The following is a 57,671-nucleotide window of genomic DNA, read 5'->3' on the forward strand; positions in this document are numbered from 1 at the left end:
AGTTGGTAATGAGAATCCATTTTTTGAAACTCATCTGAAAAATCAAAGAAAGATATTTGGCCTTTCACAGGATCACCTCCTTTTGCACTAAAAATTCTACAAAAAGTGGAGGGATTCCTGTTGAAGATATCCTAAAAATCCTTTTACAACAGGGTTTTTGGGTTTTGCAATAAGTTACTGTATAAATTTTAAAGGAGGTGGTCGGAAAAATAACACAATATTCGAACAATTCTAAATAGAGTTAATTGTAGGTTTTTATGGTTTTAAATAGTGGGAATTTGTAAAAATTAAAATTATTAAGGAGGTTTTAATAAAATGAAACCTGCTAAGTTAATTGTTTTTGGTGTAGTGTTTTTACTTGCTATTTCTATTCTCGCATTTGGATGCGGAGAAGGAGAAGAGCCTGCTGGAGATGACGTGGAAGAAGATGTGGAAGAGGCTGAAGATGAAGTTGATTTCCCAACTAGCGAAATCACATATATTGTACCTTATGCACCAGGTGGGGCTTCAAGTTTAAGTGCTGAACCAATTGCTGAAGAAATGTCTGAAATTTTAGGTGAACCAGTAACAGTGGTTAACAGAGAAGGTGGAGGCGGTAGTGTTGGAACAGCTGAAGTTGCTACTGAACAACCAGATGGATATACAATTTTAAATGCTTCATCTGGGCCAGCTACTATTAGACCCCATATGTCTGAAACAGGTTATGAATTAGATTCCTTTGAGCCAGTAGCACAGTTGACTGACATGCCTAACGCCTTAACCGTAAGTGCTGATTCAGATTTTGAAGACCTTGATGATTTTGTCGAGTATGCTCAGGATAATCCAGGAGAATTGAATTATGGAACACCTGGTGCAGGAAACAGTCAGCACTTAGCGGCTGAATCTTTCCAACTTGATTATGATTTTGATATGACCCAAATTACTTATGAAGGTTCATCCCCTGCTGTTGCTGAATTGATGGGTGGACATATTGATGCAACAGTAACTTCTATTACTGAGGTTGCACCATATTATGAAGATGGAGAAGTAGAAATTTTAGCTATAATGGGTGAAGAAAGAGTTGACTTCTTGGATGATGTTCCAACCTTTGAAGAAGAAGGTTACGACGTACACTCAGGAGTATGGTTTGGAGTACTAGCTCCTGCAGGTACACCTGATGACGTTATTGATATCCTTTCAGGATCTATAGAAGATGCACTAGAAACTGATGCTGTTCAAGAAGCTTATGATGAATTAGACCTAATTGCTTCTTATCTACCACCAGATGAATTTGGACAAAGAATAGAAGATGAGTCAGAGATGAACCGTGAAATTATTGAAGAAATTGGTTTAGAAGAAGACGATCTATAAAAGCGTTTTACGTTTAGATATTTTGAAATAATTAATAAAGTATAACAGGATTAACTTAAATTTAATCCTGTTATACTTTCCAGTTTTTTAATATGCAAAATAATGGCTATAAATTAAAAAGGAGGTTCTGGATATTGGTAAAAGATAGGGATATTGTTTCTGGTATAATATTACTCGTTGCAAGCATAGTAGGTCATTATTTTACAAGCCAGCTAGGAGATGTAGCAGCAACAGCATTATCACCGGGTTCTTTTCCTGCTTTTATATTTACTGTAATGGGTCTTTGTGGTCTTATCATCATAATTGGTAGGGTCAAAGATCTAAAGACAAAAGAGGATGATGAAATAAAAAAATTACCCGCTGTAAAGTGGGCAACTGTTATCGCCTATACTATTGTTTTTGCTATTTATGTTATTTTAGTCAGCAATGTAGGATTTTTACACTCAACTTTAATATTTTTATTTTTAAGCTTACTAGTACTAGGCGAGAGAAGGCCTGTTGTCTTAATAGCTGTACCTATAGTTAGTTCTTTTGGTATTCACTTCATTTTCACAGAAATTTTTAGAATAGTTCTGCCATAGAGTATATAAGATTTATAAAAAAATGTAAAGCTACTACAAGAAAGAAAGGGGGATAGACATGGAAGCATTAAGTCTATCAGAAATACTTAGTGCGTTAGCTGCAGTGCTTAACCCGGAAAGCATAATGTGGATTTTCGTAGGTGTGGTATTAGGAATTATATTTGGAGCTATACCAGGCCTTACAGCAACTACTGCAGTTGCCGTTTTTGTACCCATAACATTTGGTATGACAGTGGAAAATTCAATGAGCTTTTTGATGGGTATCTACTGTGGAGGATTTTATGCTGGAAGTATCCCTGCGATATTGATTAATGCACCTGGAGCACCAGGAAATGCAGCGACTATATTTGATGGACATCCCATGGCAAAACAAGGTAGGGCTGGAGAAGCTTTAGCCTACTCAATTATATCTTCCTGGGTTGGAGGAACTGTATCAGCGTTTTTATTACTTATATTAGCTCCAATCATAGGAAGTATAGCTTTAATGTTTGCCCCTCCTGAATATTTTGCAGTAGGCCTTTTAGGGATGGCCTGTATTGCTGGTGTTTCCGGCAAAACTTTAACAAAGGGAATCGCAGGTGCTTGTATTGGTATGTTTCTTGGAACAATAGGGCTTGATCCTATAGATGCTATGCCTAGATTTACTTTTGGTTCTGTAGCATTACAAGCTGGAATTGACTTGTTGCCAGCACTTGTGGGGCTTTTTGCTATATCTGAAGTATTTAACCGGATCGAGAGTTTGGACCAAGAAAGAGGTCAAATAGTCGAAGTGGCAAAAACCAAACTTCCAAAAGCAAAGGAATTTTTGAAAGTTAAATTCACAATAATTAAAAGTATTTTTATTGGTACTTTTGTTGGAGCAATTCCTGGTACTGGTCCAACTATTGCATCCTGGATGGGTTATAACGAGGCAAAAAGAAGTTCGAAAGAAGCCGATAAGTTTGGCACAGGCCATCCCGAAGGAGTCATAGCTTCAGAAACGACAAACAACTCTGTAACCGGTGGTGCTTTAATACCTATGTTAACACTAGGAGTTCCAGGAGATACAGTCACTGCTGTATTATTGGGAGCATTATTGATACAAGGATTAAATCCAGGTCCTACTTTGATCGAAGAAAATTATAGCCTAGTTTCTCAACTCCTTTGGATTTTGATAATTGCCAATCTTTTTATGCTTATAGTTGGTTTGATTGGCTCAAGACTATTTCCATATGTGTTAAAAACTCCAACCCATATTCTACTGCCAATTGTTACTGTGCTTAGTGTCATAGGTAGTTATGGTGTAAACAATTCTTTTTTTGATGTACAGATGGTTTTAGTATTAGGACTTTTAGGATTTTTCTGTTTAAAATTCGAATTTCCTATACCCCCTATAGTTTTGGGTCTTATTTTAGGCCCGATTATAGAGCCAAACTTTAGAAGAGCGCTAACAATGAGCGATATGAATCCGATGATTTTTTTTACAAGACCCTTGAGTCTTGGAATTTTGATTTTAGCTGTATTATTGACATACACAATATATAAAAGGTTTCATGCTGCTAAGAGTGAAAACTAATTCCTAAGTGAAGGCTAATAATTAATTAAATTAGGTTCTTGCAAAACTAAATAGTTAAAAAACAAAAAAACTTCCCTGTACAGGAAGAATTGCTTTTTAAAAACTTTGGATTTTTTAGTAATTACAGATACTCACCTCTCAATATGGGATTTATTTAAACTAAGCAGCAAGCCACCTAACAGAACGAATTTTATCATTAATTTTAGATCTACAAGCAGCTAATGCCACAACATTTTAAGCAAACGCTTTCTTTTATCACAGTAACCATCGAACTTAAAAGCAAGTGTATTATCTTTAGGGCAGACAGGGATACCATTTTCATTATAATCTTCAACCAGGTTTTTTAATCTTCTGGGATTTAGGCTGATAACAGGCTTTAAAAGACAATCTTTAACTAGATAGCGGTAATTTTCAGTACTATCGAAACCAGCATCAGCAGTAAAATATTTGTATTTACTAAGATCATGGTAGCTCTTAAAACTATTCATAATAGGTTTAAGAGTAGTAGAATCCTTTTGCCCTTCAAATAGTTCAATATCTTTAACAATGCCAAAACCATCAGTTAATACAGCACCAGTATAAGCATAAGCAAAATGACCATTGGTATAAGAAAGCTTGGCTTTTGGCTCTGCTTTAGCATATTTGGGCATTTTAGCAAGTGCCCTAGTATAAATTTCATGTTCAGGCTTGTTTGGAGTTCCCTTCTCGACCTCTCTTTTTAGAGAGTAAAAGTATTTAGGATTGTTTTCTTTAACTGGGACTTCCAAACCTGTAGTATCAAGGACGAGAAGGGATGAATCAAAAGGGTCAATTTCCTGTAGATAAGGCTCAGTTAGCTTAACTAGCTGATGTAAGATTTCCTTGAAATCTTCCTCGCCTAGTTTTTGCTTAAACCTTGTAAAGGTTGCTTCATCTGGTACAGAGTCAGTAAAGCCGCAAAAGTCTTTCATAGGTCTAGAAAGCTCAAGGAACTTTATTAAAAGTTCGGTAGAAGGGATAGAATAGATTTTCTGAATTACTAAAGCACTTAACATTGATTCAATGGAATAAGGTGGGCGTCCAGTTTGCTTGTAGTGACGATCTCTAACTTGTTTAGGGATAATTTCAGCAAAGTCTATGTAGTCGGAGAGTTTCTTAAGTTGGTAATGAGAATCCATTTTTTGAAACTCATCTGAAAAATCAAAGAAAGACATTTGGCCTTTCACAGGATCACCTCCTTTTGCACTAAAAATTCTACAAAAAGTGGAGGGATTCCTGTTGAAGATATCCTAAAAATCCTTTTACAACAGGGTTTTTGGGTTTTGCAATAAGCTTATAATTAATTAAATAGGAGGGATTTTCTTTGAATACAAATTATCAGTCTAAAAAAGTTTACCCATATATCCCAAATTCAGCACCTCATCTAAAAAGTCAATTAATGGAATACTTAGGCATAAACGACATAGAAGAGTTATATGAATCTATTCCTGAAAGATTAAGATATAATGAAAAACTAGATATCCCTCAAGCATGTGACTCTGAGTTTGAGCTAAAAAAACATGTGGAAGGAATAATATCAAAAAATATTTCCTCCCAAGACTTTATCAGCTTTTTGGGTGGAGGAACCTGGAATCATTATGTCCCCTCTGTTTGCGAAACAATCATGTCGAGGGATGAGTTTTTAACTACTTATAATAGAGAAGCTTATCTAGATAAGGGCAAATTCCAAGCACTTTTTGAAACTCAAAGTATGCTTGGCGATATGTTGGAAATGGATGTAGTCTCTCTTCCAACATATGATAGTTCTAATGCAGTTGCTTTTGCTTGCAGAATGGCAAATCGAATAAATAAAAGAACGGAAATTGTTGTCCCAAAAAGTATAAGGCCCTCAAAATTATCTATAATCAAAAATTACTGTGAGCCTAAGATTTCAGTTAAAGAAGTAGACTTTGATTTTTCTACAGGATTAATAAATTTAAATCAACTAAAAGAAACCGTATCTGAAAATACAGCAGCCGTAGTAATAGAAAATCCGTCTTATTTAGGTTTTATAGAAACACAAGTCGAGGAAATTTCAGAAATCATTCATGAATATGGAGGAGAATTAATTGTAAGTGTTGATCCGCTCTCACTCGGTACTATCGCTCCTCCCTCGTCTTATGGAGCAGATATAGTATGTTGTGAGTTGCAGCCTCTTGGCATCCCTATGCAGGCAGGTGGTGGGATGGCTGGAGTAATAGCTACAAGAGAAGAAGAAAAATATGTCAGCGAAATACCCATGATGTTATATGGAATTTGGACAGAAAATGAACGTGGTATGATAAACTTTGGGAATGTAGCCTTTGAGAAAACTTCATATGCTAAGCGTGAAGAAGGTAGAGATTATGTCGGGACTCAAGCAGTATTACATTCAATCATTGCAGGAGTTTACCTTGCTGTAATTGGACCTAAAGGTCTTAAAGAAATTAGTCAGGGAATTATGGAAAGAGTAAAATATGCGAAAAATCTACTTAACAAATTAAATGGAGTAAAAGTTCAATTTGATAATGTAAGTTTTAAAGAGTTTGTTCTAAATTTTGATGGAACGGGGAAAAAAGTGGATGAAATTAATAAAGAGCTCTTAGATAACCAGATCATCGGTGGAAAAAGCTTGAAAAAAGACTATCCAGAATTAGGTGAAAGTTCTTTGATTTGTGTCACAGAAGTACACACTAAAAAGGAAATAGATGAATTATACTCTGAACTAAACAAGATTATTTATAAATAGATTCAAAGATATAAAATAGGAGGGATAAAATTGGCTTCAAAGGTAAGAAAAAACTTTCATCAGGCCAGATGGGACGAACCAATAATTTATGAGATGTCAAATCCTGGAGTCAAAGGAATAGATGTCCCAAATGTTGAAGAAGAAATTAAAAATGAAGTTGGCGATGTTTTATCAGAATTGCCAAATAAGTTACAAAGAACTGAATATACAAATTTGCCTGAAGTCTCTCAAAAACATGTGCTTCAGCATTATCTGCACTTATCCCAGGAAACCCTAGGATCCAATCTGTCTAATGATATAAGTCAAGGAACTTGTACAATGAAATATAACCCAAAAATACATGAAGGTTTTGTAAGCAACCCTAAATTTGCCTTTATTCATCCAGACCAGCCAGAAGAAACAATGCAAGGAGTATTAGAGATATATTATAAGCTTGGTGAAATGATCAAAGCGATATCAGGTCTTGATAAAGTAAGTTTTCAGCCAGTTGGTGGTAACCAGGCTATTTTTATGGCAGCTAAGATGGTACAAGCTTATCACCAAGCAAATGGAGAAGCAGATAAAAGAGATGAAATCATAACTACCATGCTTTCTCATCCTGCAAATGCGGCAGCACCGGCAACTGCTGAATATAAGGTAATAAATATATATCCAGATGATCAAGGTTTACCAGATTTCGAGGCTATTAAAGAAGCTGTTTCTGATAGAACTGCAGCTATTTTTATTACAAACCCAGAAGATACAGGTCTTTTTAATCCTGATATTGATAAAATTGTTAAGATGGTCCATGACGTTGGAGGACTGTGCTATTATGATCAAGCTAATGCTAACGGCTTTTTAGGAATAACTCGGGCGAAAGAAGCAGGCTTTGACTTCAGTCATTTTAACCTTCATAAAACTTTTAGCTCTCCACATGGTGGTTCTGGCCCTGGAGGAGCAGCTCTAGCTTGTAGTGAAGAACTTGCTAAATTTTTACCTGTTCCTGTGATTGAATACGATGAAGACTCTGATAAATATTATTTTGTAGAAGATTTACCTAATTCCGTTGGAAAAATAAAAGACTTCTTTGGGAATATGAGCGCAGTTTTAAGAGCTTATTCATGGATAATGACAATGGGACCTGATGGATTAAAGGAAACTGCTGATATATCCATTCTAAACAATAATTACTTCTACCATAAAATAAGAAAAGAAGTTCCTGATTTAGCAATATCTCACGAAGAAAATGAAGCAAGGAGATTGGAACAAGTTAGATATACTTGGGCTAAATTAAAAGAAAAAACAGGTGTAGGTTCTTCTGATATTCAAAGAAGAGTAGCCGATTATGGCATTCAGCACTATTTCCAGAGTCATCATCCGTTTTTAATTCCCGAACCAATGACCCTTGAGCCTTGTGAAACATATTCAAAAGATGATTTAGATGAGTATATCGAAGTTTTGAAAGAAATTAATAATGAAGCTTTAGAAAACCCAGAAAAAGTAAAAGAATCTCCTTATAAGACTGCAGGAATAAAGGATACAAAAAGTTTAAGCCTTGCTCAAAAAGATATATGGGCACTAACCTGGAGAGCATATTTAAAAAAAACAAAAAGCAAAGAAAATAGAAATTAACAAAAACAATCATAGGGGCGTCATTTATGAAAAAAATAGGCTTAATTGTCAATCCTTTTTCCGGGATGGGTGGAAAAGTAGGACTTAAAGGAACAGATGGAAAAGAAATTCTAAGAAAGGCTATTTCACTAGGGGCAGAGCCTGAAGCACCAAAAAAAGCTGCTGAAGCTTTAAATCAATTAATAAATCTAAAAGATCAAATTAAGGTCTACACTTTTCCCGGCAAAATGGGAGAAAAAGAAGCTAATGACCTGGGTTTAAAACCATTTGTTTTAGATCCTGGCAGAGAGATAGTTGAAGATTTTAACACTACTTCTAAAGATACAAAAAAAGCAGCTAAAGAAATGATGAATATACCAGTAGATTTAATCTTATTTACTGGAGGAGATGGAACTGCAAGGGACATCTTGGATGTTATCGCAGACAAAATCCCTATTATTGGGATACCAGCTGGTGTAAAGATGTATTCAGCTGTATTTGCAATCAACCCTATTAATGCAGGGACACTTGCAGCCAAATTTATTAAAGATGAAATAAGTAGCTTTAAGCCTGCTGAAATTGTTGATCTTGACGAAAACCAAGTTAGAGAAGGAAATGTATCTGTTAAATTGTATGGATATGTACAAATTCCAGATGCAGGTGCATTAGTACAGGATCTAAAATCAGGTTCCTCAGATACTGATGCATCCCTTACCAATCAAATTGCTACTTATGTAATCGACACTATGGAAAAAGATAAAAACTATATTATTGGACCGGGTACTACAACAAAAAAAATAATGGAAAAACTAGATCTAGGCTATCATCCCCTAGGTATTGATGTAATAAAAAACAAAAAACTTGTTTCAAAAGATGCGGACGAAATGAAGCTATTGGATATAGTATCAGTTGAACCAGCTAGTGTTATTGTTACTATCATCGGAGGACAAGGTTATATTTTTGGCCGAGGCAACCAACAAATAAGTTGGAGAGTTTTAGAAAAGGTGGGCAAGAAAAATATAAATGTTATAGCAACCAATAACAAACTTGCTTCACTTCATAGGCAAACCCTCTTAATTGATACTGGTAACAAAGATGTTAATAAGAAGTTATCAGGTTACTATAGGCTTATTACAGGTTATAAACAAGAAACTATTTATAAAGCAAAAGCAGATTTTTAAAACCTGTTTACAATCTTATGATAATTAAGTTCCTAGTTTTTTAACGTAAATAGAAAGGAAGATTAACAATGGCACTCTCCGTGAATATGCCTCTTAAAGCATTGTTGAGACAGGCGTGGAAAATTAGATCTAATAATTTTCCACGCCAAATTAAATTTGTTAGGCCTAAAAATACATTACCGATAAGTTTGACAGGTGAAAGTTGTCAGTTAAATTGCCCTCATTGCGAAGGACATTATTTAAAAAATATGACTCCAGCCTGTAATGAAAATGATGTAAAAAAAATTAACCTAGATAATTATTCAAGTTGCCTAATAAGTGGTGGAAGTGACAAAGATGGTGCTTTACCTTTTAGTGAAAATGAAGCTTTGTTAAAGGAATTGTCAAATAAAAACAAAAGAATTAATCTTCATACCGGCCTTGTTTCAGAAGAAGAAGCAAAAAAGGCTTCTTTAGTAGATGTTTCTTCTTTTGATTTTATCGTAGATGATAACATTATCAGAAATATTTACGGATTAGATAAATCGGCTAATGACTTTATAAATTCTTATAAACTTCTTAGCAAATATGCCAATGTGATAGTACCACATGTAAATATTGGCCTACCTGGCAGCCAAAAATTTTCAGAACTAAAAAGTTTAGAAATTCTAAAAAAGTTAAGAGTAGATGCTTTAACATTTATAATCTTCACCCCCACCAGGGGAACTAGCTTTTCGGATTTTCAGCCTCCTAGCCTAACTTACGTTGGAAAAGTACTTTCTTTAGCTAGGATTAATTTTAAAAAAACACCAATTTTTCTTGGTTGCATGCGGCCAGGCGGTATTTATAGAGAAAGAGTTGACAAAATAGCTTTGAATTCTGGAGTTAATAAAATAGTATTGCCAACACCTGCTGTAAGAAAGCTTGCCGTCAATAAAGGATTAGAAGTAGAGTGGGATAAGGAGTGTTGTGCACTATGATTAGGATATCTGCAGGAACAGCTTATATGATGGGACTTAAAAAGATTAAGATAGATGAAACACCTACTACTGGCTACTTAATGCTAGGAGAAGGTTGTGCAAATAACTGTGCTTATTGTGCTCAAAGTAAAGACTCTTATGAAGGAAATGGTAAATTAAGTAGGGTTACTTGGCCAAAGTATGATATAGAAAGTTTGATTAAAGGCCTAAAAAAAGGAGAAGAAAAAGGATTAAAGAGGTTATGTATACAGGAAGTTAAATCCACAGATAATAATTCAGAATATATTGATATCACAGAATTGATAAAATTAGTCAAAAAAAATTCCAATCTGCCTGTTTCTTTATCCTCAACGGTAAACAATCTTAAAAAAATAGAAGAACTATTAAATCTTGGCGTAGATAAAATAGGAGTTTCTTTGGATGTATGTAGTCCAGAAAAATATCCTGAGTATAAAAGTGGTTTATTTTCAAAAAGACTTAATTTTATCAAATCAGCCGCTAGGAAATATCCTGGAAAGATTAGTACTCATTTAATAGTTGGCTTAGGAGAATCAGATTATGAACTTCTTTCAATTGCAAAGGATTTAGTAAATTCAAATGTAAACATAGCTCTATTTGCCTTTACACCTCTTCAGGGCACAAGGTTATCTCATAAAAGCCCTCCCACTTTAGAAAGGTACAGAAAGATACAAGCAGTCACTTACCTCTTAAAAAATAAGTTAATAAAATTTGATAAGTTGTTATTTGATGATAAAGGAAAGCTGGTTGGAATCGATATCTCTAGTAATAAGCTAATAGATGTTTTGAGTTCTGGTCAAGCATTTATAACTATGGGATGTTCTAATTGCAATCGTCCATTTTATAATGAAAAGCCCCATGACACTCCTTTTAACTATCCTAGGAATCTTAGTAAAGTTGAAAAAAGCGAAGCTATCAAGATGTTATTAAATAATTTAAAAACGAATTAATTATTGACTACTCGTTTTTACCTCAACTTCTAATTAAAAACATATTTTGGAATGGTGCTATTTACCACTCCAAAATATGTTTTTATATCTTTACTTTTATAAATTCTTTTCTCTTACTTCTTTAACTTTAAAGAAGCTTGATGAAGCGGTCTATCATTTAAGTCTAAAAAAGCCTCCCAAACAGTTTCACTAAGTGTAGGATGAGAATAGATTGTTTCGGCAAGCTGAAAATCTTTTAATTTATATTTTACCGCAATGGTGCCTTCCTGAATAAGGTCAGAAGCATTTGGACCTAATATATGAATACCTAATACTTCATTTGTTTCTTGATGGGAGATTATTTTTGCAAACCCTTCTTCTTTCATTATCATAGCTTTAGAGTTTGCTTTAAAAGGAAATTTACCAACTTTATATGGTATCCCTTGTCTTTTACACTCATCTTCTGTTAAACCAACAGTTCCTACTTGTGGATGTGAAAAAACGCAAGCAGGTATTGCCTTGCTATCAAAATAACTATCTCTATAATTCATAGCATTCTCCGCAGCTACAATGCCCTGATGCATAGCTGCATGGGCAAGCTGAGATCCCTTTGAAACTATATCACCTGCAGCATAAACATTATCTAAATTTGTTTGCATTTTATCGTTAGTTACTATATAATTTCTTTCCATTTTAAGGCCTAATAACTTAGGGTCGATTCCATTTAAATTCGGTTCTCTACCAACTGACAAAATTATATCGTCCGCCATAATTTCAATGTCTTTTTTCTTTTTATTTACCTTTAGTCCGTATTTATAATTACTATTTTCATCTGTTTCAAAAACTTCAGTAACTTTACTATTTGTATGTACTTTTATACCTAATCTTTTAAGGTAGGTGCCAATTCGTTTTTTTATTTCTTCATCAAAAGGAGGCAAAGGTTTTGATTCAAGTTCTATCAATTCAACTTCTTTTCCCAACATAGCAAATACAGTAGCCATTTCAACCCCTATTACACCACCACCGATGATAACCACACGTTTGTTAGAGCTCTGCCAAAATTTATCTCCAGATACTACTTCATCCGCTGTCCAGCAAAAATTTGAAATTTCATCACCAACTATACTTTTATTTGGATTAGAACCATTTGCCAATATTATATTTTTTGCAACAATTTCTTCATTATTTACAGTGATTAGATTGTCCTTACCTATTTCTGCCATGCCATTTATATAATCAATTTCATTACTTTTTATAAGAGAGTTAATCCCAGATACAAGGTTATCAACGGTTTCGTTTTTAAATTTAAGTAGTTGACTTATATCAATATCTATATCTTTTTCTAATTCGATACTTTTAGCAAACACCCCATATTCTGAACTTTTCTTTAGGTCATAAAGCATCTTTGACCCTTGATAAAACGCTTTTGTGGGGATACAGCCTCGGTTCAGGCAAGTCCCACCTAGGGATCTGTCCTCTATCAAAAGAACAGAACCGCCAAGTTGTGCTCCTCTAATTGCACCACTGTAACCTGCTGGTCCACCACCTATAACTACCAAATCATATTTTTTCAATGTTGACATCCCCCTTTCTTTTATTTAAATTCCATTCCTTAGAACAATACTTTGATTGCTGTAGTCTCATACTCCATTCTTTTTCTAATTCGGTATACTCATCTTCTATAAATTCAATATTAAAAGCCTCTTCAAATCCTTTTATAATAGCTTTTTTACACTCGGATTTATTTAGAGAAGGATTTATATCCATAATTCCTATTGCCCTTTTATTTAATGTGTTTATAATTTTGGTTTTAGACAAGCTTGGTTTAAAATTAAAAACTTCTACATCTAATTCCGGCTTATAGTGTAGTTTGATAGAACCGTGCTGTAATATTACCCCTTTTCTTCTGGTTTGCGCACTACCTACTACCTTTCTATTATCTAGTAGAAGTTCATACCAGGAAGAAGAATCAAAACATGCTGATGAAAAATTTAACTTTCCCTGTTTCTTCTCTTCTTTTTTAGATATGGTTTTTATTTCAGGGTTAAGACCCAAAGCTTCTAATCCTTTTTTAATTCCTTGAATCAAAAATTTGTAAGATTCTATTACGCTTTTTGAGATTCCAAAAAATTTTTCCTCCATTACAAGACAATAAGTAATCTCATTAGCATGAAGAACACCACGTCCACCAGTAGGGCGGCGAACAATATCTACATTTAATTTATTTGCCCCATCTAAATTTATTTCTGAAGTGGCTTTTTGAAAATAACCAAGAGAGATGCAGTCAGGTTTCCAATCATATATCCTAAATACAGGCTGTTTTTTACCAAAGTAGTACGATTTTAAAAGGGCTTCATCTCTAGCCATATTTTCACTACCTCTTAAAGGCCCATCTAACAAAAGCCGCCATTTTTCCTTTCCCATGTTTACATCTCCTTTACAAACAAGTATGCACCACCTACATAACAATAAATAGAAGATTATTTAGTTAAAGTAGTTCTCTTATTATTCATCAGACCATGTCACTTTAGGCTTCCTAGCAGCACTTGCTTCATCTAATCTACTTAGTTGAGTTTTATTGGGAGCACTTTTTACTATATCTGGCTCTGTTGTTGCTTCTTCTGCAATTTTGTTCATCACCTTTATGAAATTATCAATATTTTCCTTGCTTTCTGTTTCCGTAGGTTCTATTAGCATAGCCTCATCTACAGTAAGAGGAAAATATACCGTGGGCGGATGAAATCCATAGTCTAGTAATCTTTTAGCTATATCCATAGTTTTTACACCCTTCTTAGCTTGCTTTTTGCCACTAATAACAAACTCGTGCTTACACTGGAGATTATCGTGGGAAAGTTCATAATGCTCTTTAAGGTTTTTTCTCATATAATTAGCGTTTAATACCGCATCACAGCTAGCCTGTTTAAGACCTTCTGCCCCCATCATGCAAATATAGCTGTAAGCTTTCAATAAGACATTAAAATTTCCATAATAGCCATGTACCTTGCCAATGCTTTCCTCAATATCATAATTAAAGAAAAACCTTCCTTTGTCACTTTCTTTTTCAACAGTAGGATAAGGTAGATAAGGAGCTAACTCTTTTTTTACTCCTACCGGTCCACTGCCCGGACCGCCTCCACCATGTGGTGTAGCAAAAGTTTTATGAAGATTAAGATGTACCACGTCAAAGCCCATATCACCAGGTCTTGTATAACCCATAATTGCATTTAAATTAGCTCCATCATAGTAAAGTAACCCTCCGGCTTCATGGACTAGATTGGCCACCTCATTTATTTCTGACTCAAATAAGCCAAGTGTATTTGGATTAGTAAGCATCAAAGCCGCTACATCATCATCAAGCACTTTTTTTAAGTCATTCACATCTACCAAGCCTTTATCGCTAGATTTGACTGTAATTACTTTAAAGCCAGCCATAGTTGCACTTGCAGGGTTGGTACCATGAGCAGTATCTGGACAAATAACTTTTGTGCGTTTTTCCCCTTTAGCTTCAAGGTATGCTCTAATCATTAATAATCCCGTTAACTCCCCATGAGCTCCTGCGGCAGGCTGCATAGTATACTTATCCATTCCTGTTATTTCTTTTAACTGTTCTTCTAGATTATACATCAACTCTAATGCTCCCTGGCATGTTTCTTCTGGTTGATCAGGATGTAGTTCAATAAATTGAGGTAGTGAAGCAACATCTTCATTTACCTTAGGATTATATTTCATGGTACATGATCCAAGGGGATAAAAGCCTGAATCAACACCAAAATTTTTGGTAGAAAGTTCAAGGTAATGCCTCATAACTTCTCCTTCATGTACCTGAGGTAAATTAGGTTGCTTTTTTCTTATTAGGTTTTCAGGAATAACTTCATTCAGCTCTATGCAATCTACGTCAGGAGAAGGAAGGAAATACCCTTTCCTTCCTTCTTTACTTTTTTCGATTATTAGCTTATTTTCATTCATTTCAACACCTCCCCCAAAATCTCTACAAAATAATCAATTTCCTCTCTAGTTCTTTTCTCAGTTACGCTTATCAACAAACAATTATTGAATTCATGGGAGATTCTACTGGCATCAATTCCAGCAAATATATTTTTATCTAATAGTTTTCTTTGCACCTTATCAACCGGTTCTGGTAATTTTACTAAAAATTCTTTATAATATGGTTTATCTCTATAAACAGGCGAAACTCCTATTTTTTCAAGCTCTTTTCTTGCATAGTGAGCTTTCTGTAAAGATAGTTCTGCTGTTTTCTTTAAACCTTCTGGCCCCATTAAAGACATATATACACATGCTGCAAGAACATTTAATGCTTGATTTGAGCAAATATTTGAAGTTGCCTTTTCTCTTCTAATATGCTGTTCTCTAGTTTGTAATGTCATAACATATCCTTTTTTGCCTTCTTTATCCTTTGTCTCCCCTACAATTCTTCCAGGCATCTTACGGATATACTTTTTTTTCGATGCAAAAAATCCTAGTAAAGGTCCTCCAAAACTCATTGGGTTACCTAGGCTTTGACCATCTCCAACAACAATATCTGCTCCCCATTTAGCAGGTGGTTCAAGAATAGCCAAAGAAATTGGATCAGACACTGCCACAAATTGGGTTTTTTTATCTTTTAATAATTTTTCAATTCCGGTGAAATCTTCAATAATCCCCAAGTAGTTAGGACTCTGTAATATTACACATGCAGTCTGGTCATTTAACATCTCTTCCAAAGAAGATAAGTCAGTAACTCCATCCACAGAAGGCACTTCTTTTAGGTCAAAACCCTGACCTTCTAAATAGGTCCTCAATACTTTCTTATAATTTAGGTTAACACTACTTGAGACAATGACCTGTTCACGCTTAGTATTCGCCACTGCATTGATTGCCGCTTCAGCCACAGCAGATGCGCCATCATAAATAGACGCATTTGCTGTTTCCATACCCGTTAATTCAGCAATCATTGACTGATATTCAAAAATACTTTGTAAAATACCTTGACTAACTTCTGCCTGATAGGGAGTATAAGAAGTGTAAAATTCACTTCTCTTGATTAAATGATCAACTATACTTGGAACATGATGATCATATACTCCTCCTCCCAAAAAAGAAATACATTCTTTCATGCTTTTATTTTTCGCTGCCAGCTCATCTATGTGTTTTTTTAACTCAAATTCACTCATGGGTTCGGGAAGTTTCAAACCATTCTTTAACCTGATTGAAGATGGGATATCTGTAAAAAGTTCATCTGTTGAAGCTATATTTAAATCCTGTAACATTTTCACACGGTCATCATCAGTATGAGGAAGAAATGGATTGTTCATAATTACTCCTCTCCTTCTTCTTGTTCTTGTTCTTGTTCTTGTTCTTCTATATGCTTTTTATATTCTTCAACAGACAATAATCCCTCCAATTCGCTTTTATCTGAAATTTCCATTGCAAATAACCAGCCGTACTCATATGGATCAGAGTTTATAGTATTAGGCTCATCTACTAACCTTTCATTTACTTCTAAAATGGTTCCAGTCACTGGTGCATAAATTTCTGCAACAGCTTTGACAGACTCTATTTCACAGATCACTTCATCTTTAGAAAAATCATCATTTTCTTCTGGAAGCTCTACAAATACGATGTCTCCAAGTTGTTCTTGTGCATAATCAGTTATACCTACATAAATCTTACCATCTTCAACTTTAATCCATTCATGATCCTCAGTGTACTTAAGTTCTCCAGGTAATTTTAAATCAATCATTTAGATCCCCTCCTGTAAAATGGCATTTTTGTAATATTAGCAACTTTAAAATTTTTTCTAATTTTGACCTCTAACTCCATTCCTTTTTCAGCTTCTTCCTTATGTTCAGTATCTATATACCCCATTCCAATTGGTTCATCTAAAGTAGGTGAAAAGGATCCTGATGTTACAAAACCGATTTTTTCGCCTTTATGATATAATTCAAACCCATTTCTTGGCACCCTTTTGTCTTTTAACTTAAAACCAATTAGCTTTCTTTTTAAACCTTTTTCTAACTGCATTTCTAAGCTTTCTTTACCTATAAATGAAGTATTAAATTTTATAAAAGGTTTAAGCCCTGCTTCTAATGGAGTAATCGTCTCTAAAAGTTCATTCCCATAAAGAGGAAGTGAAGCTTCCAGTCTCAAAACATCCCTAGCTCCAAGGCCTGCAGGCATCAATCCGTATTCCTTACCTACATTTTCGATCTCTTTCCATATATCTTCACTTATCTCAGGGGGGTGATAAATTTCAAAGCCATCTTCACCAGTGTAACCAGTTCTTGAAACTAATACTTCCTTGCCATCGAACTCTAAGTTAATAAAATTAAAATAACGAAGATTGCTCAAATCTTTATCTAATGCCCTTTCTAGAATTTGAACTGATTTTGGACCCTGTAAAGCTAACTGAGATACCTTAGTAGAGATGTCTTCAATTTTACATTGCTCATCATCAATCACTTGATTGATCCAGTTAAAATCTTTATTTATATTAGCAGCATTTACTATCAACCAAAATTTAGCTTCATCTAAACGGTAAACCAAAAGATCATCAATAACTCCACCATTTTCATTTAACATAAATGTGTATTGACACTTTCCCGGAGATAGCTTTGTAACGTCATTACTTAATAGATATTGCAGATTATCTACAGCTTTTCTACCTTCTACTAGAATTTCTCCCATGTGACTAACATCAAATATGCCTGCCTTTTCCCTAGTTGCTTTTACTTCTTCAATTATACCCTTATATTGAACAGGTAAAATCCAACCATTAAAGTCAACTAGTTTAGCTTGTTTTTTCTGGTGTATTTCATAGAATGATGTTTTTTCCCTTTGAAGTTTAGTAACCATAAATCTTAACCTCCCTTCCAGTTTTTATGAAATACAAAAAGGACAGAGTTAAAGCAATATAGCTTTAACTCTGTCCTACAAAGACCTGAGAGTTTTAACTCCTTCGGTTTCCTTTTTATAAAAAAGGAACTCTCCAGAGCTGCGTCATTCGACGGTCCTTTTACCTGAGAGATTCGCGGTAGGGCAAGCTAATATCTCCCCATCCGCTTGCTCCTTCGGTGCCCGCTCGAGCGAGTCTCTCCCGACGAAATCATCCGCACCTGTATTTACTTTGATTTTTGTCTATATTATAGTATATATTTTTTTCTTTGTCTATTAGAAATCTTAAAAAATCTTAAAATTTTTTGAAATCATAATAAAATTATTATGACTTAAGAATAACTAGAGTACTATTTGGTCCAGCTCCCATAGAATGAGATAGGCCTATTTTAGCTTTTTCAACTTGTCTTTTGCCTGCTTCTCCACGTAATTGTACGAGTAGTTCGTATATTTGTCCTCCTGCTGAAGCACCAAGAGGATGCCCTCTAGCAATAAGGCCTCCATCAGTATTTATAGGAATCTCGCCATCTAAGTCAAAATTTCCTCTTACTAAATACTCCAAAGCTTCACCTTCATCACAAAGCCCTAGTTCTTCAACTTCCCACATCTCAGAAGGAGCTACAGCATCATAAACCTGCGCAAGATCCACATCTTCCGGACCTACACCAGCTATTTCATAAGCTTCCATAGCCGATTGGACTGCCATACTTTTTGAAGAGAAATAATTCACACTTCCTATCAATCCTCCAGGTGGATACTCTTCTCCATAATAGCCGGATTTCAATACAGCTGCCTCAATAGAAACAGGTTTATTCATTTTTTTCAAACTTTTTTTATTACATAAAACAAAGGCTACAGCCCCATCTGCAAGGGGACAACAGTGCAACAGTCTCAAAGGATCTGCAACCAACCTTGAATTTATGACTTCTTCTAGAGTAACAGGCTTTTGAAAACGCGCATTTGGATTTAAAGAACCATTTTTTCGGTTTTTAACTGTTACTAAAGAAAAGTCCTCTTCAGTCATGTTTACTTTTTCAATGTACTTCTTCGCTGCCAGGGCATAGTTGCCGGGTTGAAAGTTAAATCCAGACTTAAGTTCCCATTCACTAAATGCCGTACTAGGTATGGGGCCTTTAGGCATTTTTTCCATTCCTAGCACTATTACAATATCATTAATACCATATGCTACATGATTATAACCAAGCCTAAAAGCAGAAGAAGCACTTGAGCAGGCATTTTCAATATTTATTATAGGAATTCCAGTTAGGCCTACCTGGTTTAGAGCCTGATGTCCAGATCCTGTCCCCTGATAGACACTACCACAAAAAGCTCCTTGAATCTGCTTCCATTCCATACCTGCATCTTCTAACGATCGAATTACTGCTTCTGTTCCAAAATCTTTACATTCCCTATCTGGAAAGTAGCCCCATTGTGTAATGCCTGCCCCAGCAATATACACTTCATTTAAATTGCCTAAATTATTTTTCATAATCAGCCCCCTTGCTTAATTAACTAATTGAAAGGCGTAGGTAAAATATTCATTTTCATCATCTTCATAAATTTTTATAATTGTTAAACTAACTTTTTCACCAATTGACATTTTGTCGTAATCATTACATAGCAAAGATTTCACTCTAACTTCAGGTAAATCTATTAGACCATAAGCAAAAGGAATTTCACCTTTGTAATAACCTCCAGAGGGAGATTGGCGAATAATTGTAAAGGTTGAAATTTCACCTTCTTTAGCCAGCAGTTTTTTTTCAATCCCATCTTTTTTCTGACAACATGAACAAAAATTATTGCTTGTTGGTGGAAAAAAGACCTCCCCACAAAAACTACATTTTTCACCCAATAATCTATAGTCACCTTTTTCATCTTTGGTCCAAAGCCCTTGTTTAAAAGGCACTTTTCCTTTAGGCATACACATCATCACCTCTACTTTGATCTAATATACTAAAATACCGCAGGATCTTTATAGGTACCATAAACTTCACGCAATACATTACTAATCTCTTCCACTGTGGCATAATTTTTAATTGAATCAATTATTGATGGAATCAAATTCTCTTCTTTTTCTGCTGCTATTTTAATTTGATCTAAGCATTTTCTAACTTTATCGTTTTCTCTATTATTTTTTAGGTTTTTTACTCTTTCCCTTTGTTCTTTCTCTGCTACGGGGCTGACCTTAAAAACAGGCATTTCAGATCCTTCTTCAGAATGGCAAAATTTATTAACACCTACCACACTTCTATCGCCTGTTTCCATCCTTTTCTGATATTCATATGCTGAATCACTAATTCGTTTTTGAATTATACCATTTTCAATAGAGGTAATAGCTCCACCTAAGCTTTCAATTTTATTCAATTCAGTTTCAACTTCCTGCTCAAGCTGATCAGTAAGACTCTCTAAAGCATGACTGCCACCAAGAGGATCTACCATTCCAGTTACTCCACTCTCATATGCAATGATCTGTTGAGTTCTAAGGGCAGTAGTAACTGCTTTTTCACTAGGTAAACCCAAAGCTTCATCATAAGAAGACGTTGCCAATACTTGTACTCCACCCATAACGGCCGTAAGTGCCTGTAATGTTACTCTAACAATATTGTTAAGGGGTTGTTGAGAAGTAAGAGAACCTCCCAAAGTATAAGCAAAAATATTTAATGCCATGCATTCATCCTTTTCAGAGTTAAATCTTTCTTTCATCAATTTGGCCCAAATTCTTCTTGCAGCTCTAAATTTAGCTGCCTCTTCAAAAATATCCATATCCGCTGCAAGAAATGTAAACAGTTTCGAGGCAAAATCATCTATATCTAGCCCCCTGTTAAGGGCTTCTTCTATATAAGCTATAGCATTAGCAAAAGTATAAGCAAGCTCCTGTACAGCTGTGCTACCGCTGTCTCTAATATGATAGCCACAAATTGCCATAGGAACCCAATTAGGAAGATGTTTAGACGTATACTCAATTACATCAATTGATAGCTTCACTGATTGTTTCGGAGGATATATATAAGTTCCCCTCCCCAAAAACTCCTTAAGTATGTCATTTTGAATTAGAACTCTAATACTATTTGGATCAATATTATTTTTCTCTGCAAAAGCAACTATCATTGCTAGTGCGATAGGGCTAATTGCATTAGCAGTAGTTCTTATCTGTTTAACTTTCTCAAAAGGAATGCCTTCTAGCAATTCTTCAATATCCTGAAGAGAATCCATTGCTACTCCAACACGACCTACTTCTCCAACAGATTTATCATTATCTGAGTCTATACCCATTTGTGTTGGTAGATCCAAAGCAATTGAGAAGCCAGTTTGTCCTTGATCAATCAAATATTTCAATCTTTTATTAGCTTCCTTAGCAGAAGCAAACCCGGAATATTGCCCCATTACCCAATACTCACTTCTGTACATGGTAGGATTAATGCCTCTAGTGAAAGGAAATTGCCCTGGAAAATTAATATTTTCTAGATAATTGTGATCTTTTGGGATAGAAACTCTCTCTAACGGTAAGCCAGTCTTTGTTGTAAATTCTTCTCTGATTTCTGGATGTTTTTTCAACCATTCACTTAACACATTTTCGTTCCATTCTTGGTAAGCTTTGTTAATATTATCAAAATCCAACTTCCTCACCTCACTTTGAACTGTGTTAATATTTTTAATTTGTATACCATTTCTTTGTTTCTTTTTTTAATATTTTTCCTGTTGGACCTTTTGGTAGATTATCAACAATATCTATAGATTTTGGTATTTTATAGTTTGCGATCTTCCCGTCACAATAATCTAGGATATCCTCTTCGTTTGATTTGGAATCTTCTTTAAGTACAACAACCGCTTTGACTTTTTCTCCCCAAAGTTCATCGGGTAACCCAAACACAACTGCATCCTGTATTTCTGGATGTTCATATAACACTTCTTCTATTTCACGAGGATATATATTAAATCCTCCACTAATAATCATATCTTTTCTACGATCAACAATATAAACATAACCATTTTCATCAATTTTGGCCATATCTCCAGTATAAAACCAACCATCTTTCAATTCTTTTGCTGACTCTTCAGGCTTTTTCCAGTATTCTCGCATAACATTTTCTCCTGTTGTAATAATCTCTCCTATTTCTCCTACTTCTACATCTTTATCATTATCATCAACAACTCTTACACGAACACCAAAAGCCTCTCTACCTGCAGATTGTAATCTTTTTAATTGTTCATCTGTACCTTCAAGGACATGATCTTCTTTAGGTAGAACAAGAACTGGATTTGGCGCCTCACTTAAACCATATACTTGTACAAAAACTCTACCAAACTTATTCATTGCTTGTTTCAATAATGACACTGGCATAGGAGCTGCAGCATAAACAATTGTTTTTATACTACTCAGATCATAATTATCTAGTTCTTTAAAATTAATAAGCATATTAATCATAGTGGGAACCATCCAAATAGTGGTAACCTTCTCCTTTTCTACAATTTTACAAAAGTCTTTCGTTGAAAACCTTGGCATAATTACATTACATGCACCTTGAACAAAGTGAGGTAATATTTTAGTCCCTCCCCCATGAGCAATAGGTGCAACAGTTAGTAAAACATCGTTTCGATTAATCTTCATTTCATCCACTAGGCAAGTTATCAAAGAAGAATAGCGGGATTGAAAATCTGTTACAGCTCCTTTTGGTTTTCCAGTAGTCCCAGAAGTATAAAGAATTTGATACAAATCTTCATTGGAGACCTCTTCATAAACCTCTTCAGAGTTTTCTAGCTTTAACATTTCTTCATAATCCTGAAAAAATTCTTTATATTCATCCGGATCATCCCCAACAAAAATAAAGTTTTTAACTGTTTCTAAATCCTTTATAATATCTTTTACTTTATCATAAAGCTCTGAACTAAAAACTAAAGTGTTAGCTTCTGAATCATTTATAATATAACTACATTCATTTGAAGAAAGTCTAGGATTAAGAGGAACTCTAACAAAACCAGATTTAATTAATGCAAAATCTACCTCCACAAATTCATTACAATTAGGTAATAAAATTGCCACCCTATCACCTTTTTTCACACCTAATCTTGCAAGTGCTTTAGCACATCGATTTGACCGATCATTTACTTCCTTAAAAGTAAAACGCTTGTCACCATATACCAGGGCTGTATCATCTGGAAAATAACGTGATGTGCGATTGATCATATAAGCTAATTTATTCTTCAATTTTTACTCTCCTTTCTTTAAATAAATAGATTTAAAAATAAAAAATCCAGCGGAAAAGCATTAACTGTCTAAAATGCTTAGCCGCTGGATTTTATTTGCTAACAAACTAAAACCTTTATTTGGGATTAGTTCACAAATAAACCAGCAAATATATTAAGTTTTTTTAAAATCTTAAAAACTATCGTAATATTTGTCATAGCAAGACTTTAAAGCCTGACAAAAAGCAGAAACAGAAGGAATCTTCACTCTATTATATATTTCTTCAATTAACTTATCAACCCCATCACTGAATCTATACCCAACAACAATCTCCTTTAAATAATTATTCGTAATGTCTGTTATCACAGTAAATGATGCATCTTTTATTTCAGAGCTAGACTTTTCTATAACTAAAACAACTCCCGCTTTACTGTATTTATCCTTTAAAGCTGTCCCTTTAGGTAATTCTGCAAATCCGGTCACTAATACTGTATTTTTATAAAATTTACTATCCATCGTTTAAATCCTCATATTTTATAATTTTAATAAAAAAATATCATAGTTATTTCTAGTTGTCAATAAAGCTCTGTGTTTTCATTTTAAACTCTTGGTGTATATCAGGCAAAACTTCGTTATTTATCAACAGGTCTATACATGTCATAGCCATAGCTTTTGAGCTAGTTAATAATCCACTTTTACTTTTGTAGGGTTCTGCTGCTTGCAAAAATTCTTCTGTATGAAGCTTAACACCTTCATTAGAAATAGCAACATAAGGGTGTATCGCTGGCAAGCTCCAGCTTACATTCCCCATATCTGTAGAACCTACCATCTTTTCTTCCTCGGAAATTTCTTTACCTAATTTTTTTAAATTATCAGCAAACAAGTTAGCAAGTCGATTATTGGTTAAAATACCTTTGAAAGTTAATTCATACTCCTCATAATCACATTTTGTACCAGCAGCCAAAGAAGCTCCCTCGGCACACTTTTTTACTTTATCTGTAATCTCATCCAAAGTAGGTTGCTCTAATGCCCTTATTTGAATCTTGGCAGCAGTATAAGCAGGTATAATGTTAGGTTCAGAGCCACCATCAGTTATTATACCATGTATTTTGACAGTTCCAGGTAATTGTTGGCGTAAAGCATTTACATTGTTAAACAAATTAACAACAGCATCTAATGCATTAATTCCTTCATAAGGAGCTTTCGCTGCATGAGCTGACAACCCTTCAAAAGTAAATTTTATTGATTTTCTAAAAAAGGACTTACTTTTTACAAAATTTTTGTCACTTGGATGAGCCATCAGAGCCACATCTAGTTCGTTAAAAGCACCGTTATTCTCAAGATAAACCTTACCTCCATAGGTTTCTTCTGCAGGTGTTCCAAATAACACTATCTTTCCAGGTAAATTCTCTCGGTTCATTAATTTTGCAATAACTAAATATGCTCCAATTGAAGAAGCTGCTATTATATTATGCCCACAAGCATGTCCCATCTTTAATGAATCATATTCTGCCATAATTCCGATTACAGGTCCAAAAGAACAAGTTTCGTATTCACTTTTAAAAGCTGTATCAAGATCACATATACCTTTTTTAACTTTTAATCCTTTGCTTTTTAATACAGTAATTATTTTGTCAACTGCTTTATATTCATTACATCCTGTTTCAGGGTTATCATAGATAAACTTAGATAAATCCACTAAAGTATCCTGGATACTATCTATTTCTTTAATAGCTTCTTGTTTTAATTTTTCTATCATAAAACTTCAAACCTTCCAAGTCTTTATAATTTTCATTTTTTTCTTTCAGAAAAAACAAGTTATAATTATCCTAAATTAAAATAATAAATTAAATGGCGGGAGTATATGGGAATCAAACCCACAGCAGACGGAACTCGCCCGCCAGACGGATTTGAATTCCACGGGGAGCACCCGTTCGCCAACTACTCCATAAGGGTATTCTCACTCCCATAAAAGTTATTGTAACAGTAATCTTTAGAAGTAGCAAGGTTTAAAGATATTATATCTTTTGCTCTTTTACGTGTGATTTTTAGTCTATGCGGTGGTGGCGTGGGGGTGACATTTTTGTTCTCCATAAAAATAATTAGGTGCCCAAGAGATTTTTAAAAAATTTATACTTGACTACTTATGACATGTCTTTATAAGATTAACAATGCAGTAATATTTGCCAAATTAAGCTTAACCAGTCGAACAAAATTTGTGAAAGGATGAAAAATTTTGACGCACAAAAATAAAATCTATTTGATGTGGTTCATCTTAGCCTTTGCTTATATTATCGCCCAATTTCACAGGGTAAATTTTGCTGTTATAGTTGATTATGTAATAATTGATTTTGGAATTGAAAAAGCTTGGGTAACTGGTTTCTTGGGTGGCATGTACGGGATAACTTATCTAATAATGCAGATACCATCGGGGTTATTGGCTGATTCATGGGGCCCAAGGAAAACTGTTTTTACAGGTATGATAACAGCTGGTATAGGAACAATATTATTTATTGCCACTGACATAATATTTTTTGCATTTATGGGAAGACTTCTCATTGGCTTTGGTGTAGCTATAGTCCTAGTGCCGATTATGAAGTTTCAAAGCAACTGGTTTGAACCTACCCAGTTTGCTACTCTTACAGGATTAGTAATCTTATTAGGAAATATTGGCAAGCTATTTGGGACTTCTCCTCTCGCTTATTTTGTTACTGTTTTTGGATGGAGAAGTATTTTTCTTGTTGTAGGGATTATTACTATTTTTATAGCATTACTTACCTGGATTATGGTAAAGGACAACCCATTAGAAGATAAAGGTAAGAAAAATCCCAATGAGAAAAAGTTTGATTATGTTGATGATATAAATATCAAGAAAAACATAATTAAGTCATTGAAAAATCAGCACTTGTGGTTTTTGTTATTGATCGGTTTTGGAATGGCTGGACCACATTTAGCCTTTGCTGGTACCTGGAGTATCAATTATCTTATGCATATGTATGACTTAACAAGGCTACAAGCTTCCCATTATCTGATGGTGATGACAATAGGGACAGGCATAGGCGCTTGTTTCATTGGCTATTTATCCGATTATTTAAAAATTAGAAAAAAACCATTAGCATTTCTTTTATTGTCAAATATACTAGCTTGGACAGTAGTTGTGGTATGGTATGGAGGTCACCCTCCTTCTCTCTTGCTATATTTTTTATTTTTCATAATAGGTTTTTGTCTTTCGGGAGTTTCACTCATCCTTTCTCTTGCTAAGGAAAAAAGTCCTCCTGAGTATTCAGGAACAAGTATTGGTATCGTCAATATGGGACCTTTTGCTGGGATGGCATTATTTCAGCCTTTTCAAGGCTGGCTTTTGGGTCTTCACTGGACTGGCCTCACTGATGAGATGGGTAACAAAATATATCCCTTAGAATCCTTTCAGCTAGTTTTTTTAACATGTATTTTAATGTCTATAATCAGTCTTTATTGTGTCTTTAAGATACAGGAAGAAATTAAAAGTACAGATAAATCATATAAGATACAATTAAATAGAGGACAATAATTGATTGAGTTGATCTACTTTATATTGCAAGGTGTCACCAGACTAGTAAGCAAGTTCACGGCTAATCGTACCCACAATTAAAGTTAGCACAGTGTAGGTTGCAATTATGTTAAGTTCGTGACAAAATTAAGCTTAATGGCTTGTCGTACATAAAGATATTATGGGCATTAAACGGCAGCTACCATAATTGCTACCAATCAATATATTTTTTTGATAAAATAGATAAATAAACAGCAAAAATAAATGTACTACCACTTAAGGGTGATTTTCATGAAATCAGAGAAGCGGGTCATCACAAATCTACTAGAATATATAAAAATGTTTTGGCCTCCATTTGTAGGAGCTTTTTTATTTCTTGGTTTATCAGTAGTTCTAAGTCTAGTTCCCCCCTGGCTTATTCAATATGGAGTAGATAATATAATAGCTGAAGGCAATAGAAATCTATTAGTAATATTTGCCTTAATAATGATAGCAGTAAGTTTAATCAAAGGGATTGTAGATTTTTTGCAAAGATATCTGGCAGAGCTTGCCTCACAGCGAGTTATCCATAGATTAAGGTCAGATCTATACTCTCAGTTGAACAGGCTTTCTTTCTTTTTTTATGATGAGAAAAAAACAGGAGACATCATGTCCAGGTTAACTTCTGATACAGAAACTTTAAGAAGGTTTTTTTCTTTTGTATCAATCAATATAGTTGCTAACATAGCAACTATATTTGGTGTGCTGATAATCCTTTTTATTTGGGATTATCGCCTGGCAATGATGTATATTTTGATGCTTCCCCTTATGTTTCACGCCATGAAAAAGTATGCAAACAAAGTAAGCCCTGTATACAAACAATCTAGAAAGCGCCTGGCAAGCCTTACAGATAATGTTCAAGAAACCTTTAGCAAGATAGAAACTGTAAAACTTCTAGGAGGCGAAAGCTACGAAGAAGAACTCTTTGATAAGGAAAACAACGGCTATAGGGAAGCTAATATCAACGCATCCAAAATATCTGCCTTTTGGATGCCGTATGTACATTTTCTTCTTGGGCTAGCAACTTCTTTGGTGATCTTTATTGGGGGGCTGCTTGCTATTAGAGGAGAAGTTACTATAGGTATTTTACTTGGTTTTACAAGCTATCTTGCAATCTTAACCCGCCCTATAAGACAGACTGGAATGATGATTAATCTTGTTTCTAGAGCCATAGCAGGGGGAGAGAGAATTTTTGAGCTCTTGGAAGAAGAGCCTGATATCAAAGACAAACCAGATGCCACCCCCCTACCTCCAATCAAAGGAAAAGTCGAGTATCAAAAGGTTTCATTTTCGTATACAGAAGATAACAAAATCTTAAGAGATATTAGCTTTGCTGCACAACCAGGAGAGACAATAGCAATAGTAGGCCCCACAGGAGCAGGCAAAACCAGCCTTATTCACCTTCTGCCAAGGTTTTATGACCCTATAGAAGGAAATATCTATATAGACGGCTACAATATAAAAGATGTTACTATCAGCTCACTAAGAAATCAAATAGGAATCATTATGCAGCATGATATGCTTTTTTCCACATCAATTAAAAATAATATTTCTTACGGCAACCCAGACGCCACAGATGAGGAGATCACCCATTGTGCTAAGCTTGCCAGAATACATGATTTTGTCACTTCTCTTCCAGAAGGTTATGAGACCCAGGTAGGGGAAAAAGGAGTCAAACTATCAGGCGGTGAGATCCAAAGGGTTATCATTGCCAGGTTATTACTTCAAGATCCAGGATTAATCATTATGGACGAATCAACCTCTAACCTTGATGAAAAAGTAGAAGAAGATATTCAAAAAGCTTTTAGAGAGCTTTTCAACAATAGAACCGTCTTTGTCATAGCACATCGACTGTGGACCATTAAGGAAGCAGACAAAATATTAGTTATAAAAGACGGAGTGCTAGCCGAATACGGCACTCATGAAGAACTTTTGAGTTATGATTCTGGAATATACAAAAATATGATAAAAGAAGGCATAGAGGTGTAGATAATGCGCGGTGGAATAAAAAAGTTCGTAAACTCAAACGAAAAAAAGCCCGGTTATAATTCTCTAAAGAGGCTTTCAAAAAACCATTACAAATTAATCAAAAGTTATTTGATATCTCACAAGAGAAAATTATTTTTTGCAGTTTTAGCTACAATTTTTGTTTCACTAAGTGCTCTCATCAGCCCCTATCTGATGAAAGTAGCTATCGATGATTACATCATTCCCGGTAACTTTAGAGGCTTAACTATTGTATCTATATTAATATTGCTATCTTATGTACTGTCCTGGTTCTCATCATACTGGCAGACCTATCTTGCAGGCTGGGTAGGACAGGATTTGGTATCAAGTTTACGAAAAGATGTGTTCTCACATATCAAAAAGCTTGACCTAAATTTTTATAACCAAAGGCGTACCGGCGAAATAATGTCCAGGGTTACTCATGATGTAAACACCCTGTCAGAGCTAATCACGGGTGGATTTGTCCATTTTGTCAGTGATATATTTACCCTTCTTGGAATAATTGTGATTATGTTTTATCTTGATATAAGCCTTACCCTAATAATCTGCTTGCTTATACCATTTGTAATGTTTATTTTCTTTGCCCTCGGCCAAAAAATGCGTAATGCTTATCACCATGTCAGAGAAGAAATGGCCAGGCTAAATGCAGACGTGGAAGAAAACTTGTCAGGCATTAGAACAATCAAGGCCTTAAATAGGGAGCAAATAACTCAGGAAAACTTTAAAAAGCTAAGTATAAATAATATGAAAGCAAACCTTCGTGCTGTCGGGATTTTTTCTTTGTTTTTTCCCGCCATGAATTTTAGCCGTGTTTTAGGAGAAGCCCTTGTACTTGGGTATGGAGGCCTTCAAGTAATAGATGGCAATATGACAGTGGGTGTGCTGGCAGCTTTTTTAAGTTATGTGCGACGCTTCTTTAGGCCTATAATGGATTTAAGCCAGGTATTTAACACTTATCAAGCTGCAGCCGCCGCCCTTGATAGGATAAACGAATACTTTAATATACCTGCCGAGAGCAGTACACATAACATATCTCTAACAAAAAACAAAGCTTATAATATTTCATCAAATACATCATCTAACTCATTTAACTTCAAAGGTTTAACAGGCGAAATAATCTTCGAAAATGTAAGTTTCTCTTATGGGCGAAATTTAATCTTGGACAATTTTGATCTCGAGGTCCCCCCAAAAACCACTTCAGCTCTGGTAGGAGCCTCAGGAGCCGGCAAAAGTACAGTGATAAATCTACTAACCAGATTATATGAACCAGAAAAAGGCAAAATCCTTCTAGATGGAATAGATATAAAAAACATTCCACCAGAAACATTAAGAAGCCAAATAGGAGTAGTTTCACAAAATGTCCAGTTATTTGATAGATCTATAGAAGAAAATATTAAATACGGGACTTTCGGTGCAACCCTTGAAGAAGTCAAAGAAGCCGCCCAAAAAACTCGCGCGCACGACTTTATCAAAGACCTACCTGAAGGCTACAAATCTACAGTGGGAAAAGAAGGAATAAAACTCTCAGGAGGGCAAAAACAGCTTATATCTCTATCTAGAGTAATCTTAAAAGATCCAAAAATATTAATTCTTGATGAACCAACTTCTAATGTAGATACCTATACAGAAAGGCTAATAATAAATACTATAGAAAAGATGTTAAAAGACAAAACAATTATCTTGATCTCTCACAGGATATCTACCATAAAAGCCGCCGATGAAATAACTTTTATCTCTAACGGAAAAGTTGAAGCTAAAGGAACCCACTATGAGCTAATAAAAAACAATCCAAAATACAAAGATATATTTAGAATTTAATTTCCATTTTTATCCCTTTTTCATCATACTCCTCATTTTCATCAGGTATGCTTTTTAGGGCTTTCAAACTATTCAACCAGGCAGATAAAACAAGGGTAAGCGAGAGTGCATCCAAAATATCGTTTTTAGCTACCTCTGCTCTTTTCTTCTTTTTCATAGAGTTATTAACAATATCCTGGGTGAAAGAGGGCGGTTGATTAAGTATAGAACTAGTAGAGGACCTTAAAATATCAAAACGCTCTCTTAACCCATCCTTGGTTTGTTTGCTGTACTTTAATTCATTGTTAGCTAATTTCATAAAGCATAACTCAGGATGCGCTTCTTTGATTATATTCGCTGCCTTACTATTATTAATAATAAACCTATCCATTTCTCTTATTTTAGAAACTATAAACCAGGTCTGTTTAGAAAGGCCCTTACCTGTCATTACTTTATTTGTATAGTTGGCTTTTTGATAGGTCTTTTCATAAACTGCTGCCCTACAAGGCACTCTAAATACACTTTGTCCCCGCTTTCCAAGTAATTTTCTTGCCTCTTTATCGCATTTTCTCTCCTCTTCTCCCTTTTCTTTAAGGCCTATAGGTATATCAACCAAAATCAACTCCGCATCATAATGCCTTCCCCATAGAGAAACCACATCAGAAAAAATCTCCCATTCCCATCTTGCTATTTCAAATTTATTTGCTCCAAGCTTATCAAAGCTAAAAGCTAAACCAAACCATCCTGCTCTACAGCCATCTACCCCAACTAACTTTGTCATAAGACCACCCTACTAAATCAGTTTATTGCCCATCAAATACTGAATAGGATAAGATTATCCCCGTCATCTACTATAATTTTATCATCTTTTACAAAAACAATTTCCACATCTTTGTCACAGTAAAGTTCATAAATCTTTTCACCATTATCTATAACAAAAATACAATTATTTAAAAATAAACCTTCCCCTGCGACCTCAACCGTTCTAATCCCTTCGTGACTGTATCGCCCTTCTCCTGTCACAGGATCTATGAGTTCAATTGTTTCATCTTCTTTTAATGATGGTATATAACCAATATTTTTAGCAATCTCCTTTTTAAGTTCTAATGATATCCCATGCTCTATTTTAGTTTTTCTCTCCCACAACTTTTCTCCATCACCAGGTTTTACAGCTTTTATAGAAGATACTTTGTCTTGATAGTCTTGTGTAAATATAAACGCTTTGTCATCCAAAATAAAACCATCTAACCTATCTTTATTAGAGAACTCAAATTTTGACAGAATATCTCCACTTACTTTTTCAACAAACAAAACTTTAGCTTCACCAATATTATAATCTCTATTTTTATTTTCACTTTCACTTTTTTTCTCAATTATCATTAGTGACACATCACCAAAATCCCCCCCTTTTTTTTGATCTCTATCAATTATCAAAAACCCTGGATATAAACTATTTAACCTTTTTGTTTTCTCACTAACTCCTTTAGAAGTTAACTTTCCTTTTCTGTGCCATAGTATCTCTCCATCTTCACCAAGTACTGTTACAAAGTCTAGTTCTAACTCATTAGATACATCCTTTTCAAAACTTCTCTCCCATTTTTGTTCTCCAGTTATATTTCTTTTGCCCACCTTATAATATTTTCCCTCGCTATTAGAATAATAGATAGGTTTGTTTGATGAAACATTATCACCTATTGCGATAGAACCAAAATTTACTGAAAAAGCATCAAGTAACTCCCCTGTCTCATAGTCATGAACAGAAACTCCCTCACCTCCACGAGAACCCTTAATAGGACTGTCGCTATCATGATCATCACCGCCATAAAAATTTCCTTTAGCAATTAATTTGTAGTTTGTTTTTAAAAGTTGATAAATTCCTAGAAGGGGACTATTTCTGGCAATAGGGTGACTCCATAATATTTCGCCTGATGATATCTCAAGCTTAACAAGCGAAGGCTTACCAAAATCCAGAGGCAATACTGCTATATCATCCATTAATAATATCTCTGGTTCTATATGATAATCTTCGACGATGGGGTGAACTCCTTCTATCTCCCAAATTATTTCGCCTGTTTCAAAATTTATTAAAAATAATCTGTCATCTGAATATGTCAAAAGCCCCTGTGGAGTTAATTCAGCAAAAGAAGAACCTAAAGTATGGTCTTGTTCTAATGGTATTTCCCATACTTTATTTGCATCTGTAAGCTTGTTTGTTTCCTGATCAAAGCCCAGGTAGATAGCACTCAAATAAATACCAAAAGTCACTACAAATACTAAAATATACATTTTAAAAACTCTATATTTCAAATGCATTCCACCTTTTACTCTTTTTTATTATTATTTTCACTTCTTTTGTGTAATTATTTATAAAAAAATTACATTTTTTTATCATCAATTTGCAATATTTTATATATATTTTGTTAAGATTAGAATTGTTAAAGGGATAATTATAAATTTTCAAGGAGGGTTTAGCTTGATTACAAGAAAAAAATTAGTTGCTTTGCTTTGTATTTTATTACTTAGCACTGCAGCAATTTTTGTTGGAGTAGGTTGCGGTGAAGAAGAACCTATGGATGATTTAAAGGATGAAGAAGAACTACCTGAGGAAGACACAAAAGAAAAACCAGAAGATGCGCCTGATTTAGAGGATCCAGAAGAAGAAAACGACCTTAAAGAAGAAGAGGAAGATCTTTTTGAAGAGCCAGAAGATGAAAAAGACTTAAAAGAAAAAGAAGATGAACTAGAAGAAGAGCTTAAAGAAAAAGAAGAAAAGCTATTTGAAGAACCTGAAGAAGAAGATCTAGAAGAACCAGAAGGAGATCTAAAAGAGCCAGAAGAAGGAGAAAAGAAATTAGACGAAAAACTTGAAAAAGAATTAGAAGAACAACTTAATTAATTTTATTTTAAAAGCCCGATTCTATAATTTTGAATCGGGCTTTTAAAATATACTCTTCCATGACCTTCATTAAAATAGTACAATAGTAATTAAAGGATTTTATAAACTTCAGGGGGTCAAATAACAAATGTGGTCAATACTATTATTTTTATTGATATTTATCTTTGTAGGATGGGCAATAATGGTTACCTATAGCTTACATAATTTAGATACCAGGGTTAAAAACTTAGAAAATATACTTGAAAATATAAATAATGAAGTACAGAACAAAACAACTAAATCTCAAAACAACGATACTACTGAAGAATAATTATAATTCTTCCTTTTCTTTTTCTATATTATTTATTTCCCTCAAAATTTGGTTAGGCGCTATTCCTCCGTAAAATCTCATCGCCCCACCAACTGCTACGAGAGGAAGTGTATAACCATCTTCCATAAATTCCTTAACATCCGGTATCATTTCATGATCTTCAGTAACAATGTCAATAAAGGTAACTTCTACTTTTTCTTCGAGTCCTTCTTCAGCAAAAAACACCTCGAGTGCTGATGCTTCCTCGTCCATTGTAGGCACATCACCACATCCTCCTCCATCACAACCATCACAACCACTTTCTTCAGGAACTCTACCTTTAATTCCAAAGATTTCAACGCTTATTTTTTCCAATAACTTTCACCCCTATCTATGAACAATTTCAGTAACTAAACATTTATAATTAATACACTATTTATATAATCATAATAGAGTTTTTATGTCAAATAACTATTTTAATTTACTATTTCTTTTTTTATTAAACCAAAAGAAGGAAATGCCATACATTTTTGTAGAATCAGTAAATAGTTATATTATATGAGAAAGTGTCAAAAAATTACTAGGGGGTGTACTTATTGAAACATGAAAATAAAAAGTTTATCCTTGTGTTAACTGTCTTAATTTTATCTGTTATTTTACAATTTTCATTTCAACCATTTGCAGTTAATGCACATTCTTCATTATCTTCAGGAGAAGTTATTAATGTAGCTTCAAATCAAGCCACTGATAATGAAGAAGCAAGCGCACTACCAATGTACATTATTCTTGCAGTATTATTTATAGGTTCTTTTATTGTTAGGGTGTTATATTATCAAAGTAAAAAATAGTAATATAAATAACATCAAGCAATATTTAAATATTTCATTTTGAGGGAGCAGTCAACATGAGTATATTAAGTTTAGTTCTGTCCGGTATTATAATCTTAAATATAGTTTTTATATTTTTTCTAATTTTCTTTGATAGAAAAGATCCTGCCTCAACCTGGGCTTGGATATTAATTTTGAGCCTCTTGCCAGTTGTAGGCTTTATCCTTTATTTACTCCTTGGATTAACTCCTAGGAAAAAACGAATTTTCACAAGAAAAGCTAGGCAGGATAGAATCAAAAAGCACGACTTAATAAAAGGAACGCCTGATTATGAGGTATGGGAAGTTCCTGAAGAAGACCTAAACAAAGTAATACAGATTGATTTCGCCCATGAACAGATAGTATACTCAAAAAACAACCATATAGACATTTTTGTCAGTGGAAATAAAAAGTTTCGTTCTCTATTCAAAGATATTAGAGAAGCAAAACATCACATTCATATAAGCTATTATATTATTAGAAATGATAAACTAAGCAGAAGACTTCTTAAAGTTTTGACTGACAAAGCAAGAGAAGGGGTAAAAGTAAGGATTTTATATGATAGCATAGGGGCAAGACAACTCCCCAAAGATTTTTTTAATGTCTTCAAACTAGCAGGAGGCCAAGTCGCCCGCTTTTTCCCTTCCTATTTGGATATAAATAACAGAAACCACAGAAAAATAGTTGTTATTGATGGCAAAATAGGGTATACAGGCGGGTTTAATATCGGAAAAGAATACATTAGTCTAGACAAAACCTTTGGCTTTTGGAGAGATACTCACATAAAAATAACCGGAGAAGCAGCCAAATCCCTGCAAGAAAGATTTTTACTCGATTGGAATTTTGCTTCTAACGAAGATTTAATATCGCATGAATTATATTATCCATCCTTACCATATTACGGCAGATCCGGTGTACAAATCGTAGCAAGCGGGCCTGATAGCTCCTGGGAAGAAGTCAAAGCATTTTTCTTAAAAATGATCTACATGGCCAAGGAGTCTATATATATTCAAACCCCGTATTTCGTTCCTGACGAAAGCCTTTTAGAAGCTTTGAAGATCGCTTCTATCTCAGGTGTAGATGTTAGAATAATGGTTCCAAATAAACCAGATCATATGTTTGTATACCCAGCCAATCACTGTTACGGTGGATTGATGCTCGAAGTTGGTGCCAAATGGTACATGTATGAAAATGGTTTTTTGCACAGCAAAATGATTATAGTGGACGGCAAAATTGCTTCTGTAGGAACCTCCAATATGGACGTTAGAAGTTTTAAGTTAAATTTCGAAATTAATGCTTTTATATACGATCCTTTAGTTGCCATAAAACTAAGAAGAATCTTTATGAAAGATTTAAAATATTCAAGAGAAATAACTAAAGAATTTTATGACAAAAGAGGCATTGCTATGAAAGCTAAAGAGTCAATTGCTCATCTTATATCTCCAATACTCTAAAATACTCTAAAGTATATTAATCTCATCTTTCTTCATCAGTTTAACAAACACCTTTGCTAGTTCAGGATCAAATTGGCTCCCAGCACATTTTGATATTTCGTTTAATGCTTCTTTGTTTGAAATGGCCTTTTTGTATGATCTATCATTAGTCATAACATCGTAGGCATCTACTATAGATATGATTCTTGACAAATAGGGTATCTCTTTTTCTTTCAAACCACGGGGATAACCTTTACCATCCCAACGCTCATGGTGGGATAATATTTCCTCTGCAACATGAGCAAGGTTCTCTGTAGACCGTGTTATGCGCCATCCAATTTCCGGGTGTTCCTTTATTTTTTCCCACTCTTCATCAGTTAATTTGCCAGGCTTTTTTAATATACTTTCTGATATTACTACTTTTCCTATATCATGTAATGTTGCAATCAAAGATAGTCTTTCAAGTTCAACCTCAGCTAAACCCAATTCCTCTCCAAAATGAAAGCTAATACTCGTCATTCTTAAAGCATGTTTTTCAGTCTCATCACTTTTGTTTCTCAAATTTTTAAGTAAAGCCTGAATAATATCTTTTTTGACACTATCATTTTCCTCAAATTTATTTTTATACATTTTATCTTCTGCTTCTTTAAACACATCATCAAAGGGTTTACTTGAGGTTGATTTGACTGCATAACCTATGGCCACTCTTACAGGAACAGTTTCAACTATAGATTTACTTGCAGCATCCTTAATTTTTCTTGTGACTTTCTCCACATATTTTTCATCTGAGTTTGGAAAAAGCAATACAAATTCATCCCCTCCCCAGCGGATAATAGCTCCGGCATCGTCACAGGCATTTGTAAGTATTTTAGCCACACATATTAACAAGTTATCTCCAGCCTGATGCCCAAAGGTATCATTAACCAACTTGAGCCCATTAACATCAATAACTACTACACTCAGCGGAAAATTCTCTTCCACATCAATACGCTTTATTTCTTCCTCTAAGTAAGCACGATTATGAAGGTTTGTCAAAGTATCATGATAGCTTAAATGTGCCATTTTTTCTTCCTGTTTCTTTTTTTCAGTTATATCAGATATTATTGTAAGGATTGATAACTTGCCCTGATAATGTATAGTAAAAAGACTTACCTCTATCCATTTAACTGCTTTTTTTGTTTTTATCTGAAATTCAAAGCTTTCGGGTTTTTCTACTTCATATAAGAGGGAAGGGTTATTAATAATCTCCTTTATTTGATGCTGTTTTATTTGGTCAGAACCTGAATCGGATATGAGATTCATAAAAGGTTTATCGGTAATTTTTTCTCTATTTTTATTAAATATCACAGCCATAGATAGATTAGAATAAGCCACGTACCCATCCTGAATTATACATATACCAGCAGAACTATTTTGAGACAGCGTCTGGTAACGTTTTTCTGATTCAAGAGATAACTCCCTTATCTTGAATAGATTTTTTAGCCTTATTTCAAGCTCCTGCTTTTTTATAGGTATATTAATGAATTCATCTATCTGCTCTAATATGTCATCAGTCAGATGATTTTTTTCTTCATTAGATACCAATATTAGAACAGGCATAAATATAGGATTTGCCTTACTTTTCATCTCTCTTATTTGCCCTTGATTATTAATAAAACCTATATAATCAGATATAATTAAATCAACCTTTTGATCCTTCAGAGACTTGTTTTCTTCAGGCATAATAACTTCATAATTTTTTTCTTTTTCCAAAAAGTCTTTTAAAATATTTTGATTTTGTCTATGATTCAATATTAATATTATCCTTTTCATTATTTATCAACCTTTCTCAGTAGTCCCCATCTTTGTGATCAATTTTATCCTCAACAAACTCTAGATTACCAGTCAGCATCCCCTGTATTTTCGAGAGTGGTGTTCCTACTTTCAAACCATATTTGGTTATATCAAGTTCTCTTAAATTCTTTTCAAAGTCACCCATTCTTTTCTTGAGTATTCCTATAGCTTTTCTTAATTCACCTTTTATTTCAAGATAGCGAAGAAAAATTATATTATCTGCAATATGACTTATACCATATTCAGAAACTTTTAGATCACCTGTAATATTATGAACTTCATTAGTCAAAATCAAAGTAACTCCCATATTTTTCAAGTATGCAGATAAAGAATGAAGATGTCTAAGCATTTTTTTGTCCCCACCTTCATCTGCTCCAAAGGAAACCAGATATCCTGAAATACCATCAAGCATCACAATATCAGCCCCTGTCCCCTCCACTCTATTTCTTACAAGATATGAGAATTCATCAGGAGTATAGTCAAGAGGATTTATTTTGTCAATAAACAGTTTTTCCTTCTCTATCATCTTTCTAATTGGTATATTTATTGCTTCACATCTGTTTATTAAAGACTCTTGATTTTCTTCAAAGGTATATATCACTGAACATTCGCCTCTACCAGAAGCTTCTTTCAAAAATTGAGTTCCTAAAGTTGTTTTACCAACACCTGTAGGCCCACTAATTAAAGTAGTGGTTCCTTTTTCAACCCCTCCACCCAACAGCTCATCTAGTTCAGGTATCCCTGAAGAAATAGTTTCGAAGGTAAAATCTTTCACGCTTTCTCTTGGATCTAATTTTGGAAATATTATCATTCCATCCCCTTTAAGTCTAAAAGAATGTGACCCATATTGAAAATCAGAACCTCTAAATTTGACAACCCTTATACCTCGCTCTTCCCCACTAAATTCAAGATCAATAACTCCATCTGACATAAACTGCAAATCATCATCATTAACAGCATTACTTGCCTCCGACAACATTAACATTGTGCCACCCTTACCTGTAGCAAGCTTTATTAAAGATACAATCTGCTTTCTAAACTGATACACATCCGGAGATACAAATCTAAGTTGAGTTATACCATCTATAAGTATCCTATTTGGATTTACTGCATTTATTTTTTCGGATATCTTTTGCAGTATAGGTAAGTTTTCTACTTCATCTGAACTAAATATATTATAACTCATATCATCACCTGCAAAATCCGACGATGGGGTTAAATCAAGAAAATTTATGTTATCCATGTCAAGACCTTTCTTAACGCCGTCACCACGTATTTTACTCTCTGGTTCTGACAAAGTAATAAATAACGTATTTTCACCATTAGAGGCCCCATCATACAAAAATTGAAGCCCTAGAGTGGTTTTTCCCGTTCCGGGCCCCCCTCTTACTAAATAAGCACTTTCTGAAATAAATCCGCCTTTTAATACTTGATCAAGACCTGCCACACCACTAGGAATTCTAGTTTCACTCATGTATTTCCCTCCTTGTCCACTAAGAGCAAAATGTTAATTAAGTAACTTTGCTATCTAATCAAGTCTTTGCACAAGAATCAATATATTTATATTAATATTATATAATTAAAAGTTATATAATAAAATCTTAATTTCCTCTTTTATTTTACTAAAAGTTAAAATTTCTACCTTTTAGAAGGAATTCCAACATTATTCATTGTATTTAAATATAAAGAATAAAATTTTAGGAAAAATAGGAGTGAAAAATATGACAGATGATAACCAAAATTCAAATAACAATACTTCTAATAACGAAGACGCCCCACAAAAAGAAATAGTTAGAGAAGTAGTCGTGGAAAAAAGAGAAGACAACTCTCTCGGAATAGTCGCCCTTGTCACCGGTATACTGGCCCTTGTAACCTCTTTTTGCTGTCCATTTATCGACATTATACTGGCAATAATAGCGATAGTAACAGGTATAATAGCGCACAAAAATGATCAGCAGTACGGCCTAGCTGGAATTATCCTTGGAGCTGTTGCAATCTTGATATGGTTCTTAGCAATAGTAGGAGTGGGTTTTATTGCAATCCTTGAAGGGCTATAAAGATATAAAACTAAAAAATTTAAATCTAGTCAGAGTTTTAGAGTTTTTTCTTGTATTTTTGTTTTTCACTATGTTTATCATTGCGGTATTATACGTAACTAATACAATGACTTTTCCCTGGTATGACACATGTAATATAAGAAGCAGTACAGGGTTATTATGTCCAACCTGCGGCGGGACTACTGCTACTGCAGCCTTGTTAAATGGAGACCTCTTACAAGCACTAAAGAGTAATTTTTTTGTAATATTATCATATCCTGTACTAATGTATTATGGTTTCAAAAGCACTTACTATGTCTTATCGGGAGATACTCTTGCTAATCTGAGAATAAACACAAAGTTTATCTTTTTCTGGATAGCTCTGATGGTGATTTTTACTGTTTTTCGAAATATATAGATTTTGGTACAATATGACTTTTTGCACCAGAATTATATCGAATTTTTATAGGAAAGGTGAATTCTTTTGACTACCTTACTGGAGATAAATCTTAAGACAAAAAGTATTCAAAAAAAGAATATTGAATCTTCAAGAAAAAAATACATAGGGGGACTTGGGATAAATACAAAGCTTCTTTATGATCTTGTATCACCTAATGATGACCCTCTATCCCCTGGTAATGTCCTAATCTTTGGAGCTGGTTCTCTTGTTGGCAGTAAGCTGCCCACCGCCTGCAGGACAGAAGTGACTGCCAAGTCTCCTCTAAGCGGACTTTTTGGCACTGCTAATGCCGGAAGCAAGTGGGGCTATAACCTCCACTGTGCTGGAATAGACCATGTTCTTATTAAGGAAAAATCAAAAACACCTATATACCTAGTAATAGATAACGAAAAAGTTTATCTTGAAGATGCCAAAGATGTCTGGGGTTTTGATACCTACGAAGGAACCGATAAGCTCAAAAAAAAGCATGGAAAAGACTTTAGTATAGCCATTATTGGGCCAGCAGGGGAAAATCAAATAAGATATGCCTCCATCCAAAATGACTATCACGCTAGTTGGGGAAGGACTGGAATGGGGGCCGTAATGGGCAGTAAAAATTTGAAGGCTGTTATAGTGCGCGGCAATAATACGCCTGAAGCCAAGCACCCAGCTAACTTAAAAGAACTAAAAAAAGAAGCGCACAGAAGAATAAAAAATGAACCGACTTTTGGACCCACTAGAAAATACGGAAGTATGATAACTTCAGACCCCTTTAATGATATAGGTGCCTTGCCTGGCTATAATTTTGACAGTGGTTCTATAGAAGATTGGAGTAATCATCTTGGCAGGAAAATATATGACACTAAGTACAAAGAAAAAGACTTAGCCTGTCATTCTTGTCCTGTTGCTTGTGCTCACTTGACAAAAGTAACAGAAAAGGAACTCAACAACCCCACCACAGATTATCAATCTAAAGAGATTAAAGGTAATAAAGGTATGGAAATAACTTTTGCTATGGAATTTGGGGCTAAGCTTGGCCTAAAAGAAATCCCTGAAATACTCAAGTGCGTTGAGCTATGTGATAGATATGGGATGGATGTTGTATCTAGCGCAGGAAGTGTAGCATATTTTATAACCTCTTTTAAAGCAGGGCATTTCAAGAATGTAAATATAAATTTCACTCCTGAATGGGGAGATTATAACAGTATCTGGAATTTAATTAATATGATAGGCAAAAGAGAAGGAATTGGAGATTTGCTAGCTGAAGGTGTCAAAAGGGCCTGTCAAAAATATCCTGAGACTGAGAAGTTTGCTTATCATGTAAAAGGAGTAGAGCTTCCCGGCAGAGACCCTAGAGCCAAAATGGATGTTTGGTCCCTTGGTTATCTTACAAGCACCCGGGGCGGAGATCATCTAAGGGCCCGCTCCCCCGTCGAAAACCTAAAAAAAGGACTAATAGATTACAAAACTGAAGAACTAGGAGTTACCAGAGAACATATTGAAAATGAACTTGATATGCCAAAAAAATTAAAAGATAAAATATTTGGAACTCCTCCCACTGGAGTTGATATTCCTGCCATGACAGTATATGCAGAAAATCTTATAACCATTATCAATTCAGTTGGCTTTTGTATAAGACCACCAATCCTTCGTTCTTTAGGGCCAGATTTTTATGCCCGTGCTATGAATGCTTTTCATGGAGACGATTTTACAGAGGAATCTATTTATCAAGCAGCCGATACAATTTACAAATTACAGCTAGAATTTAATTACCGGGAAGGTTCTAAGCCCGCTAGTACAGCTGATTATGTATTCCCCTCCCGGTTTTATAACGAAAGCCTAAAATCTTATAACTCATCACACAGCCCTTTAAAACACAGTCCTTTGGATAAAACAAAAATTCAAAGTCTCCTTGATGAATATTATAAATATAGATCTATACCTTAAACTTGCTGGCTTTATTTTCCAAGTCATTAGCAAGCTCTGTTACTTTTCATTAATGCACTTTGAAACAAAAAAAGCCTTCATACCAGTGAAAATGGTTAGAAGGCAAAAATCTCACTTGAAATTTATAGAATCTATTATTTGCATATCGTCTTTAATTTTCTCCTAGATAATCCCACAGTATATCCAGATCACAATACGTTTTTATATTATCTCTAGCAAGCTCCATGCTTTCCTTATTGCCAGGTTTTATCCTGGTTGATACATCATGCAGTTTCTCGACGGTAGTATAGGTGTCATAATGAACCAATATAACTGGTACATTTTTCTCTTCGGCTTGAGATAATACTTTTACGTTTGGATATAGACCACCAGTTAGGATCAATACAGAAGTACTAGTCTCAAGAGCTGTAAGAGCAAGATCACTTCTATCTCCGCCAATTATCAAGGCCTTATTGGTAGAACGCCTCAAATACTTTAATCCGCTTTCTATCGTCATTGTTCCAACAACTATATCTTCTACGCGTTTATCAAGATTATCTTTGCCAACTAACAGTTCTCCACCTAGAACATCCAAACATTCATTAACTGTAGGGGAGGTTAGTTCAGACATAGCAGGTATTATCCCAAGTACATTATACCCTTCTTCTTCCATCTTAACCTTGTGTATTCCTTTTGTTTTCTCATAAGTAGCCAGAGGAGTGTTATTAAATATATTACCTAAAACAGGAATATCCAAAGCTTCCAAGTGTTTATTAAAGAAAAAAGTCTGATCAAAGCTAAAATCATCTTTCAAAACACTTGTAAGTAAAACAGACGCTTCAAATTCAGATGCCAACGAAATACAGTCAAGACCCTGACTAGCAAGGATATATGGTGATGTAGAGCCACCCACAATAAGAACATCAGCATCATCTTCATTTTTGATTCTGTCAAAAGCTTCAAAAACAGCTTTTCTGTAGTCCTCCTTATTTTCTCTGCCCGACAGATACATAGGCCCTACATTAACAGGTACAATGGAACTCAAATCACAAGAAGTTTGAAGCACATCCTTTAACAGCAGTCCATCTTCATCTTCCTTTTGGGTTGGCCAAGGTGAATAACCTATGGGTTTAAAATATTTTACCTTGTATCCTTTTGAACACAAATGCATAGCAAGCCCCAAAGATACAGTGGTTTTACCACTACCAGATGCCCCCATAACATAAAGTTTTTTCAAGACAAACACCTCTCACTATCAAAATTTCAATTCCAAACCATTTTTTTTCTCATAATCTTTTTTCTGACTATCAATCATCCCACTCAACTGTTATCTTGACATCAACAGCTAACACACCTTCTTCGTAAACAAACACTGGATTCAAATCAACCTCAGTTATCTCCGTAAAGTCTTCACAAAGCACAGCTAACCTTCCAATAACATCTTTTACTGCACTAATATCTGATGGAGACGACCCTCTGAAACCTCTAAGCATCTTATAAGCCTTTGTCTCTAATATCATATCCCAAATCTCATCGTCACTCAAACCCTTACTTAGCCTAAATGAAACATCCTCTATCAAGTTTACATAAATTCCACCTAAGCCAAAAGCTATCAAAGGTCCAAAAATCAAGTCTTTGCTCATTCCTACGATTACTTCATTGCCTTCAGGGGCCATTTTTTGTACATCTACACCGTGAAGTGCCAAATCGGGGAAATACTTTTGAACTCTATCCAAAATATCTATAAACCCTTTCTCTACTTCCTCGGCACTTTCAAGACCAACTTTAATACCTCCAAAGTCAGTTTTGTGTTGAATGCTAGGCGAAGCAACCTTCAATACAACGGGATATCCCATCTCTTCTGCTATCTCTACAGCTTCTTTAGAACTTCTGGCAAGCTTAATAGGCGCCGCCGGAATCCCATAAGCATCTACAATAGAAAAAGCCTCACTGCTCAATAGCACCCTTCTATTCTCCTTGAACGCATCATACAGGTTAGCCTTAACGATATCTTTTTTTACATCACTATAACAAAGGGGCTTATCCTTACATTCTTTTTTCTTATAAGAAGCATAAGATACCATTGCACCGATAGCTTTTACAGCTTTCTCAGGAAATGTATAACAGGGGATATCACCTTCATTTAAGATTCGCTCTGCCTCAACAAAAAAATCACCACCCATAAAAGAAGCAAATATAGGCTTATTTTTGTAAATCTGCTGTTTTTCTACTAATAACTGGGAGAGCTTAGATGGCCTTGCAAGTTCTGATGGACCAAGAAGTACGATCAAATTATCTACTCCTTCATCCTGCAAAATTGTGTCTATTGCAAACTCAAACCTATCATAAGTCGCATCACCCAAAACATCAACAGGATTATAGATACCCGCCTCAGAAGGCAGTCCTTCTTGAAGTTTGTCGGTTGTATCCTTACTAAACTTGGCCATCTTTAAGCCCTCTTTTTCTATCCAATCAGTTGTTATTATAGCAGGTCCCCCGGAGTTGGTTATAACAGCCACACTGTCCCCTTTTGGAAGATTATGCTTAGAAAAAGCTTCTGCCAGATCAAATAGTTCTTCTAGGCTGTGAGCTCTAAGGGCACCACTTTGTCTAAAAGCAACATCATAGGACATATCGTTGCCGGCCATAGCACCGGTATGAGATGAAGCAGCCTGAGCTCCTGACTCACTTGCACCAGATTTCAGGATGATCACCGGTTTTTTCTTACTTGTCTTTTTGACAGCGTCAATAAACGCTTCTCCTTCTACAACATCTTCTAGATAACACAGTACGACACTGGTGTTATCGTCCTCTGCCATAGACAAGATAAAGTCAGCTTCGTTCAAATCACTTTTGTTCCCAAGACTAACAAATCTCGAAAAACCAATATTCACATTAAGACTCCAATCCAGGATAAAAACCAAAAGAGCACCACTCTGAGATATAAATGCAACATTACCCTTACTAGGGAAATCCCCTGCAAAAGAAGCATTAATAGGAGTATGTGTATCCATTATCCCTAGGCAGTTCGGTCCAAGAACTTTGATGTCAGTTTCTTTTGTGATTTGGATAAATTCTTTTTCTCTTTCTTTTCCTTCCTTGCCAACCTCTTTAAAGCCAGCAGTAATAACTATAAGGTACTTAACCCCACACTCAACTGCTTCTTTAGCTACCAGGTTAACGGCATTTGAAGCCACAACAATAATAGCAAGTTCCGGCGGGGTTTCTATCTCTTTTAGAGATGAATACGACTTCAAACCCAGAATCTCTTGTTTGCCTGGATTAACTGGATAAACATCCCCCTCAAACCCATAATCCATAATATTCTTTAACACTATGTTTCCTATCTTTCCTTCTTTGTCAGAAGCACCAACCACAGCTACAGAGTTAGGTTTAAAAAAATCTTTAAGAAGTTCCATCACTTTCACCCTTTCAAAATAGCCATTAAAACTATAATCTATCTAATTGATCTACGTTATACATTGCTATTATATGTTTAATTCTAGAAAGATTTGTTATTCCCTTCACAATTTGCGGTAAAGAATATTTCGAAAATTTTCATCCTGTATCTTAAACTAGAAAGAATAAATAAAATACTATAAAATAAAGTGGGATTGAAATCACAATTTTACTGCAAAAGTTTATTCAAATGATTTATAGTGTTAATAATAGATACATCTAAAACTCGAAAGGGGAGAAATAAATACTTTATGAATGACAAAAACTGGTTAGATAAAGACAAAAATCTTATCTGGCATTCTATGTTTAGATACGGATCTGGCAAAGAACCCCTACTGGTAAAAAAAGCAGAAGGCATTAATATAATTGATGAAAAGGATAACCATTATGTTGACGGATTATCAGGTCTTTGGTGCGTAAATATAGGCTACGGAAGAGAAGAAATGGCAAGATGCACCTATGACCAGATGGTAGAAATGTCATATACAGCGCTAACAAACAGTCATCTGCCAGCAGTTGAGCTAGCAGATAAGTTAAATAAGTGGCTTGATGATGAATATGTTTTTTATTTTTCAAATAGTGGCTCAGAAGCCAATGAAACTGCTTTTAAATTAGCAAGACAATATCATCACCAAAATGATAATCCAGGTCGTTACAAATTTATATCTCGCTACAGGGCATATCACGGTAGTTCTTTTGCATCTTTAGCAGCAACAGGACAGTCCCATAGAAAGTACAAATATGAACCGCTAGCCCCTGGTTTTTTGCATATACCTCCGCCTGACTGTTATAGGTGTCCATTTAACAAAGAAAAAGCCAACTGTGAACTAGAATGCGTAAGTGCCCTTGAGCAAACCATTATATATGAGAATAAAAATACTATTGCCGGAGTTATCATGGAACCAGTTATAACTGGTGGTGGTATTTTAGTAACAAGAGATGATTATTTCAAAAAAGTAGAAGAAATCTGTAATGCCCACGGGGTACTTTTTATCGTAGACGAAGTAATTTGCGGTTTTGGCAGGATGGGGAACAGATTTGGGTATATGCAGTACAACGTAAGTCCGGATATTATCACAATGGCAAAAGGAATAACAAGCGCCTACCTACCTCTATCTGTTACAGCTGTTAAGAGAAGTATTTTTGATAAGTTCAAAGAACCGGGAGATTATGAACACTTTCGCCATGTAAATACTTACGGCGGCCACCCTGCTGCTTGTAAAGTTGCAGTCAAAAATATGGAGATCATTGAAGAGGAAAACTTAATAGATAATACTAAAAAAATGGGCAACATACTTGAGAAAAAATTACAAATCCTTCTTAATAATAAAAATGTGGGAGATATTAGATGCAAAGGATTACTAGCAGGTATTGAAATGGTCGAAGACAAAAAGACTAAAAAACCTCTAAAGGAAGAAAAAGTTGGGCAAATTATTGCAGAATGTAAAGACAAAGGTCTAATAATAGGTAAAAATTCAGATACCATTGCCGAATATAATAACATTCTGACATTAGCCCCTCCACTTATTATTTCTGAAAAAGATATTGATTTTATTGTAGATATATTAAGAAATGTTATAAGCTCTCACTTTCCTTCATAAAAGTGAGAGCTTATCTAGTTTGTTGCTATATATGTTGCTATATTTATATTTATGATCTCATCATGTTATCCAACTATATACCCAACCACAGCTAATCCGATAACCAAACTACTAACAACAACTATTCTTATTTTAAACTTAGTCATCTTTTTTCCCTCCTCAAAGTCACAAACTGTTGTTCAACTGCTAATATATACTATACACTGTAATAGCAAATAAAACAATCCCTATTATAGTTGGAAAAATAGGTTTTTTTACACTTTTTTATTGTCTTATATATTATTTTCTCATTATAACTTTGTTTTTTAAATTTGACATTTTAATATTACTCCGTTGTATTTATGAAGGTATTTCTAAAATAATGTAGAATTTAGAAAGAGTATTGCATTAAAACAAGATTTGTTCTAATCTATGAACCAGGAGAGAAGCTAACTTGGAAATTAACCTTTTTGTTTTTATTTTACACTCCATACCCGACTCGCTAGGGATAACGTTTTTTACTTTAGTTTGAATACTCGTACTTAAAATCACTAAAGGAGCCAGCTACACTTATTAAGGCAGGGATAGGGATGAGTTGGGAAAAAAATAGGTTAAAAAAAGTTCAAGAAATAATAATGGTAACTAAATTTTTCACATTAATATTTGTTTCGATGGCCATAATTAACTACATTGAGCCCCATGCAATTTGGGGGCAATTTGATAATAATATTTTCATAGTTTTAATTATCTTAAATATAATTTTTTTATTAGCCATCATCTATTTTGATCGTACTTTTTTGAAGAATAATCAAAAAATACCCAAGCACAGTTTAATCCTTAGTATTGGCTTTTTTCTATTAGTAACTTTTATAATCAACATGAAAGAACAGGCAGATACCCTTATTATGATCCTTTACATACTACCTTTACTTACAATTTCAATAACCCACGGACTTTTTTACGCACTTTCTTTTGCTGGATTAATTAGTATAAATGTACTATTCTTTAATTATGATTTTTTGAATGGACAAGATGTTTTTGATATTTATATTATTTTTATTGGAATTTTGTTTTTGACCGCCTGGTTAGCAGGCAGTTTTACTGACCTGGAAAGAAAAGCCAGAGATGACCTAATAAATTTGAACAAAGCTTTAGAAGAAAGCGAAAAAAAATACAACATTCTTTTTAATGGAACTTCTGATGTAGCTGTTCTATGCCAAGTCGAAGAAAATTTTAAAGTTAAAATTCTCAAGGCAAACCACTATTTTATCAATTCATTTAATCTAAAAAGCAACGAGATCCACGGCAAATATCTTAATGAAATTTTAAGCCAAGATATAATAAACAACTGGACGCAAAAAGCATTTGAAGCCTTAAAGGGAGGTAAAGAGATACGTTTTGAATGCTTTCACTTAGATAAGTACTATGATACTAAATTTATTCCGATTGTAAATAACAACAAAACGACCCATTTAATTATTACAGCCTCTGACATCACTCACAAAAAAGAAATGGAAAATTATCGCATAGAACTGGAAAAAATGGAGTCTATAGGTCTATTAGCTGGGGGAATAGCCCATGATTTCAACAACCTACTCATGGTTGCCATAGGTAATATTTCTTTAGTAAAAGAAAAACTAAACATATCTGATCAAAAAGATAATTACATATTTGAGTTATTAGAAAAAGCAGAAAATAGCCTGGACAAATCAAAAAGTTTGACCCAACAATTATTAACTTTTGCAAAAGGGGATTCCCCTGTAAAGAAAGCCATCTCTATTAAAGATTTATTAAATGAAGCTTGTAGCCTTGTTCTAGCAGGCTCTAATGTAAATTGTGAATTAATAACAGAAGATGATTTGCGCCCAATAAAAGCAGATGAAGGCCAAATCTATCAGGTCATTAATAACATTATGATTAATGCTAAACAAGCTATGCCAGAAGGTGGAACAATAAAAATAGAAGCAGAAAATATAACAATCAACAATGATGAAAATTCACTTCCATTAGATAGTGGTGATTATGTAAAAATATCCATTAAAGACGATGGTATTGGAATACCCAGAGAATATCTTGACAAAATATTCGATCCTTATTTTACTACAAAAAATGAAGGCAGTGGCTTGGGACTAGCTTCCTGTCACTCAATAATACTAAAACATGGTGGCTACATCACAGTTGATTCCAAACCAGGTATTGGTACAACTTTTAATATTTATCTAAAAGCTGCATCATTTGAAGAATTAGAAAAGAATGCCAAAACACAAACAGACTCTCTCGATCTAAATGGAAATGCCAGTATTCTTATCATGGACGATGAAGCTATGATAAGAGAAACACTCTATGAAACTTTTAGCAGATATGGTTACGATGTTGCCTGCGCAAAGGATGGTGAAGAAGCATTAGATATAGCTAGAAATAGAGATCAAACATTTGATATTGCGTTTTTGGATTTGACAATTCCTGGGGGAAAGGGAGGAAAAGAAACAATAAAAGAATTAAAAGATATTAATTCAGAAGTTAAAGCTTATATAATGAGCGGTTACAGCGAAAGCCACGTAATGTCTAATTATTATGATTATAATTTCGAAGGAGTAATAAAAAAACCTTTTAGAATAAGTGAAGTTAAGGAAATTTTAGACACCGAACAAAAATCAGAACAGGAAAAAGAAAAGGAAATAAAAAATTAATCAGTTAAACAGCCCGAAATCAATAATCCGGGCTGTTTAACTAAATTAACTCACAAACTTATACTTTTTTACTTTTTTCTTTATTACTTTGCAACTTTTTCTTTTTTATTAAAGGTTAGCTCCTTAGATTCTTTTTCTTCTAAATCTACTATATCTACATCTACAATTATTTCGTCCCCCGCTACTATTTCACCACTTAAAATTTTCTCTGATAAAGTATCCTCTAGATATTTCTGAATAACTCTTCTAAGTGGTCTTGCTCCATAAGCAGGATCATAGCCTTTTTCTGCTAATAATTCTTTTGCTTCTTTTGTTACCATTAGGTTAATATCAAATTCTTTCATCCTTCTATCCAGCTCTTGTAACATCAAATCAATAATTATCTTTAAATGCTCTCTTTCTAAAGAATGAAAAACAATTATCTCATCTAATCTGTTCAAAAATTCTGGTTTAAAAGTATTTTTCAAGACCTCAACCACTTGATTTTTCATGCTTTGGTAATTATTCTGCTTATTTTCTTCCTCAGTTGCAAATCCAAGTCCTTTAACACTTGACCCCTCATTAATCCTCTCTGCACCAACATTTGAAGTCATTATGATCACCGTATTCTTAAAATCAACAACTCTACCTTTAGAATCTGTTAATCTTCCATCTTCTAAAACTTGAAGCAATGTATTAAATACCTCTGGATGAGCTTTTTCTATTTCGTCAAACAAAATCACCGAATACGGGCGTCTCCTCACCTGTTCAGTTAATTGACCTCCATCATCATGTCCAATGTACCCCGGAGGTGAACCTACAAGCTTAGATGTCGTATGACGTTCCATATATTCAGACATATCTAACCTAATAATGGCGTTTTCGTCTGCAAAAAGTGCTTCTGCCAGCGCTTTTGCAAGTTCTGATTTCCCTACCCCGGTAGGTCCTAAGAATACAAAAGAACCAATCGGCCTTTTGGGGCTTTTTAGACCTGCTCTAGCTCTTCTAATAGCATTTGATACAGCTGTTACTGCTTCGTCCTGGCCAACGATACGTTTGTGTAGCGTTACTTCCATATCAAGAAGTTTGTCGCTTTCTTCTTTAGTTAATCTACTTACTGGTATACCAGTCCAGTCAGAAACCACATTTGCTATATCCTCACCACCTACCTGAAGAGGTTTGTCTAAATTCTTCTGCTGTTGTTCAATCATATTCATTTCCTCATCTCTTAATTCGGCTGCTTTTTCATAATCCTGATGATTTACAGCTACTCTTTTCTCATCTCTAATATGATCTAATTTGGTTTCTAATTCTTTTTCTGAATTCGAAGAATCAAAGGAATATAATTTTACTCCAGCTGCTGCTTCATCAATTAAATCAATAGCTTTATCAGGCAAAAATCTACTGGTTATATATCTATCAGAAAGTTTAACCGCATTTTCTAATGCTTCATCTGTAATTTCTACTTCATGGTGAGCCTCATATCTATCTCTTAGACCTTTTAACACTTCTAACGTTTCATAATTAGTAGGCTCGTCTATCTTTATCGGTTGAAAACGTCTTTCAAGGGCCGAATCTCTTTCGATATTCTTCCTGTATTCATCCAGAGTAGTTGCACCAATGCACTGAAGCTCTCCCCTGGCCAAAGCTGGTTTTAGAATATTTGAAGCATCAATTGCTCCTTCTGCACCACCAGCACCAATAACAGTGTGAAGCTCATCGATGAAAAGTATTATATTCTTATTACTAACCACTTCATCAACTATACCTTTTAATCTTTCTTCAAATTCACCACGATATTTAGTTCCCGCAACTATTGATGCTAATTGCAAACTTACAATTCTTTTACCTTCCAATATCTGCGGTATATCACCTTCAACTATTTTTCTGGCAATACCTTCTGCTATTGCCGTCTTTCCAACTCCAGGCTCTCCAACTATACAAGGATTATTTTTTGTCCTTCTAGATAGGACCTGGATCACTCTTTCTATTTCTTTTTCCCTTCCAATAATTGGATCTAATTTGTCTTCCATAGCTAATTTCGTAAGATCAGTCCCAAATGAATCTAAAACTGACTGTTTTTCAGAATTTGGATTTTGTTTCATAAATTTTTCACCACCAAATTTATTAAATTTCCCCTCTTTAATATCAAAGTTTTTCTCTTGATATTCATCTGCTTCTCTTTCATCAAATCCGCTCAAAATCTTTAAAACTTCCTCTCTCGCACTCTCTAGACTTACATTCATCTTACCAAGTATCTCAGAGGCCACACCCTCGTCAGCTTTGTCTTTTTCTGCTAACTCGCCTTCCATTATTAACCCTAATAACAGATGCTCAGTACCTACATAATTGTGACCCATCTTCTTTGCTCCCTCTAAGGCAAGCTCAATTACTGTTTTTACGCCTGTTGTATATGGGAAGTACCCCTGTTTTTCTCCTTCATCATAATCTTTAATCTTGTTAAAATCTTCTATAATCTCTCCTCTTACATTTTCTATATATACACCAAGGTTATTTAATGCTATCGCTCCAACCCCGTCACTTTCACGTAAAAGCCCTAACAATACATGCTCTGTTCCTATATAATCATTGTTTAATGATTTGGCCTCTTCAAGGGATAAAGTCATTACTCTTTGCGCTTTTTTAGTAAACCTTTTACTCATTTTTACCACCCCATTTTTTAATTTTCCCTATTAACTCCAGCTGTTTTGACCTTCTTTGACTATTTAAATAAATTATACCCTATTAACGTATAAAAGTAAAGATAAGAATTTAAGAATTACATTAAATTTCCTTCCATATGCTTAGTTTTACTTCAACATTCCATGTTTTTTGATATTATTAGTTATTATTATTGGTTGGGTCAATTTTCATAAAATTTTTAATAGAATCTCAATTGGGTCAATGCCAATGTTAAGAGTCAATTGTTTTACCCAGATTGTCAGAATTAAATAGATATCAAATAGATTTCCCAAAACTTCCTAAAGCCTTTTTCGCACGGCATTGTTTTAGCCGTTAATATTTTAGCAACGCTTTGACATCATTGCGGTTCATTGTTTTGTTTGACATTGGCCTGTGTCCAATGCTAAAATATACAAACAATCGGTATCTTAAATTACGTAATCAGGGGGGAGCTTAATAATGAAAACAGATAGAATATTAAATAGTAAATTATATAAGAAAGTCATATCTGCAGACCAGGCTGCAAACATTATAGAAAACAACATGACTGTTGCAACTAGCGGATTTACCCTTTCTGGCTATCCAACAGAAGTGCCCCTGGCTATCGCCAGAAAAGCAGAAAAAGAAAAAAACTTTAAAATCAATTTGTACACGGGAGCCTCGGTAGGTGAAGAGCTAGACAAAGCTTTGGCTGATAACAACGCAATAAACAAAAGGCTTCCTTATCAGACTAATAACAAAACAAGGGATATGATCAACGACCAGCGCATAAATTACATCGATCTACATTTGAGCCATTTCCCCCAGGAGTTACGTTATGGATTTTATGGCAAAATTGATGTGGCAATAATAGAAGCAGCATCAATTACTAAAGAAGGTAACATTGTACCAACAACATCAGTTGGCGCAAGTCCAACTTTTTGTGACCTAGCAGACAGTATTATAGTAGAAATTAACGATAATAAGCCAATTGAATTGTCAGGGATGCATGATATCTATACACCATTAGACCCACCAAACAGAGAACCAATTCCTTTAACAAGTCCAGAAGATAGAATAGGTACCCCCTACATCAAAGTAGATCCTGACAAAATAAAAGGCATTGTTTTAACCAATAGACGAAAAAACATTTCAAAAATACTATCCACTGATGAAACAAGTGATCAGATAGCTAACCATTTAATAGAGTTTTTACAAGGTGAAGTCCTAAAAGGAAGATTAGGAAAAAATCTACTCCCTCTACAGTCAGGAGTAGGCAAAGTTTCAAACGCTGTATTAAAAGGACTATCTAATTCGATGTTCAAAGACTTATATTTTTATTCCGAAGTTATACAGGATTCGGTCCTTGATCTATTAGATGAAGGCACAATCAAATTTGCTTCCGCAACTGCATTTTCATTATCAGAACATGGTTTTAAAAAAATGGTCAAAAACATTGATACCCTAAAAGACAAAATTGTACTAAGACCCCAAGAGATAAGCAATCATCCTGAAATTATAAGACGACTGGGCTCAATAGCAATGAATACAGCTATCGAAATAGACATATTCGGCAATGTGAATTCTTCACATATTAATGGAAGTGATTTGATGAATGGTATTGGTGGTTCAGGAGATTTTGCGAGAAATAGCTATATGAGTATATTTACCACCCCTTCTGTAGCAAAAGGAGGTAGCATCTCGGCCATAGTACCAATGGTCACTCATGTTGACCATACTGAACACGATGTCCAAATAGTAGTAACAGAGCAGGGACTAGCTGATTTAAGAGGATTAGCGCCAATCGAAAGAGCAGAAGCAATAATAGAAAATTGTGCTCACCCAAACTTCAAAAATTTGCTCTGGGCCTACCTAGAAAAAGCAAAGAAAAAATCTGGCCACACGCCCCATTTATTAGATAAGGCATTTAGTTATAATTTAGAATTGCACCCATATAGTAAAGAAAACAATGTAACAACACTTGAGTCTTTAACATAGACAGACTCTGACGTAGTTCACGCTTGATTCTGGTGCAAAAAGTCATATTAACATAGTTTTATGTCTAGTTGTAATACATCTTGATAACACTATGACTTATGTAAATAGACTTTTTGCACCAGAATTATTATTTTAATTTTTTTATTACAGATCATCTGGTTTTAACTGTTAATAAAGCAAGGCTAATAAACAACAATATTATTCCCACAAAATTAATACTTGTTATCTCCTCCCCCAACAGGAAAAATCCTAGTAGCGCTGCTGTCAAAGGCTCTGCAAGAGTTAGAGTAACACTTGTAGACGCCGGAACCTTGGACAATCCGGCAGAAAAGAGTAAGTATGCTGCAACTGTAGAAAATACACCCAAATACAAAATAGTGAGAAAACCAGGTAACTGAAATACCCAATCTATAGGGTAAAAGAAAATTATAGGCATTAGGAATATTGCACTACTAGCAAATATAACTGCTGTCACTGCTTCTGGGGCCTGATGATTTAATAAAACTTTACTTCCAAGTATATATATAGAAAAAGCAAACCCAGCTATAAGGGAAAAGAATACTCCTAAGGGATCAGCCGTAGCTTCCACTTCGCTCGAGATAACCAGAAGAATACATCCTGTTATGGCAAACACTGTAGAAAAATACCACACTTTTTTAGGTACTTCTTTCAAAAAAATATATGATAGTATCCCTGAAATTACAGGGGCAGTTCCCATAATTACAATTGTCCCGACAGCCACACCAGCTAATCTAACACCTGTAAAAAAGAAAGGTTGAAAGGCAGCCATTCCAATTATTGAAACTATAACAGGTTTTATTGGCCAGGGGTTATCAAAATTGATAGACCCTCTGAAAATCGCTAACATCAATAATAAAAAACCACCCAACAACATTCTAAGTGAAGCCACAGTTATTGGAATAGCTTCGGGTGGTCCAAGGGCTTGAGCAGTTCCTGAGGTTCCCCAGATAGCTGCCCCAACCACTACAAAAATAGCCCCTATAATTCTATCCTTTTTTGGTTCCAAATTATATCACTCCATTATAAAACATAACTTTATATTATTCCGTTAAAAGCAATCTTATATAATACTATCATTACTTATAACTTTGAATCAATCTTTTTTATAAAGTCACCCTTTTCATTTATACATATTTTTTTGAAGTTTGGATAATTTTTAGCAGGTATTTTTTATTTTATCTAGAATTAGCTAATTTAGAATAAAATAAGATTGTTGGTAATATTATGATAAAGGTTATATAGGTAACACGGGGGTCTCTATATAGTACCCCCATAATATTAAATAAAATTTTTAAAGGAGGGAATTTATCTTGAAGAAAATTGCAATTTTAGCAGTATTTGCTCTAGTTCTTGGGCTAACTTCAGGAGCTATGGCAGGATACGCAGATGGTACTTATGAAGGAGAGGCAGAAGGTTTTAATGGCCCTGTTACAGTTGAAGTAACTGTAGAAGGTGGAGAAATTACTGCCATTGACGCTACAGGTGACGATGAAACACCAGATTACTGGGAAGATGCTCAAGTTACTGTAGATGACATTATTGCTGCCCAGTCTACTGATGTAGACCTAGAGACTGGAGCAACTGGCTCAAGCGAAGGAATAGCTAACGCTGTTGACAACGCACTTGCAGATGCAGAAGCAGAAGAAACCGAAGAAGAGCCTGCTGAAGAGCCTGAAGAAGAAGTAGACGAAGAAGAGGAAGAAGAAGAACTTCCTGAAACTGGTGGCGGCGTTCTACCAATACTACCTGGTATCGGCGGACTTATTGCTGCTGGTGGAGCACTATTAATCGCTAAGAGAAAGTAAATTTAAATTGACACGTATGAAATAAAGGGTGAAAAATCTATGAGTTATAAAAATACAATATCTAAACTACAGGATAAAATACAAAATAAAATACGAGTTCGCACCCTAATTGGAATTGTACTTTTGCTGGCCGGAATTTCTCTGGCCAGCTTTCCTTATTTCCATAATATGTATTACCAACATATACAAGCAAGCCAGGTTGAACAAAAATTAGCAGAATTCCAGGAGAAAGAAAATCCCTCATTTGTAGCAGAAGATAGAGCCTATGAAAGAAATGTAACCCAGGACGTTTATGAAGACAAAGATCAGGAAGAGGAGCAAAGTGATGAAAGATTCGCCAACGAATTAGAACCTGATGATGGCATCCTGGAAATTCCAGCAATTAATCTACAATTAACAATAGGATATGGGGTAGAGCTCTCTGATTTAGAATCTAGTCCAGGGTTTTATCCAGAAAGCGGAACTCCAGAAACCGGAAATGTATCTATCGCAGGACACAGAACAACCTATGGTGCACCTTTTAATCAATTAAACGAACTAGACGAAGATGATGATATATACCTTTACTATCAGGACAAAAAATATACTTACAAAGTTAGCGAAGTTTTTGACACACACAAGCACGATTGGACAATTATTGAACCTACTTCTGAGCCTGCTTTAACTTTAACAACATGTCATCCACCTGGCTCATCTGAGAGACGCCTGATAGTTCGCGCTTATCTAGATGACTCTAAAGATGACTTTTAAAGCGATGAATACAACTGAAAATATGTTCGCGCAATTGTTTGTATGACAAAGCCCCTGTAGTATGCCCTTTTTCTATAGTAGTAACTTTTAATCCTCCATATGAATCTTTCTGACGTTCGTATCTTATTAGCTCATCATAACGAGCTAATAAAGGAAAAACATTACTATTATCTCTTCTGGCAAAACCTCTCTCAAAATTTAGCACAGATTCAATTAATTCAGGCTTTTGTTTGGCCTCTTCACTAACTGCTTCACTATACACAGACCTCAAAAAGACATCATCCATAGCTACACCGGCCAAAAGTGGTGTATATAATTTAGCACTATTGTAATGGATATGATGAAGGTTCGTGATAAAACCTCCAAGGCTAGTTCCTGCAACCAAAGTTTTTTTAACATTCTTTTCCTCAAAGTAACAAGCCAGTGTTTCAATTAAACACACTGATACAGAAAGCATTGTTATAATATTTTCTAGTGATCTTATCCCATGCTGGAAATCTTTCATAGATTTATGAAAAGGTGCTCTAACTAAAACTAAATTTAAGTTTAAATTTTCTTTTTCATAAGGGAATATCCCTCTAAAGCTATAATCATAAGGTATCTCGCTTGCACCATGGTGATAGATAATCACCGGCTTTGATTCATCTATCCAC

47 protein-coding genes, 1 tRNA gene and 1 riboswitch (2 of these 49 running past the window's edge) are annotated in these 57,671 nt (G+C 34.6%); of the genes, 23 read left to right on the forward strand and 25 right to left on the reverse strand.

Annotated elements, in window-relative coordinates; genetic code table 11:
* Window positions 1-68, reverse strand: partial view of a transposase gene (locus tag ACONDI_RS09410; RefSeq protein ID WP_241078286.1) — the 5' end (the start) only. It extends 919 nt beyond the left edge of the window; only the first 68 of its 987 coding nucleotides appear in the window; its start codon is at window positions 66-68; its stop codon lies off the left edge, out of view.
* Window positions 69-315: 247 nt separating this feature from the next.
* Between ACONDI_RS09410 and ACONDI_RS09415 the strand changes: the two genes are divergently transcribed.
* The 3 genes from ACONDI_RS09415 to ACONDI_RS09425 all read left to right on the forward strand — a co-directional run bounded on the left by ACONDI_RS09415 (window position 316) and on the right by ACONDI_RS09425 (window position 3,486).
* Window positions 316-1,350, forward strand: a complete 1,035-nt coding sequence (locus tag ACONDI_RS09415) for a tripartite tricarboxylate transporter substrate binding protein (protein WP_241078287.1) — start codon at window positions 316-318, stop codon at window positions 1,348-1,350.
* Window positions 1,351-1,484: 134 nt separating this feature from the next.
* Complete coding sequence (locus ACONDI_RS09420; RefSeq protein ID WP_241078288.1) at window positions 1,485-1,931, forward strand: tripartite tricarboxylate transporter TctB family protein; 447 nt, start codon at window positions 1,485-1,487, stop codon at window positions 1,929-1,931.
* Between the two features lie 58 nt (window positions 1,932-1,989).
* Window positions 1,990-3,486 (forward strand): tripartite tricarboxylate transporter permease, encoded by a 1,497-nt coding sequence (locus ACONDI_RS09425; protein WP_241078289.1) that lies wholly within the window; start codon window positions 1,990-1,992, stop codon window positions 3,484-3,486.
* Window positions 3,487-3,704: 218 nt separating this feature from the next.
* Here ACONDI_RS09425 and ACONDI_RS09430 read toward each other — a convergent pair whose 3' ends face one another.
* Window positions 3,705-4,691, reverse strand: coding sequence for a transposase (locus ACONDI_RS09430; protein WP_241078290.1), 987 nt, complete (start codon window positions 4,689-4,691; stop codon window positions 3,705-3,707).
* A 137-nt stretch (window positions 4,692-4,828) separates the two neighbouring features.
* On the opposite strand from ACONDI_RS09430, the gene gcvPA (ACONDI_RS09435) reads away from it, so the two are divergent.
* From gcvPA (ACONDI_RS09435) to ACONDI_RS09455, 5 genes are all read left to right on the forward strand, one after another.
* Window positions 4,829-6,232, forward strand: a complete 1,404-nt coding sequence (gene gcvPA / locus ACONDI_RS09435; RefSeq protein WP_241078291.1) for an aminomethyl-transferring glycine dehydrogenase subunit GcvPA — start codon at window positions 4,829-4,831, stop codon at window positions 6,230-6,232.
* 30 nt (window positions 6,233-6,262) lie between these two features.
* Complete coding sequence (gene gcvPB / locus ACONDI_RS09440; protein WP_241078292.1) at window positions 6,263-7,843, forward strand: aminomethyl-transferring glycine dehydrogenase subunit GcvPB; 1,581 nt, start codon at window positions 6,263-6,265, stop codon at window positions 7,841-7,843.
* A 26-nt stretch (window positions 7,844-7,869) separates the two neighbouring features.
* Window positions 7,870-9,003, forward strand: coding sequence for an ATP-NAD kinase family protein (locus ACONDI_RS09445; protein WP_241078293.1), 1,134 nt, complete (start codon window positions 7,870-7,872; stop codon window positions 9,001-9,003).
* A 68-nt stretch (window positions 9,004-9,071) separates the two neighbouring features.
* On the forward strand, window positions 9,072-9,962 hold the full coding sequence (locus tag ACONDI_RS09450) for a LipS1 family lipoyl synthase (RefSeq protein ID WP_241078294.1): 891 nt from the start codon (window positions 9,072-9,074) through the stop codon (window positions 9,960-9,962).
* On the forward strand, window positions 9,959-10,930 hold the full coding sequence (locus ACONDI_RS09455; RefSeq protein WP_241078295.1) for a LipS2 family lipoyl synthase: 972 nt from the start codon (window positions 9,959-9,961) through the stop codon (window positions 10,928-10,930). Before ACONDI_RS09450 ends, ACONDI_RS09455 begins: the two co-directional genes overlap by 4 nt.
* Before the next feature lie 113 nt (window positions 10,931-11,043).
* Here ACONDI_RS09455 and lpdA read toward each other — a convergent pair whose 3' ends face one another.
* The 13 genes from lpdA to ACONDI_RS09520 form a co-directional block, all read right to left on the reverse strand.
* Window positions 11,044-12,483 (reverse strand): dihydrolipoyl dehydrogenase, encoded by a 1,440-nt coding sequence (gene lpdA, locus ACONDI_RS09460; RefSeq protein WP_241078296.1) that lies wholly within the window; start codon window positions 12,481-12,483, stop codon window positions 11,044-11,046.
* Window positions 12,470-13,333: a lipoate--protein ligase family protein gene (locus ACONDI_RS09465; protein ID WP_241078297.1), complete on the reverse strand. Its 864-nt coding sequence runs from the start codon at window positions 13,331-13,333 to the stop codon at window positions 12,470-12,472. Before ACONDI_RS09465 ends, lpdA begins: the two co-directional genes overlap by 14 nt.
* An 81-nt stretch (window positions 13,334-13,414) precedes the next feature.
* On the reverse strand, window positions 13,415-14,875 hold the full coding sequence (gene gcvPB / locus ACONDI_RS09470) for an aminomethyl-transferring glycine dehydrogenase subunit GcvPB (RefSeq protein WP_241078298.1): 1,461 nt from the start codon (window positions 14,873-14,875) through the stop codon (window positions 13,415-13,417).
* On the reverse strand, window positions 14,872-16,221 hold the full coding sequence (gene gcvPA / locus ACONDI_RS09475) for an aminomethyl-transferring glycine dehydrogenase subunit GcvPA (protein ID WP_241078299.1): 1,350 nt from the start codon (window positions 16,219-16,221) through the stop codon (window positions 14,872-14,874). The genes gcvPB (ACONDI_RS09470) and gcvPA (ACONDI_RS09475) overlap by 4 nt, the downstream gene beginning before the upstream one ends.
* A 2-nt stretch (window positions 16,222-16,223) precedes the next feature.
* Window positions 16,224-16,649: a glycine cleavage system protein GcvH gene (gcvH, locus tag ACONDI_RS09480; RefSeq protein WP_241078300.1), complete on the reverse strand. Its 426-nt coding sequence runs from the start codon at window positions 16,647-16,649 to the stop codon at window positions 16,224-16,226.
* Window positions 16,646-17,761, reverse strand: a complete 1,116-nt coding sequence (gcvT, locus tag ACONDI_RS09485; RefSeq protein WP_241078301.1) for a glycine cleavage system aminomethyltransferase GcvT — start codon at window positions 17,759-17,761, stop codon at window positions 16,646-16,648. Before gcvT ends, gcvH begins: the two co-directional genes overlap by 4 nt.
* Window positions 17,762-17,903: 142 nt before the next feature.
* A riboswitch (glycine riboswitch) is annotated at window positions 17,904-18,015 on the reverse strand.
* A gap of 110 nt (window positions 18,016-18,125) precedes the next feature.
* On the reverse strand, window positions 18,126-19,289 hold the full coding sequence (locus ACONDI_RS09490) for a thiolase family protein (RefSeq protein ID WP_241078302.1): 1,164 nt from the start codon (window positions 19,287-19,289) through the stop codon (window positions 18,126-18,128).
* 15 nt (window positions 19,290-19,304) lie between these two features.
* Window positions 19,305-19,721, reverse strand: coding sequence for a Zn-ribbon domain-containing OB-fold protein (locus ACONDI_RS09495; protein WP_241078303.1), 417 nt, complete (start codon window positions 19,719-19,721; stop codon window positions 19,305-19,307).
* A gap of 32 nt (window positions 19,722-19,753) precedes the next feature.
* Window positions 19,754-21,427, reverse strand: coding sequence for an acyl-CoA mutase large subunit family protein (locus tag ACONDI_RS09500; protein WP_420848141.1), 1,674 nt, complete (start codon window positions 21,425-21,427; stop codon window positions 19,754-19,756).
* A 25-nt stretch (window positions 21,428-21,452) separates the two neighbouring features.
* The gene (locus ACONDI_RS09505; protein WP_241078305.1) at window positions 21,453-23,006 is read right to left on the reverse strand and encodes a class I adenylate-forming enzyme family protein; all 1,554 of its coding nucleotides are present in this window, start codon (window positions 23,004-23,006) and stop codon (window positions 21,453-21,455) included.
* Window positions 23,007-23,177: 171 nt separating this feature from the next.
* On the reverse strand, window positions 23,178-23,501 hold the full coding sequence (locus ACONDI_RS09510) for a DUF3870 domain-containing protein (protein WP_241078306.1): 324 nt from the start codon (window positions 23,499-23,501) through the stop codon (window positions 23,178-23,180).
* Window positions 23,502-23,553: 52 nt separating this feature from the next.
* Window positions 23,554-24,744, reverse strand: coding sequence for a M20 family metallopeptidase (locus ACONDI_RS09515; RefSeq protein ID WP_241078307.1), 1,191 nt, complete (start codon window positions 24,742-24,744; stop codon window positions 23,554-23,556).
* 93 nt (window positions 24,745-24,837) lie between these two features.
* Window positions 24,838-24,934: transfer RNA gene (locus tag ACONDI_RS09520), tRNA-Sec, on the reverse strand.
* A 287-nt stretch (window positions 24,935-25,221) separates the two neighbouring features.
* On the opposite strand from ACONDI_RS09520, the gene ACONDI_RS09525 reads away from it, so the two are divergent.
* The 3 genes from ACONDI_RS09525 to ACONDI_RS09535 all read left to right on the forward strand — a co-directional run bounded on the left by ACONDI_RS09525 (window position 25,222) and on the right by ACONDI_RS09535 (window position 30,378).
* The gene (locus ACONDI_RS09525; protein WP_241078308.1) at window positions 25,222-26,535 is read left to right on the forward strand and encodes an MFS transporter; all 1,314 of its coding nucleotides are present in this window, start codon (window positions 25,222-25,224) and stop codon (window positions 26,533-26,535) included.
* A 270-nt stretch (window positions 26,536-26,805) separates the two neighbouring features.
* Complete coding sequence (locus tag ACONDI_RS09530; protein WP_241078309.1) at window positions 26,806-28,542, forward strand: ABC transporter ATP-binding protein; 1,737 nt, start codon at window positions 26,806-26,808, stop codon at window positions 28,540-28,542.
* A gap of 3 nt (window positions 28,543-28,545) precedes the next feature.
* On the forward strand, window positions 28,546-30,378 hold the full coding sequence (locus ACONDI_RS09535; protein WP_241078310.1) for an ABC transporter ATP-binding protein: 1,833 nt from the start codon (window positions 28,546-28,548) through the stop codon (window positions 30,376-30,378).
* Here the strand turns inward: ACONDI_RS09535 and ACONDI_RS09540 are convergent.
* Window positions 30,368-31,138 carry a DUF429 domain-containing protein gene (locus tag ACONDI_RS09540; RefSeq protein ID WP_241078311.1) on the reverse strand — a complete coding sequence of 257 codons (771 nt, stop codon included), beginning with the start codon at window positions 31,136-31,138 and terminating at the stop codon, window positions 30,368-30,370. The two genes, ACONDI_RS09535 and ACONDI_RS09540, sit on opposite strands and share 11 nt — an antisense overlap.
* 32 nt (window positions 31,139-31,170) lie before the next feature.
* Window positions 31,171-32,664, reverse strand: coding sequence for a hypothetical protein (locus tag ACONDI_RS09545; RefSeq protein ID WP_241078312.1), 1,494 nt, complete (start codon window positions 32,662-32,664; stop codon window positions 31,171-31,173).
* Between the two features lie 166 nt (window positions 32,665-32,830).
* Between ACONDI_RS09545 and ACONDI_RS09550 the strand changes: the two genes are divergently transcribed.
* Together ACONDI_RS09550 and ACONDI_RS09555 are read left to right on the forward strand one after the other, a co-directional pair.
* Window positions 32,831-33,253, forward strand: a complete 423-nt coding sequence (locus ACONDI_RS09550; RefSeq protein ID WP_241078313.1) for a hypothetical protein — start codon at window positions 32,831-32,833, stop codon at window positions 33,251-33,253.
* Between the two features lie 127 nt (window positions 33,254-33,380).
* Window positions 33,381-33,563 (forward strand): hypothetical protein, encoded by a 183-nt coding sequence (locus ACONDI_RS09555; protein WP_241078314.1) that lies wholly within the window; start codon window positions 33,381-33,383, stop codon window positions 33,561-33,563.
* On the opposite strand, the gene ACONDI_RS09560 is transcribed toward ACONDI_RS09555, so the two are convergent.
* Entirely contained in the window at window positions 33,564-33,917 is a 354-nt protein-coding gene (locus ACONDI_RS09560) for a hypothetical protein (RefSeq protein ID WP_241078315.1), read from the reverse strand. It abuts the gene before it with no gap.
* Window positions 33,918-34,138: 221 nt separating this feature from the next.
* Between ACONDI_RS09560 and ACONDI_RS09565 the strand changes: the two genes are divergently transcribed.
* Window positions 34,139-34,390, forward strand: coding sequence for a hypothetical protein (locus tag ACONDI_RS09565; RefSeq protein ID WP_241078316.1), 252 nt, complete (start codon window positions 34,139-34,141; stop codon window positions 34,388-34,390).
* A 56-nt stretch (window positions 34,391-34,446) separates the two neighbouring features.
* Window positions 34,447-35,862 carry a cardiolipin synthase gene (gene cls / locus ACONDI_RS09570; protein ID WP_241078317.1) on the forward strand — a complete coding sequence of 472 codons (1,416 nt, stop codon included), beginning with the start codon at window positions 34,447-34,449 and terminating at the stop codon, window positions 35,860-35,862.
* A 6-nt stretch (window positions 35,863-35,868) separates the two neighbouring features.
* Here the strand turns inward: cls and ACONDI_RS09575 are convergent, their stop codons facing one another.
* Both ACONDI_RS09575 and ACONDI_RS09580 read right to left on the reverse strand, forming a co-directional pair.
* Window positions 35,869-37,653, reverse strand: a complete 1,785-nt coding sequence (locus ACONDI_RS09575) for a sensor domain-containing diguanylate cyclase/phosphohydrolase (RefSeq protein WP_241078318.1) — start codon at window positions 37,651-37,653, stop codon at window positions 35,869-35,871.
* Between the two features lie 16 nt (window positions 37,654-37,669).
* A complete protein-coding gene (locus ACONDI_RS09580) occupies window positions 37,670-39,148 on the reverse strand; it encodes an ATPase domain-containing protein (protein ID WP_241078319.1) in 1,479 nt (492 codons plus the stop codon).
* Window positions 39,149-39,395: 247 nt separating this feature from the next.
* On the opposite strand from ACONDI_RS09580, the gene ACONDI_RS09585 reads away from it, so the two are divergent.
* The 3 genes from ACONDI_RS09585 (at window position 39,396) to ACONDI_RS09595 (ending at window position 42,096) form a co-directional block, all read left to right on the forward strand.
* Window positions 39,396-39,731 carry a hypothetical protein gene (locus ACONDI_RS09585; protein ID WP_241078320.1) on the forward strand — a complete coding sequence of 112 codons (336 nt, stop codon included), beginning with the start codon at window positions 39,396-39,398 and terminating at the stop codon, window positions 39,729-39,731.
* The gene (locus ACONDI_RS09590) at window positions 39,709-40,128 is read left to right on the forward strand and encodes a DUF2752 domain-containing protein (RefSeq protein WP_241078321.1); all 420 of its coding nucleotides are present in this window, start codon (window positions 39,709-39,711) and stop codon (window positions 40,126-40,128) included. The genes ACONDI_RS09585 and ACONDI_RS09590 overlap by 23 nt, the downstream gene beginning before the upstream one ends.
* 66 nt (window positions 40,129-40,194) lie before the next feature.
* Window positions 40,195-42,096 carry an aldehyde ferredoxin oxidoreductase family protein gene (locus ACONDI_RS09595; RefSeq protein WP_241078322.1) on the forward strand — a complete coding sequence of 634 codons (1,902 nt, stop codon included), beginning with the start codon at window positions 40,195-40,197 and terminating at the stop codon, window positions 42,094-42,096.
* Between the two features lie 151 nt (window positions 42,097-42,247).
* On the opposite strand, the gene ACONDI_RS09600 is transcribed toward ACONDI_RS09595, so the two are convergent.
* Together ACONDI_RS09600 and acs are read right to left on the reverse strand one after the other, a co-directional pair.
* A complete protein-coding gene (locus ACONDI_RS09600; protein WP_241078323.1) occupies window positions 42,248-43,312 on the reverse strand; it encodes a phosphotransacetylase family protein in 1,065 nt (354 codons plus the stop codon).
* Window positions 43,313-43,382: 70 nt separating this feature from the next.
* Complete coding sequence (gene acs, locus ACONDI_RS09605; RefSeq protein ID WP_241078324.1) at window positions 43,383-45,494, reverse strand: acetate--CoA ligase alpha subunit; 2,112 nt, start codon at window positions 45,492-45,494, stop codon at window positions 43,383-43,385.
* Between the two features lie 291 nt (window positions 45,495-45,785).
* Between acs and ACONDI_RS09610 the strand changes: the two genes are divergently transcribed.
* Window positions 45,786-47,135 (forward strand): aminotransferase, encoded by a 1,350-nt coding sequence (locus ACONDI_RS09610; protein WP_241078325.1) that lies wholly within the window; start codon window positions 45,786-45,788, stop codon window positions 47,133-47,135.
* Between the two features lie 569 nt (window positions 47,136-47,704).
* A complete protein-coding gene (locus tag ACONDI_RS09615; protein ID WP_241078326.1) occupies window positions 47,705-49,804 on the forward strand; it encodes a hybrid sensor histidine kinase/response regulator in 2,100 nt (699 codons plus the stop codon).
* Between the two features lie 83 nt (window positions 49,805-49,887).
* On the opposite strand, the gene ACONDI_RS09620 is transcribed toward ACONDI_RS09615, so the two are convergent.
* The gene (locus ACONDI_RS09620) at window positions 49,888-52,446 is read right to left on the reverse strand and encodes an ATP-dependent Clp protease ATP-binding subunit (RefSeq protein ID WP_241078327.1); all 2,559 of its coding nucleotides are present in this window, start codon (window positions 52,444-52,446) and stop codon (window positions 49,888-49,890) included.
* Between the two features lie 478 nt (window positions 52,447-52,924).
* Here ACONDI_RS09620 and ACONDI_RS09625 point away from each other — a divergent pair, with 478 nt between their 5' ends.
* A complete protein-coding gene (locus tag ACONDI_RS09625) occupies window positions 52,925-54,442 on the forward strand; it encodes an acetyl-CoA hydrolase/transferase family protein (RefSeq protein ID WP_241078328.1) in 1,518 nt (505 codons plus the stop codon).
* Window positions 54,443-54,593: 151 nt separating this feature from the next.
* Here the strand turns inward: ACONDI_RS09625 and ACONDI_RS09630 are convergent, their stop codons facing one another.
* Entirely contained in the window at window positions 54,594-55,469 is an 876-nt protein-coding gene (locus ACONDI_RS09630) for a DMT family transporter (RefSeq protein ID WP_241078329.1), read from the reverse strand.
* Window positions 55,470-55,773: 304 nt separating this feature from the next.
* Here ACONDI_RS09630 and ACONDI_RS09635 point away from each other — a divergent pair, with 304 nt between their 5' ends.
* Both ACONDI_RS09635 and ACONDI_RS09640 read left to right on the forward strand, forming a co-directional pair.
* Window positions 55,774-56,268, forward strand: coding sequence for an FMN-binding protein (locus tag ACONDI_RS09635; protein ID WP_241078330.1), 495 nt, complete (start codon window positions 55,774-55,776; stop codon window positions 56,266-56,268).
* Between the two features lie 39 nt (window positions 56,269-56,307).
* Entirely contained in the window at window positions 56,308-57,018 is a 711-nt protein-coding gene (locus tag ACONDI_RS09640) for a class E sortase (RefSeq protein ID WP_241078331.1), read from the forward strand.
* On the opposite strand, the gene ACONDI_RS09645 is transcribed toward ACONDI_RS09640, so the two are convergent.
* Window positions 57,002-57,671, reverse strand: the 3' portion of a protein-coding gene (locus ACONDI_RS09645; RefSeq protein WP_241078332.1) for a hypothetical protein. The gene runs 212 nt beyond the window's last position; the window shows 670 of its 882 coding nt (coding positions 213-882); its start codon lies off the right edge, out of view — the gene reads right to left on this strand; its stop codon occupies window positions 57,002-57,004. The two genes, ACONDI_RS09640 and ACONDI_RS09645, sit on opposite strands and share 17 nt — an antisense overlap.

The organism is Natranaerofaba carboxydovora, from assembly GCF_022539405.1.
Classification (GTDB): Bacteria; Bacillota; Natranaerobiia; order Natranaerobiales; family Natranaerofabaceae; genus Natranaerofaba; species Natranaerofaba carboxydovora.

What these genes read in the sequence shown, in the direction of transcription:
- cls (WP_241078317.1), top strand. Translation starts at nt 34,447, where the DNA reads ATGAGTATATTAAGTTTAGTTCTGTCCGGTATTATAATCTTAAATATA.
- ACONDI_RS09580 (WP_241078319.1), bottom strand. Translation starts at nt 39,148, where the DNA reads ATGAGTGAAACTAGAATTCCTAGTGGTGTGGCAGGTCTTGATCAAGTA.
- ACONDI_RS09610 (WP_241078325.1), top strand. Translation starts at nt 45,786, where the DNA reads ATGAATGACAAAAACTGGTTAGATAAAGACAAAAATCTTATCTGGCAT.
- gcvH (WP_241078300.1), bottom strand. Translation starts at nt 16,649, where the DNA reads ATGATTGATTTAAAATTACCTGGAGAACTTAAGTACACTGAGGATCAT.
- ACONDI_RS09575 (WP_241078318.1), bottom strand. Translation starts at nt 37,653, where the DNA reads ATGAAAAGGATAATATTAATATTGAATCATAGACAAAATCAAAATATT.
- ACONDI_RS09530 (WP_241078309.1), top strand. Translation starts at nt 26,806, where the DNA reads ATGAAATCAGAGAAGCGGGTCATCACAAATCTACTAGAATATATAAAA.
- ACONDI_RS09450 (WP_241078294.1), top strand. Translation starts at nt 9,072, where the DNA reads ATGGCACTCTCCGTGAATATGCCTCTTAAAGCATTGTTGAGACAGGCG.
- ACONDI_RS09515 (WP_241078307.1), bottom strand. Translation starts at nt 24,744, where the DNA reads ATGATAGAAAAATTAAAACAAGAAGCTATTAAAGAAATAGATAGTATC.
- ACONDI_RS09585 (WP_241078320.1), top strand. Translation starts at nt 39,396, where the DNA reads ATGACAGATGATAACCAAAATTCAAATAACAATACTTCTAATAACGAA.
- ACONDI_RS09555 (WP_241078314.1), top strand. Translation starts at nt 33,381, where the DNA reads ATGTGGTCAATACTATTATTTTTATTGATATTTATCTTTGTAGGATGG.
- ACONDI_RS09490 (WP_241078302.1), bottom strand. Translation starts at nt 19,289, where the DNA reads ATGAAAAATAATTTAGGCAATTTAAATGAAGTGTATATTGCTGGGGCA.
- ACONDI_RS09415 (WP_241078287.1), top strand. Translation starts at nt 316, where the DNA reads ATGAAACCTGCTAAGTTAATTGTTTTTGGTGTAGTGTTTTTACTTGCT.
- ACONDI_RS09445 (WP_241078293.1), top strand. Translation starts at nt 7,870, where the DNA reads ATGAAAAAAATAGGCTTAATTGTCAATCCTTTTTCCGGGATGGGTGGA.
- ACONDI_RS09535 (WP_241078310.1), top strand. Translation starts at nt 28,546, where the DNA reads ATGCGCGGTGGAATAAAAAAGTTCGTAAACTCAAACGAAAAAAAGCCC.
- gcvPA (WP_241078299.1), bottom strand. Translation starts at nt 16,221, where the DNA reads ATGAACAATCCATTTCTTCCTCATACTGATGATGACCGTGTGAAAATG.
- ACONDI_RS09425 (WP_241078289.1), top strand. Translation starts at nt 1,990, where the DNA reads ATGGAAGCATTAAGTCTATCAGAAATACTTAGTGCGTTAGCTGCAGTG.
- acs (WP_241078324.1), bottom strand. Translation starts at nt 45,494, where the DNA reads ATGGAACTTCTTAAAGATTTTTTTAAACCTAACTCTGTAGCTGTGGTT.
- ACONDI_RS09640 (WP_241078331.1), top strand. Translation starts at nt 56,308, where the DNA reads ATGAGTTATAAAAATACAATATCTAAACTACAGGATAAAATACAAAAT.
- ACONDI_RS09625 (WP_241078328.1), top strand. Translation starts at nt 52,925, where the DNA reads ATGAAAACAGATAGAATATTAAATAGTAAATTATATAAGAAAGTCATA.
- ACONDI_RS09615 (WP_241078326.1), top strand. Translation starts at nt 47,705, where the DNA reads ATGAGTTGGGAAAAAAATAGGTTAAAAAAAGTTCAAGAAATAATAATG.
- ACONDI_RS09540 (WP_241078311.1), bottom strand. Translation starts at nt 31,138, where the DNA reads ATGACAAAGTTAGTTGGGGTAGATGGCTGTAGAGCAGGATGGTTTGGT.
- ACONDI_RS09620 (WP_241078327.1), bottom strand. Translation starts at nt 52,446, where the DNA reads ATGAGTAAAAGGTTTACTAAAAAAGCGCAAAGAGTAATGACTTTATCC.
- ACONDI_RS09465 (WP_241078297.1), bottom strand. Translation starts at nt 13,333, where the DNA reads ATGGGAAAGGAAAAATGGCGGCTTTTGTTAGATGGGCCTTTAAGAGGT.
- gcvT (WP_241078301.1), bottom strand. Translation starts at nt 17,761, where the DNA reads ATGGTTACTAAACTTCAAAGGGAAAAAACATCATTCTATGAAATACAC.
- ACONDI_RS09455 (WP_241078295.1), top strand. Translation starts at nt 9,959, where the DNA reads ATGATTAGGATATCTGCAGGAACAGCTTATATGATGGGACTTAAAAAG.
- ACONDI_RS09510 (WP_241078306.1), bottom strand. Translation starts at nt 23,501, where the DNA reads ATGGATAGTAAATTTTATAAAAATACAGTATTAGTGACCGGATTTGCA.
- ACONDI_RS09495 (WP_241078303.1), bottom strand. Translation starts at nt 19,721, where the DNA reads ATGCCTAAAGGAAAAGTGCCTTTTAAACAAGGGCTTTGGACCAAAGAT.
- gcvPB (WP_241078298.1), bottom strand. Translation starts at nt 14,875, where the DNA reads ATGAATGAAAATAAGCTAATAATCGAAAAAAGTAAAGAAGGAAGGAAA.